The organism is Hydrogenophaga sp. GW823-FHT04C09, assembly GCF_058796355.1.
On the sequence record NZ_JBXAIO010000001.1, the window covers coordinates 790,710 to 846,403 of the forward strand.

The window sequence follows — 55,694 nt, forward strand, 5'->3', positions numbered from 1 at the left end:
CGCGTGCTCGGGCGTGATGCCGAACGCCACATGCAGCATGCCCCGTGCCCCGGAGCCCGCATGAGGCCGGTATTGCTCCAGCGGCAGCGAGGCCATGCCCCGGCTCACCCGCATGCCATCGGCAGACGACCCAAGATCCGATGCGCTGTCGATCAACGTGCCGTCCAGGTCGAACAGGACGGCGTGCACCCCTCGAAAAACAGTCATGGTTTGCGTGTGGCGAACAGGTAGTTGACGCTGGTGTCGGCGCTGAGCCAATAGCGTTGCGTCAAGGGGTTGTATTCCATGCCCCGGGTCTGATCGAGTTCCAGACCCACGGCCCGGCAATAGCTCGCCAGCTCGCTGGGGCGGATGAATTTCGCGTACTCGTGCGTTCCCTTGGGCAACAGCTGCAGCAGGTACTCCGCCCCGAGCACCGCGAACAGGAAGGCCTTGGCGTTGCGGTTGAGGGTCGAGAAAAACACCCAGCCTCCGGGTTTCACCAGGGTGGAGCAGGCGCGCACCACCGACGCGGGGTCGGGCACGTGCTCCAGCATCTCCATGCAGGTCACCACATCGAACTCGCCAGGTTGCTCCAGCGCCATGGCCTCCGCGCTGATCTCCTTGTAGCTGACGTTGGCGGTGCCCGCCTCCAGCGCGTGCAACTGCGCCACCCGCAGCGCCTTGACGGACAGGTCGATGCCCGTCACGTCGGCACCTTTGCGCGCCATGGAATCGGACAGGATGCCTCCGCCGCAGCCAATGTCCAGCACCCGTTTGCCCGCCAATCCCGCCAATCCATCGATCCACCCCAGGCGAAGCGGATTGATCTGATGCAGGGGACGGAACTCGCTGTCGGGATCCCACCAGCGATGGGCGAGATCGGAGAATTTGGCCAGCTCGGCCGGATCGGCATTGACGTTCGGATTCATGCGTTGATTATCGCCAGCACAATAAAAAAACCGCGCCGAAGCGCGGTTTTTGGACCGGAACTGAAGGGAATCAGTTCTTGCGGGTGCCGACCACTTCGACTTCCACGCGGCGGTTCTTGGCGCGGCCTTCGCGGGTGGCGTTGTCGGCCACCGGCTGGGTCAGGCCCTTGCCTTCGGTGTAGATGCGATTGCTTTCGATGCCCTTGCTCACCAGATAGGCCTTGACGGCTTCAGCGCGGCGGTTGGACAGCTTCTGGTTGTAGCCAGCAGCGCCGGTGGAGTCGGTGTGACCCACAGCGATCACGACTTCCAGAGCAATGCCGGACACCTTGCCAGCCAGATCGTCCAGCTTGGCCTTGCCTTCGGGCTTGAGCACAGCCTTGTCGAAGTCGAAGAAGGCGTCAGCAGCGTAGGTCACCTTGGACGCCACGGGAGCCGGTGCGGGTGCGGGAGCCGGTGCGGGTGCAGGGGCTGCGGCAGGAGCCGGAGCGGGAGCCGGTGCGGGAGCCGGAGCAGCGGCAGGAACGATCGCGCCGTCGCAACCTTGTGCGGCGGTGGCGGGCGTCCAGTTGGCATCGCGCCAGCAGAGTTCATTGGTGCCGTTTTTCCAAACCAGTTCGCTGGTGCCATTGCGCCAGTTGTCGATGGTTTGGGCGCCGGCGGCCGTTGCCATGGCGGCGGTTGCCAACAGCATTGCCACTTTGTTAAGTTTTTTCATGGTTTTCCTCTATATAAGCCGCAGACAGACTGCGTGACAAGAACGACGCTTCAAGTGACCACCACTAAAAACGCTGGAATTTATTGTGCCACAAGCACGGAATGCCCGGCCCGCCGGCCAATGCGGCGTTGTCGCCGGATACAGCAGGTCACGTCATTCGTTGTGGATGTACAACAAACGACCCAAGAAGTTGTAGGAGAACGCGCCGTCTAAAATCGCAGGTTGCCCTCCGGTCCATCTACGCACCTATTCCCTCGCTCATGACACAGTTCGCCAAAGAGACCCTGCCCATCAGTCTTGAAGAGGAAATGAGGCGCAGCTACCTCGATTACGCCATGAGCGTGATCGTGGGGCGCGCCCTGCCCGACGCGCGGGATGGTCTCAAGCCGGTGCACCGGCGCGTGCTTTTCGCGATGCACGAGCTCAACAACGACTGGAACCGCCCTTACAAGAAATCGGCCCGTATCGTGGGCGACGTGATCGGTAAGTACCACCCGCACGGCGACAGCGCGGTGTACGACACCATCGTGCGCATGGCGCAGGACTTCTCGCTGCGGCACATGCTCGTGGACGGCCAGGGCAACTTCGGCTCCGTCGACGGCGACAACGCCGCCGCCATGCGCTACACGGAAATCCGCCTGTCGAAAATCGCCCATGAAATGCTGGCGGACATCGACAAGGAGACCGTCAACTTCGGTCCCAACTACGACGGTTCGGAAAAAGAGCCGCTGGTGCTCCCGTCGCGCCTGCCCAACCTGCTCGTCAACGGCTCGGCCGGCATCGCGGTCGGCATGGCCACCAACATCCCGCCGCACAACCTCAACGAGGTGGTGGACGCCTGCCTGCACCTGCTCAAGAGCCCCGAGGCCTCCATCGACGAATTGATGGAGATCATTCCCGCGCCCGACTTCCCCACGGCGGGCATCATTTACGGCATCAACGGGGTCAAGGACGGCTATCGCACGGGCCGGGGCCGCGTGGTGATGCGCGCCAAGTGCCATTTCGAGGACATCGACCGTGGCCAGCGCCAGGCCATCATCGTGGACGAACTGCCCTACCAGGTCAACAAGAAGACGTTGCAGGAGCGCATTGCCGAACTGGTGCACGAAAAGAAGATCGAGGGGATCAGCCACATCCAGGACGAGTCGGACAAGTCGGGCATGCGCCTGGTGATCGAACTCAAGCGCGGCGAAGTGCCGGAAGTGGTGCTCAACAACCTGTACAAGCAGACGCAACTGCAGGACACCTTCGGCATCAACATGGTGGCCCTGGTCGATGGCCAGCCGCGCCTGTGCAACCTGAAGGACCTGGTCCAGGTCTTCCTGGAACACCGCCGCGAGGTCGTGACCCGCCGCACGGTGTTCAACCTGCGCAAGGCGCGCGAGCGCGGCCATGTGCTCGAAGGCCTCGCCGTGGCCCTGGCCAACATCGACGAGTTCATCCGCATCATCCGCGAGTCGCCCACGCCGCCCGTGGCCAAGGCCGAACTCATGGCGCGCCCCTGGGACAGCCAGCTGGTGCGCGAGATGCTCACCCGCACGCGCGCCGATGGCGGCGTGATCAACGCCGACGACTACCGGCCCGACGGCCTGGAACGCGAGTTCGGCATGGGTGGAGACGGCCTGTACCGGCTGTCCGAGACCCAGACCCAGGAAATCCTGCAGATGCGCCTGCAGCGCCTGACCGGCCTGGAGCAGGACAAGATCGTGGCCGAGTACAAGGAGGTCATGGGCGAGATCGACGACCTGCTGGACATCCTGGCCAAGCCCGAGCGGGTCTCGACCATCATCGGCGAAGAGCTGATCATCGTGAAGCAGGAGTTCGGCCAGACCAAGCTGGGCGCGCGCCGCAGCGAGATCGAGCACAACGCGCAAGACCTCGCCACCGAAGACCTGATCACGCCAACCGACATGGTGGTCACGCTCAGCCACAGCGGCTACATCAAGAGCCAGCCGCTGTCGGAATACCGCTCGCAAAAGCGCGGCGGCCGCGGCAAGCAGGCCACCGCCACCAAGGAAGACGACTGGATCGACCAGCTCTTCATCGCCAACACGCACGACTACATCCTGTGCTTCTCCAACCGTGGCCGGCTGTACTGGCTCAAGGTGTGGGAAGTGCCGGCCGGTTCGCGCGGTTCGCGCGGCCGCCCGATCGTCAACATGTTCCCGCTGCAGGAAGGCGAGAAGATCAACGTGGTGCTGCCGCTGACCGGCGAGATGCGCAGCTTCCCGTCCGACCGCTATGTGTTCATGGCCACCTCCATGGGCACGGTCAAGAAGACGGCGCTCGATGAGTTCAGCAACCCGCGCAAGGCCGGCATCATCGCCGTGGACCTCGACGAGGGCGACTTCCTCATCGGCGCGGCCCTGACCGACGGGCAGCACGACGTGATGCTGTTCAGCGACGGCGGCAAGGCCGTGCGTTTCGACGAGAACGACGTGCGCCCGATGGGCCGCAACGCGCGCGGCGTGCGCGGCATGCTGATCGAAGACACGCAGAGCGTGATCGCCATGCTGGTGGCCGAGGACGAAGAGCAGAGCGTGCTGACCGCCACCATCAACGGCTATGGCAAGCGCACGCCGATCGCCGAGTACACCCGCCATGGCCGTGGCACCAAAGGCATGATCGCGATTCAACAGAGCGAGCGCAACGGCAAGGTCGTGGCGGCCACGCTGGTGCACAACGACGACGAGATCATGCTCATCACCGACAAGGGCGTGCTGGTGCGCACCCGCGTGTCCGAGATCCGCGAAATGGGTCGCGCCACGCAAGGGGTGACGCTGATTGCGCTGGACGAAGGCTCCGAACTCTCGGGCCTGCAGCGCATCGTGGAGAACGACGCCAACGTGCCGGAGCTGGGCGACGACACGAACGGAGCGGGCGCAGCCGACGACGCGGGCACCGAGCCGTGATGGCGCGGCCCTACAACTTCTCCGCCGGCCCGGCGGCCATGCCCGCCGAGGTGCTGCAGCAGGCCGCGGCCGAAATGCTCGACTGGCACGGCAGCGGCATGAGCGTGATGGAAATGAGCCACCGCGGGCAGGAGTTCGGCGCCATCCTCAAGGCCGCCGAAGCCGACCTGCGCGAGCTGCTCGCCGTGCCGGAGCACTTCCGCATCCTCTTCATGCAGGGCGGTGGTCTGGCCGAAAACGCCATCGTGCCGCTGAACCTGTCGCGCGGGCAAACGGTGAACTTCGTGGTCACCGGCAGCTGGAGCCAGAAGTCGCTGAAGGAAGCGCGCCGCTACTGCGACGCGCGCGTGGCCGCCAGCAACGAAGCCGACCACCACACCACCCTGCCCGCGCCGGCGACCTGGCAACTCGACCGCAGCGCGCGCTACGTGCACCTGTGCAGCAACGAGACCATCAACGGCGTGGAAGTGCACGAGTTGCCCGACCTGAAGGCACTCGGATCCGATGTGCCGCTGGCCATCGATTTCTCTTCCCACGTGGCCTCGCGGCCGGTGGACTGGTCGCGCGTGGGCCTGGCCTTCGGCGGCGCCCAGAAGAACCTGGGGCCGGCCGGCCTCACGCTCGTGGTGGTCCGCGAAGACCTGCTGGGCCACGCCCTGAAAACCTGCCCCAGCGCGTTCGACTACAAGACCGTGGCCGACAACCACTCCATGTACAACACGCCGCCGACCTTCGCCATCTACATGGCCGGCCTCACCTTCCAATGGCTCAAGCGCCAGACCGAAGGCAACCTGAGCGGCGTGGCGGCCATGGAGGCGCGCAACATCGCCAAGGCCGAGTTGCTGTACGGCTTCATCGACCAGTCGACCTTCTACAGCAACAAGGTCGCCAAGGACTGCCGTTCCCGCATGAACGTGCCCTTCTTCCTGCGCGACGAGTCGCGCAACGAGGCCTTCCTCGCAGGCGCCAAGGCGGCCGGTCTGCTGCAGCTCAAGGGCCACAAATCCGTGGGCGGCATGCGCGCCAGCATCTACAACGCCATGCCGATCGAGGGCGTGCGCGCCCTGGTGGCCTACATGCGCCAATTCGAACAAACACAGGCCTGAACCGATGACCCTTCCCTCACAGTCCGAAGCCCTGGGCACCCTGCGCGTGCAGATCGACGCGCTGGACCAGCAGCTGCTGGCCCTGCTCAACCAACGCGCTCGCGTGGCCGAACAGGTCGGCGACATCAAGCGCGCGGAGGGCTCGCCCTTTTTCCGGCCGGACCGCGTCGCGCAAGTCATCGAGAAGATCCAGGGCGCCAACCAGGGGCCGTTGCTGAACCAGCACGTGGCCTCGATCTGGCGCGAGATCATGTCCGCCTGCCTGGCGCTGGAGGCGCCGCAGCGCGTGGCCGTGCTCGGTCCGCAAGGCACCTTCTGCGAACAGGCGGCGATCGAATTCTTCGGCGGCGCGGCCAACCTGATCTACTGCGCCAACTTCGACGAGGTGTTCCACGCCACCGCGGCCGGCACGGCGCAGTTCGGCGTCGTGGGCATGGAGAACTCCACCGAAGGGGTGGTGGCGCGTTCGCTGGATCTGTTCCTGCGCTCGCCCGTGCACGTGGTGGGCGAAGTCAGCCTGCTGATCCGCCACAACCTGCTGCGCCAGGTCAATCACCTGGATGGCATCGAAGTCGTCATGGCCCACCCGCAGGCCCTGGCCCAGTGCCAGAACTGGCTCACGCAACACCTGCCGAACGCCGAACGCCGCGCGGTCTCCAGCAACGCCGAAGGCGCGCGGCTGGCGGCCGAGAACCCGGCCTGGGCCGGCCTGGCCAGCGAACGCGCCGCCGCCCAGTTCGGGCTGCACATCGTGGCGCACGCCATTCAAGACGAGGCCTACAACCGCACGCGCTTTGCCGTGATCTCGCTGCCGCAGACCCTGGCCATGCCGCCCGCCTCGGGACGCGATTGCACCAGCCTGGTGGTGTCGGTACCCAACCGCCCCGGTGCCGTGCACGACCTGCTGGTGCCGCTGAAGAACAACGGCGTGTCCATGACGCGCTTCGAGTCGCGCCCGGCCAAGTCGGGCCAGTGGGAGTACTACTTCTACATCGACATCGCGGGCCACCCGTCGCAGCCGCACGTGGCCGCCGCGCTGGAGGAACTCAAAGGTCTCTGCGCCTTCTACAAGGTGCTGGGCGCATACCCGGTGAGCGAATGATGTTTGAACAACTGGGACTGATCGGCTGCGGCATGATGGGCGGCTCCTTCGCGCTGGCGCTCAAGCGCGCCGGGCTGGTCAAGCGCGTCGTGGGCTACAGCAAGTCGCCCTCCACCACCGAGCGCGCGCGCCAGCTGGGCGTGATCGACGTCGAGGCCCCGTCGGCGCTGCTGGCGGTCTCGGGCGCCGATCTCGTGCTGCTCGCGGTGCCGGTCTCGGCCACCGAAGCCACCTTCAAGGCCATCCGCCACCTGGTGCGCGGCAACGTGCTGATCATGGACGTGGGCTCGACCAAGCGCGAGGTGATCGACGCCGCACGCCGTGTGCTGAAGGACCAGGTCGGTGTCTTCGTTCCCGCGCACCCGATCGCTGGCAAGGAAGTCGCCGGCGTCGAGCACGCCGACGCGGACCTGTACCACGGCCGCCAGGTCATCCTCACCCCGATCGAACGCACGCTGACCGCCCAGCTCGAGAAGGCCAGCCAGCTCTGGACCGCGCTCGGTTGCCACGTCAAGCAGATGTCGCCGGAAGCGCACGATGCGGCCTATGCCGCCGTCAGCCACCTCCCGCACATGGTGGCGTTCGCCCTGATGAACGCCATCCAGGGCCAGTCCGATGGGCCGGATTTCCTCTCGCTGGCCGGCCCGGGCTTTCGCGACTTCAGCCGCATCGCGGCCAGCGACCCGGCGATGTGGCGCGACGTGCTCATGTCCAACCGCGAAGAGCTGCTGGCGCAGTCGCGCCATTTCCAGCGCGCGCTCCACGCCCTGGAGACCGCCATCAATGCCGGCAACCCCGACGCCCTCGAAGCCTTGATCGAACAGGCCAGCAGCGCGCGCGCGCGCTGGCGCATGACCGCCGTCAAGCCCCGCAGCTGAGCGGCGCCCCGGGCGACGCTTCCTCACCTTCGCGCATGTTTGCCATTTCCCACCTCGACATCCCGCCGCTGGCGAGCGCCGGCGGCACTGTGCGCCTGCCCGGCTCCAAGAGCATTTCCAACCGCGTGCTGCTGCTCGCCGCGCTCAGCGTGGGCCACACCGACATCGCCGACCTGCTCGACTCCGACGACACGCAGGTGATGCTCAAGGCCTTGGCCGAACTGGGCTGCCGCATCGAACCGCAACCCAACGGCGCCCTGCGCGTGCATGGCCTGGGCGGCGCCCTGCCGGTGCTTCAGGCCAAATTGTTCCTGGGCAACGCCGGCACCGCGATGCGGCCCCTCACCGCCTCGCTGGCCCTGCTGGCCACCCGCCATGGCGGCACCTTCGAACTCAGCGGCGTCCCGCGCATGCACGAGCGCCCCATCGGCGACCTGGTCGATGCGCTGCGCCAGCTCGGCTGCCCCGTGGCCTGCCTCGCCAACGAAGGCTATCCCCCATTGAAACTCGGCGATGGTCAGACCCACGCCCTGCGGCTGGACCAGCCCATCCGCGTGCGTGGCGACGTGTCCAGCCAATTCCTCACCGCCCTGCTGCTCGCCCTGCCCCTGGTGGCGCAGGAGCGCGACATCGTCATCGACGTGGTGGGAGAACTCATCTCGCGGCCCTACATCGAGATCACGCTCAACCTGCTGGAGCGCTTCGGCGTGGCCGTGCGGCGCGACGGCTGGCAGCGCTTCACCATCCCCGCCGGCAGCCGCTACCAGTCGCCCGGCCGCATCGCGGTTGAAGGCGATGCCTCGTCAGCCAGCTATTTCATCGCCCTGGGCGCCCTCGCGCCCGCCACGCCGGGCACCGACGGCATCACCATCGAAGGCGTCGGCCTGTCGTCCATCCAGGGCGACATCCGCTTCGTCGAAGCCGCCCGCCTCATGGGCGCCAAGGTCTCGGGCGAAGCCAACCGCCTGCACATCCAGCGCGGGGCCTGGCCGCTCAAGGCCGTCGACCTGGACTGCAACCACATCCCCGATGCCGCCATGACGCTGGCGGCCATGGCCCTGTACGCCGACGGCACCACCACGCTGCGCAACATCGCCAGCTGGCGCGTCAAGGAAACCGACCGCATCGCCGCCATGGCCAAGGAATGCCGCAAGCTCGGCGCGACGGTGGAGGAAGGCGAGGATTTCATCCGCATCACGCCGCCCGCCCGCCCGCAAGACTGGCGTGCGGCGTCGATCCACACCTACGACGACCACCGCGTCGCCATGTGTTTTTCGCTCGCCGCGTTCAACCCGGCGAAGCTGCCGGTGCGCATCGAAGACCCCAAGTGCGTCGCCAAGACCTTCCCGGACTACTTCGAGACCCTGTTCCAGGTCTGCACCACGCCCAGGGAGCACATCCCCGTGATCTGCGTGGATGGCCCCACCGCCTCCGGCAAAGGCACCCTCTCGGCCGAGGTGGCCGAACAGCTCGGGTACCACCTGCTGGATTCGGGGGTGTTGTACCGCCTGGTCGGGCTGGCGGCTGAAAGAGCCGGCCTGTCCACCGCCGAACCCGACCTGAAGGACCCCGGGCACGCGCGCCGCCTGGGCGAGCTCGCCGCCGGCCTGCAGGTGCGCTTCGAAGGCCTGCGCACCCTGTTCGAAGGCCAGGACGTGACCGACGACCTGCGCAGCGAAACCGCCGGCATGGCGGCTTCCCGGGTCTCGTCCGTGCCCGCCGTGCGGGAGGCCCTGCTGGGCCTGCAGCACGCCTTTCGCCAGCTGCCCGGCCTGGTGGCCGACGGCCGCGACATGGGCACGGTGATCTTCCCGGACGCCCCGCTGAAGGTGTTCCTCACCGCCAGCGCCGAGCAGCGCGCCGCACGGCGCCATAAGCAGTTGATTTCAAAGGGAATTGCTGCTAACATCGACAGTCTTTTGGCAGACCTGAAAGCGCGTGATCTGAGGGACACCTCCCGCACACACGCCCCTCTCAAGCCCGCCGAAGACGCCCTGGAACTGGACAACTCCGGCATGGACATCGAGCAATCGGTGCAGCAGGTGTTGAACTGGTGGCAAGGCAAAACGGCGTTCTCGGGCAACTGAGCGCGCTTCTTGATGGCCCTGACGGCACAGCCGGGCGTTCCCTGCCCGCAGGCCCGAAGGTTCTTTTCACTTAACCCCGCGGTGTCACGCACCGCAACGTCAACGCCGCCCACACGTCGCATCCGTTCCAGCCGCATTTCCCGTGGTTGTTGCACCGACGCTGAGTGGTTTAGGAAATTCAATGTCTGAATCTTTTGCCGCCCTGTTTGAAGAGTCCCTGAAACGCGCTGAAATGCGCTCGGGCGAAGTCATCACCGCCGAGGTCGTGCGCATCGAGCACAACCACGTGGTGGTCAACGCTGGCCTGAAGTCGGAAGCCTACGTGCCTCTGGCCGAATTCAAGAACGACCAGGGCGAACTCGAAGTGCAGGTCGGTGACTTCGTCTCCGTCGCCATCGACTCCGTGGAAAACGGCTTCGGCGACACCCTGCTCTCGCGCGACAAGGCCAAGCGCCTGGCTTCCTGGATGTCGCTGGAAAAAGCGCTCGAATCCGGCGAATTCGTCACCGGCACGACCTCCAGCAAGGTCAAGGGCGGCCTCAAGGTCATGGTCAACGGCATCAGCGCCTTCCTGCCGGGCTCGCTGGTCGACAGCCGTCCGACCAAGGACCTGACCCCGTACGAAAACAAGACCCTGGAATTCAAGGTCATCAAGCTCGACCGCAAGCGCAACAACGTGGTGCTGAGCCGCCGCGCCGTGGTGGAAGCCTCCATGGGCGAAGAGCGCGCCAAGCTGATGGACACCCTGAAGGAAGGCGCCATCGTGCACGGCGTGGTCAAGAACATCACCGAATACGGTGCGTTCGTGGACCTCGGCGGCATCGACGGCCTGCTGCACATCACCGACATGGCATGGCGCCGCGTGCGCCACCCGAGCGAAGTGGTCACGGCCGGTCAGGAAATCACCGCCAAGATCCTCAAGTTCGACACCGAGAAGCACCGCGTCTCGCTGGGCCTCAAGCAGATGGGCGACGACCCGTGGATGGGCGTTTCGCGCCGCTACCCGCAAGGCACCCGCATGTTCGGCAAGATCACCAACATCGCCGACTACGGCGCGTTCGTGGAACTCGAGCCTGGCATCGAAGGCCTGGTGCACGTCTCCGAAATGGACTGGACCAACAAGAACGTGGCCCCGTCCAAGCTGGTGTCGCTGGGCGACGAAGTCGAAGTCATGGTGCTCGACATCGACGAAGACAAGCGCCGCATCTCGCTGGGCATGAAGCAGTGCCGCGCCAACCCCTGGCACGAGTTCGCCGAGCAGACCAAGCGCGGTGACCGCGTCAAGGGCCCGATCAAGTCGATCACCGACTTCGGCGTGTTCGTCGGCCTGGCCGCCGGCATCGACGGCCTGGTGCACCTGTCCGACCTGTCCTGGAACGAGCCCGGCGAAGCCGCCGTGCGCAACTACAAGAAGGGCCAGGAAGTCGAAGCGATCGTGCTGGCCATCGACGTGGAGCGCGAGCGCATCTCCCTGGGCATCAAGCAGCTCGACGGCGACCCATTCACCACCTTCGTGTCGGTGAACGACAAGGGCTCCATCGTGACCGGCAAGGTCAAGACCGTGGATGCCAAGGGTGCCGAGATCGATCTGGGCGAAGACGTGCTGGGTTACCTGCGCGCCAGCGAAATCAGCCGTGACCGCGTGGAAGATGCGCGCAACGTGCTCAAGGAAGGCGACGAAGTCAACGCCGTGGTGGTGAACGTGGATCGCAAGACCCGCAACATCCAGCTGTCGATCAAGGCCAAGGACGCCGCCGACCAGCAGGAAGCCATGGCCAACCTGAGCCAGCAGTCTTCCCGCGAAAACGCCGGCACGACCAGCCTGGGCGCCCTGCTGCGCGCCAAGCTGGACAACAACCAGAACTGAAGCGAAACCGGTTCGGCGCCGGGTGAGCCACCCGCCCGCAAGGGCGGCCACTTGCCCGGCGCTGTCCCCTCAACGCCCCCACTCCATTCGACATGACCCGAAGCGACCTCGTTGAAGCTCTGGCCAGCCGTTTCGGCCAGCTCACCCACCGCGATGCCGAGTTCGCCGTCAAGGCGATCCTGGACGCCATGGGCGAAGCCTTGGTGAAGGGCCATCGCATCGAGATCCGGGGTTTTGGCAGCTTCTCCGTCAACCGGCGTTCACCTCGCATCGGGCGCAACCCGCGCTCCGGTGAGAGCGTGATGATTCCCGAGAAACGGGTGCCGCACTTCAAGCCGGGCAAGGCCCTGCGCGAAGAGGTGGACAAGAAGACCGCCGAGATTCTGGGCCGCGAAACCCAGAAGCGGGCCTGAGACAGGGCTGCTCGCTACAATCGCCCCACCACAAAGGGGACGACGTGAAATACCTGATGTGGCTGCTCAATGCAGCCATTTTTTTTGTGCTGTTCGCCTTCGCACTCAACAACCAGGACAGCGTGACGCTGCACCTGTTCTTCGGTGCGAGCTGGCAAGCCCCCCTGGTGCTGGTGATCCTGGTGGCGCTGGTGATCGGGGTGTTCCTCGGCGTGGCCGTGATGCTGCCGCTGTGGCTGCGCGCCCGGCGCACCCGCCGCCAGCACGCGTCGGCCTCGGCGCTGCACAGCACCGCCTTTGACGGCGACACCACCCTGCTCCCTCCCGACCCGATCGACCGCCGGCATGGACTTTGATTTCACCTGGCTGCTCTGGGGCCTGCCGCTGGCGTTCGCGCTGGGCTGGGCCGCGTCGCGCTTCGACCTGCGCCAGTGGCGCATGGAAGGCCGCCAGGCGCCCAAGGCCTACTTTCGCGGCCTCAACCACCTGCTCAACGAACAGCAGGACCAGGCCATCGACGCCTTCATCGAAGCGGTGCAGGGCGACCCCGACACCGCCGAACTGCACTTCGCCCTGGGCAACCTCTTCCGCCGCCGCGGCGACTACGACCGCGCCGTGCGCGTGCATGAGCACCTGCTCTCGCGCGCCGACATCGACCGCAAGGACCGCGACCGCGCCCAGCACGCGCTGGCGCTCGACTTCCTCAAGGCCGGCCTGCTGGACCGCGCCGAAGCGGCCCTGCACAAGCTCGAAGGCTCGGCCTTCGAAGGCGAGGCCTTGCTGGCGCTGCTGGGCATCTACGAACGCTCGCGCGACTGGCCCCAGGCCAAGCGGATCGCCCAGCGCCTCGAAGACGCCGAACAAGGCAGTTTCGCCACGCGGCTGGCGCACTACCTGTGCGAAGAGGCCGACCTCGCCCAGCGCGGGGGCGACGGCGCCAAGGCCCAGCAACTGCTGAACGAGGCCGTGCAACGCGCCCCACAGCTGGCGCGCGGCTGGATGGCGCTGTCGGCCCTGAAGGCGCACACCGGCGACGCCTCGGGCGCGTTCGACGCCCTGGTGCGCATGAACCAGCACGCACCACAAAGCCTGCCGCTGGCGGCCCGTGCCCTGGCCGATCTGGCCCGGCAGACCGGCCGCGAGGCCGAGGCCATGAAATTGCTGCAGGCCAGCCACGAGCGCGCACCGGCGATCGACGTCACGGAAGCCCTGGCCAGCCTGAGCAGCGGCACCGAGGCGGTGCGCGGCCACTACCTCAGCCACCTGGAGCGCGAACCCTCGCTGGTCATCACCACCCAGTGGATGGCGGGCGAGACGCTCTCCAGCCCCACCGCGAAGGCCAGCGTGCAGAAGACGCTCGAACACGCCAGCGCGCCGCTGCGCCGCTACCGCTGCGCGGCCTGCGGCTTCGAGGCGCGCCAGCATTTCTGGCAGTGCCCGGGCTGCCAGGCCTGGGACAGCTACCCGGCCCGCCGAGTCGAAGAGTTGTAGACGGCTCCCCTCCCCGCGCCGCGCCTGCGGCGCGTCACCCCCCAGGGGGCGACACCTGGGGCCGGCGAAGCCGGACCCGCGGTGTCCCTGGATCGCGGGCTGGCGCTCGTTACGCCTTCCCGTATCCCCCGCCACCCGGTGTGTGGATCTCGAAGACATCGCCTGCCTGCATCTCGGCCTGCCCGATGTGGGCCAGGTCCTCGGTGCGGCCATCGGCCCGCACCACGCGGTTGATGCCCAACTGCCCCGGCTGGCCGCCCGCCATGCCGAAGGCCGGGTGCACACGGCCGTTGGACAGAATGCTCGCGGTCATGTCTTCCAGGAACCGCACGCGGCGCACCCCACCGTCGCCGCCGTGCCAGCGCCCGGCCCCGCCTGAGCCAGCCCGGATCTCGTAACTCTCCAGCCGCACCGGAAAACGGAACTCCAGCACCTCGGGGTCGGTCAGGCGCGAGTTGGTCATGTGGGTCTGCACCACGCTCGTGCCATCGAAGCCATCGCCCGCGCCGCTGCCACCCGAGATCGTCTCGTAGTACTGGTGCGCCGCGTTGCCGAAGGTGAAGTTGTTCATCGTGCACTGGCTGGCCGCCATCACGCCCAGCGCGCCGTACAGCGCGTTGGTGATGCAGCTGGAGGTCTCCACGTTGCCCGCCACCACCGAGGCCGGCGGGTTGGGGTTGAGCATGGAACCGGGCGGGATGACGACCTTGAGCGGCTTGAGGCAGCCCGCGTTGAGTGGGATGTCGTCGTCCACCAGCGAGCGGAACACGTACAGCACCGCCGCCATGCACACCGCCGTGGGCGCGTTGAAGTTGTTGAGCTGCTGCGGCGAGGTGCCGGTGAAGTCGATCTCGGCGCTGCGCTCGGCCGCGTTCACCCGCACGCTCACCTGGATCTGCGCGCCGTTGTCCAGCGGCAGGGTGTACTGGCCGTCCTTCAGGCGCGTGATCACACGGCGCACCGACTCCTCCGCGTTGTCTTGCACATGGCGCATGTAGGCCTGCACCACGTCCAGGCCGAACTGCTCGACCATCTTGCGCAGCTCCTGCACGCCTTTTTCGTTGGCGGCGATCTGCGCCTTGAGGTCGGCCATGTTCTGCTGCGGGTTGCGCGAAGGGTATTCACCACTCTGCAGCAGGGCCACCATCTCGGCCTCGCGCAGCATCCCCCGGTCCACCAGCTTCACGTTGTTGATCTGCACGCCCTCTTCCTCGATGCGCGTGGAGAACGGCGGCATGGAGCCCGGCGTGGTGCCACCGATGTCGGCGTGGTGGCCGCGCGACCCCACGTAGAACGTGGGCTGGCTGCCGAGGTAGACCGGTGTGATCACCGTCACGTCGGGCAGGTGCGTGCCACCGTGGTAAGGGTCGTTGAGCACGTACACGTCGCCCGGCTGCATCTTGCCGGTGTTCTCGCGGATCACCGTCTTGATGCTCTCGCCCATGGAACCCAGGTGCACCGGCATGTGCGGCGCGTTGGCGATGAGGTTGCCCTGCGCGTCGAACAGCGCGCACGAGAAATCCAGCCGCTCCTTGATGTTCACCGAGTACGCGGTGTTCTGCAGCTGCAGCCCCATCTGCTCGGCGATGTTCATGAACAGGTTGTTGAACACCTCCAGCAGCACCGGGTCCACCGTGGTGCCCACGGCGTAGCTCACCGTGCGTGGCACGCGGCGGTCCAGCACCAGGTGGTCCAGCGCCGTGAGCACCGCCTCCCAGCCCGGTTCGACCACCGTGGTCGCGTTCTTCTCCGCGATGATCGCAGGCCCGGGAATCACGTCGCCCGGGCGCAGGTCCTCCCGCACCACCAGCGCGGTGTCCAGCCACTGGCCCCCCGAGTACATGCGCACCGTCTCGCGCCGCGGCACTTCGCGCGGTTCGTGCGTTTCCACGCGCGGCTCGTGCGGCGCGTCGCCCGCGACCACGGCCTCCACCGACACCGCCTCCACCACGAGGCGCTTGCCCTGCATGAGAAAGGCAAAACGCTGCCGGTAGGCGGCTTCGAAACCCGCCTCGATCTCGGCCATGTCGCCGTAGGGCACGACCAGGGCCGAGTCGCTGCCCTCGTAGCGCACATGCACGCGGCGGTGCACGGTGGATTCGCCCGCGTTCACCTGCTGGCGCTGCAGCTCGGCGCGAGCGGCCGCTGCCAGGGTCTCGAGCGCGTCCGCGATCGTGGGCAGCGACGCCGCCACCAGCGGCAGTTCCACCGCCTGCTCGCGGATCACGTTCTGGTCGGCCAGCCCCATGCCGTACGCGCTGAGCACACCCGCCAGCGGGTGCACGAAGACGCGCGTCATGCCCAGCGCATCCGCCACCAGGCAAGCGTGCTGCCCGCCCGCGCCGCCGAAGCACTGCAGGGTGTAGCGCGTCACGTCGTAGCCGCGCGCCACCGAAATCTTCTTGATCGCGTTGGCCATCTGCTGCACCGCGATGTGGATGAAGCCCTCGGCCACCTCCTCGGCGAGCCGCCCGGTCTGCGCCGCCAGCTCGGCGAACTTCGACTGCACCGCGTCCAGGCTCAAGGCCTCGTCGGCGCGGGGGCCGAACACCTTGGGAAAGTGCGCCGGCTGGATCTTGCCTGTCATCACGTTGGCGTCCGTCACCGCCAGCGGGCCGCCGCGCCGGTAGCTCGCCGGGCCGGGGTTGGCGCCCGCGCTCTGCGGGCCGACGCGAAAGCGCGAACCGTCGAACGCCAGGATGGAGCCACCCCCCGCCGCCACCGTGTGGATGCTCATCATGGGCGCGCGCATGCGCACGCCCGCCACCTGGGTCTCGAACTCGCGCTCGAACTCGCCCGCGTAGTGCGACACGTCGGTGGACGTGCCGCCCATGTCGAAGCCGATCACCTTGCCGTGGCCCGCCAGGCCCGCCGTGCGCGCCATGCCCACGATGCCGCCGGCCGGGCCGGAAAGGATGGCGTCCTTGCCCTGGAAGGCGTGGGCATCCGTGAGGCCACCCGAGGACTGCATGAAGAACAGCTTCACGCCCGGCATCTCGGCGGCCACCTGCTCCACGTAGCGGCGCAGGATGGGCGAGAGGTAGGCATCGACCACCGTGGTGTCGCCCCGGCTCACGAACTTCATCATGGGGCTGGTGCCGTGCGAGCTGCTCACCTGCGTGAAGCCCGCCTCGCGCGCCAGCCGCTCGGCCGCCGCCTCGTGCGCGGTGAAGCGGTAGCCGTGCATGAACACGATAGCCACGCTGCGCAAGCCGCGCGCGAAGGCCGCCTGCAGGTCGGCGCGCAACGCCGCTTCGTCCAGCGGCTGCAGCACCTCGCCGTGCGCGGCCATGCGCTCCTGCGCCTCGATCACCTCGGTGTACAGCAGCTCGGGCAGCACGATGCGGCGGTCGAACAGGCGCGGCCGGTTCTGGTACGCGATGCGCAGCGCATCGCGGAAACCGCGTGTGGTCACCAGCAGCGTGGGCTCGCCCTTGCGTTCCAGCAGCGCGTTCGTCGCCACCGTGGTGCCCATCTTCACGCACTCGACCTGCTCGGGCGTCACCGGCTCGCCGGCTTTCAGCCCCAGCAGGTGGCGGATGCCGGCCACCGCCGCGTCGCGGTACTGCTCGGGGTTTTCCGAGAGCAGCTTGTGCGTGACCAGGGTGCCGTCGGGCCGCTTGGCCACGATGTCGGTGAAGGTGCCGCCCCGGTCGATCCAGAACTGCCAGCGAAGTGCGTGCGTCGGTGTCATAGGGAATGTCAGAGCGAAGCGGCCGAACGTGCGGCCTGGTCATAGATGCCGGAGAGCACGCGCAGCAGGCGCGCGAGCTGGCCGATGTCGTGGTTGAGCGCGTCATCCGCCTTGAGCGCATCGATCAGGCAGGTTTCGCGGATCTCGCGGTAGCGCGTCACGTAGCCCTTGCCCGCCTCGGTGGGCGCGTAGGTCACGTCCTTGCCGTTCTTGCTCGACTCCACCATGCCCAGGCTCTGCAGCTTCTTGAGCGAGTAGTTGACGAGGTGCGTGTCTTCCACGTTCATGATGAAGGCGATGTCGGCCAGGCGCTTGTCGCGCGCGCGGTGCGAAACGTGGTGCAGCACCAGCACGTCCAGCGCGGTGAGGTCCTTCAGGCCGGCGGCGCTCATGCAGTGCACCACCCAGCGGTGGAAGGCATTGCCGGCCACGATCAGGCCGAACTCGAACTCGCTCATCTCCGCGCTGCGCGGCGACACCAGGTGCGCGGAAGACACGATGGGCGAAGCCGGCGGCGTTGGCTTGGCACTTGCTTTGGAACGGGCCATGGCGGAAAGTCTGCGTCGTTTCGGTGCGGCGGAGTTTAGGCTTTATGTTGACGATTTGCCAACGATTTATTGACATTCAGGGAAAGTACCGATCACACTTCATCCACTCGCCGATAGAGTCCTCCGAGCCGCAACCGCTGCTCGATCCGTGTCCCACCCCCACCTGGAGCCCTAAGATGAAACGTCGCCTGTTCAGCCTTTCCGTGGCCGCTGCCACCGTGGCCATGAGCCTCCCCGCCCTGGCCCAGACCAAATGGGACCTGCCGGCGGCCTACCCCGCCACCAACTTCCACACCGTCAACCTCACGGCCTTCGCGAACGACGTGGACAAGGCCACCGGCGGCAAACTCAAGATCACGGTGCACGCGGGCGCCTCGCTGTTCAAGGCGCCCGAGATCAAGCGCGCGGTGCAGGGCGGCCAGGCACAGATCGGCGAGATCCTGATGGCCAACTTCCAGAACGAATGGCAGCTGTTCGGCGCCGATGGCCTGCCCTTCCTGGCCGACAGCTACGACGCCTCCATGAAGCTCTACAAGGCGCAGAAGCCGCTGCTGGAGAAGAAATTCGCCGAGCAAGGCATGGTGCTGCTCTACGCCGTGGCCTGGCCGCCGCAGGGCCTCTACAGCAAGGCGCCGATCAACAGCGCCGCCGACCTCAAGGGCAGCAAGTGGCGCGCGTACAGCCCGGCCACCGCGCGCATCGCCGAGCTGGTGGGCGCACAGCCCGTCACCGTGCAGGCCGCCGAACTCTCTCAGGCCCTGGCCACCGGCGTGGTCGAGACCAACATGACCTCCGGCGCCACCGGCGTGGACAGCAAGCTCTACGAGCACCTGAAGTTCTACTACGACGTGCAGGCCTGGCTGCCCAAGAACGCCGTGTTCGCCAACAAGAAGGCCTTCGACGCGCTCGACAAGCCCTCGCAGGACGCACTGCTCAAGGCCGCCGCCGACGCCGAAACGCGCGGCTGGGCCGAATCGCAGAAAGTCAACACCGACACCCTCGCCACGCTCAAGGCGCGCGGCATGACCGTGGCGCCGCCGTCGGCACAGCTCAAAGCCGACCTGCAGAAGGTGGGCGAGACCATGCTCAAGGAATGGCAGGAAAAGGCCGGCCCTGAAGGCAAGACCCTGATCGACACCTACAAGCGCTGATCCCACCATGACCCTGGATGCACCGGCCGCCGCGCGCGGCCCCGTGAGGCGCGCGCTGGACGGCCTGTACGCACTGGGGGGCGGCCTGGCCGCCCTTTGCGTGCTGGGCATCCTCGTGCTGATGGTCTGGGCGTCCCTCGGGCGCCTGCTCGAGTGGCGCGTGTCCTGGGTCAACGACGTGGTCTCCTGGCTCTGCGCCGCCGCCGCGTTCCTGGGCATGGCCTACAGCTTTCGCAACGGCGACTTCGTGCGCGTCACGCTGCTGCTGGAAATAGCCAGCCCGCGCGTGCGCCCCTGGCTGGAGGTGTTCGCCCTCGCGGTGGCCACGGCCATGGTGAGCTACCTCGGGTATTGGGCCGCGCTGTTCACCTACGAAAGCTATGTCTTCAACGACATCGCGAACAACATGGTCGCCATCCCGATCTGGATCCCGCAGATGAGCGTGGTGGTGGGCACGGCCATCCTGATCATCGCCGCACTGGACGAATGCGTCACCGTGCTGCGCGGTGGCCGCCCGAGTTATGTGGTGCGTGTCGAAGAGCGGCACGCGCGCGGCGATTTTTCCGAGGAGCTGTGAATGGGCCTGCTTGAAATCGGGGCCCTGCTGCTCTTCATCCTGCTGCTGATGCTCAGCGGCGGCGTCTGGATCGCCATGACGCTCGCCATCGTGGGCTGGGTCGGCCAGGCCTTCTTCACCACCACCCTGCCCGGCAAGAACCTCTTCACCGCGTTCTGGGAAACCACCGCCAGCTGGGAGCTCGCGGCCCTGCCGCTGTTCATCTGGATGGGCGAGATCCTCTACCGCACCCGCCTGTCCGAGCAGATGTTCGACGGCCTCTCACCCTGGCTCTCGCGCGTGCCCGGCCGGCTGATGCACACCACCGTGTTGGGCTGCGGCATCTTCGGCTCGGTCTCCGGGTCGTCCGCCGCCACCTGCGCCACCATCGCCAAGGTGGCCCTGCCCGAACTCGACAAGCGCGGCTACGACCGCAACCTCGCGCTCGGCTCGCTGGCCGCCGCCGGCGGGCTGGGCATCCTGATCCCGCCGTCCATCACCATGGTGGTCTACGCCGTGGCGGCCGACGCCAGCGTGATCCGCCTCTTCCTCGCCGGTTTCCTGCCGGGCTTTCTGCTGATGGCCCTGTTCTCCGGTTACATCATCTGGTGGAGCCTGCGCAACCCCGACAAGGTGCCGCCGGCCGAAGCCCCCACCACCTTCGCCGAGAAGCTGCGGCGCTCGGGCAGCCTCATCCCCTGCGGCCTGCTCATCGTCTTCATCGTCTGGGTGCTGGTCTCGGGCATCGCCACCGCCACCGAATGCGCGGCCTACGGCGTGGTGGGCTCGCTCGCCATCGCCGCTGCCAGCCGGGCGCTGACCTGGCGCAACTTCTGGCAGGGCCTCACCGGCGCCACGCGGGTGAGCTGCATGATCATGTTCATCCTCGCGGGCGCGGCCTTCCTCACCAAGACCATGGCCTTCACCGGCATCCCGCGCGAACTCGCCGAGCTGGTCGAACGGCTGCAACTCTCGCCCTACGGCCTCATCTTCGTGCTGGTGATCGTCTACCTCGTGCTCGGCGCGGCGCTCGACGGCATCAGCATGATCGTGCTCACCGCCGCCGTGGTGCTGCCCATGGTTCAGCAGGCCGGCTTCGACCTCGTGTGGTTCGGCATCTTCATCATCATGCTGATCGAGATCGCCGAGATCACACCGCCGGTGGGCTTCAACCTCTTCGTGCTGCAGAACATGACCGGCATCGACAGCAACCGCATCGCCCGGGTCACCCTGCCCTTCTTCGCCTGCATGATCCTGGCCATCGCGCTCATCACGGTCTTCCCCTCCATCGTCACCGTGCTGCCCGACCTGTTCATGGGCAAAGAGTTGTAACAGAGGCCGAAACCCGCATCCTCTACACTGACGCATCCCCGCCGCCACCGTGCGGCGGTTTGCTTTTTTCCCGAGGATGTTCCCGTGTTCAAGAATGTGACGATCTACCGCATCGCGCCCGGCTGGGAAGCGACGCTGGAAGACATGGAAGCCGCGCTGGACGCGGCCCGTTTCGTGCCTTGCGGCGCCACGCAGGACAAGGCCGTCGGCTGGATCGAGCCGCGCGGCGAGGCCCATGGCCCGCTGGTGGAATCGGTGGCCGGCCAGCGCATCCTGAAACTGCAGATCGAAACCAAGGGCGTGCCCGGCTCGGTCGTCAAGAAAAAGGCCCAGGAAGAAGCCGACCACATCGAGGCCACCACCGGCCGCAAACCCGGCAAGAAGGAAACCAAGGCCCTGCGCGAAGACGCGCTGCTGGCCCTGCTGCCCCAGGCCTTCGCGCGCCAGATGACGGTGTGGGTCTGGATCGACCTGAAGAACGGCTGGCTTGTCACCGACGCCAGCAGCCAGGGCAAGCTCGACGAGGTCGTCACCGCCCTCGTGCGCGCCTTCGACGGCCTGGCCGTCACCCTGCTGCAGACCGCCGTGACGCCGCAGACCGCCATGACGCAGTGGCTCTCGGCCACCACGCCCGACGAATGGCCCGGCGGCTTCGCGGTGGAGCGCGAGTGCGAGCTCAAGTCCGGCGACGAAGAAAAGTCGGCCGTGAAATTCACGCGCCACAACCTCGCCACCGACGAGGTGCGCAAGCACATCACCGAAGGCAAGCTGCCCACCCGCCTGGCCATGAGCTGGGAAGGCCGCATCGGCTTCACGCTCACCGAATCGCTGCAGGTCAAGAAGATCAACTTCCTGGAAGGCGTGTTCGACGGTCGGCCCGATGAAGGCGAAAACGGCTTCGACGCCGACGTGGCCCTGTCGACCGGCGAACTGCAGAAACTCATCCCCGAGCTGATCGAGGCCCTGGGCGGCGAGATGGCCTTCGGTGCCGCCGCCGACAGCGAGCCTTCGGCGTCGGCACCCACCGCACGCGAAGCCGTCACCGCCGACGCGGACGACGACGGCCCGCCGTTCTGATCCTCCATCGCTGAAGCGCGGCCCCCATGCACAGCGTCATCGCCATCTCCCTGGGTGCCGTGCTCGGCGCGCTGGCCCGATGGCGCCTGAGCCTGTGGCTCAACCAGGGCGCGGCCATCCTGCCCTGGGGCACGCTGGCGGCCAACTGGATCGGCGCCTACATCGTGGGCGTGGCCGTGGTGTTCTTCCAGAGCCAGACGCAGATCGACCCAGTCTGGCGGCTCGCGGTCATCACCGGTTTTCTCGGGGCGCTGACCACCTTCTCCACCTTCTCCGCCGAAGTCATCGCCATGCTGCAGCACGGCCGCTTCGCGCTCGCCGTCGGCACGGCCGGCCTGCACCTGATGGGCTCGCTGCTGCTGACCTGGGTGGGCATGCGCACGGCCGCGATCTGGTTCACCCCAGCCTAGGCGCGAACTCGCTGCGGTACAGCCCCGGCGTCATCGCCGTGTGCCGCTTGAACTGCCGGGTGAAATGCGCCTGGTCGGCGAAGCCGCACACATAACCCACCTGGGCCGTGGGCATGCTGTCCGCCGCCAGCAGCCGGGCCGCCCCGGCGAGCCGGGCCTTGGCCAGCAACTGCGTGAAACTCACCCCCTGGTCCGCCAGGCGCCGCTGCAGCGTGCGCGGCGACGAGGCCGCTTCCCGCGCCAGCGCGTCCACCGTCCAGCCCCGCCCCGGGTCGGCGGCGAGCCGGGCCTGGAGGTGGGCGACCCAGCCCTCGGGGGTCGCGGGTCCGGGTTCGGTCAGCGGGCTCTCGGGCCGGGCTTGCCAGCGCAACTCCCAGCTCGACACATCGTCCGGCCAAACGGGCGAGCGCCACGCGCGCTGGCTGCGGCTCCACACCGGTTGCCCGATGGGCCGGGCCTGCACACCCGGCGTGCGCAGGTACTCGCACAGCGCCACCAGAAAGCCGAACACCAGCAGGTCTTCGGCCGGCGTGGGCGGGCGCAGCGGGTCCAGCGACACGTGCCGCAGGCGCAGCAGGCCGGGCTCGGGCTGGCTCACGCGCACGCGGTGGCGCGAATGCACGAAGCGCTCCAGGCGCTGCCAGCGCTGCAGCAGGTCGGGCGGATCGCGCGCGAGCGACAGCGCCAGCAGCAGCGGCTCGTCGTCCATGCCGTGCACCGCCTCGCCCAGCCGCACGATCACGTCCGGCCCTTGGGCCTGCCACAGCCGGTCGAGCCAGGCGCGCTTGTCCGCCAGCGGCACGTGCGCGCTGCGCACGGCCGGCGGGCCGTCGGCCGCCAGGCCTTGCCGCTGCAGGCCGGCGCGCACCAGGCGCAGCATGGCTTCGGACGCAAAGTCGTTCATGTGGTCGTCGTCTGGGCCAACAGGCCGGTGTCGATCGGGAACCGCTGGATGCGCACGCCGGTGGCCTCGCGCACCGCGTTGGCGATCGCCGCCGCCGTGGCCACGATGGCGGTCTCGCCCGCCCCGCCGGGCGCGCCCCCCGCCTCCACCAGCACCACCTCCAGCGGCGGAATCTGGTCCAGCGATGGTATCGGTGCTTCGGCAAAACTGCCGGGGCCGATGCGCGAGTCGACCGCCGCCAGCCGGTCGCTCAGCGCCATGCCCAGGCCCCACACCAGGTTGCCCTCGCACTGCGCGCGCACCTGGTCGGGGTTGATCACCGTGCCGCAGTCGTGCGCGCAGACCAGCCTCGCCACGCGCAGCTGGCCGCGCGCGTCCACCACCACCTCGGCGACCACGGCCACGTAACTCAGCTGCTTGTAGATGCCGCAGGCCACGCCGCGCCCGCGCCGCAGGCCCGGCGCGTCGGGCGGCAACGCACCGGCCCGTGCATCCGCCGCGCGCAGCACACGCGCCAGCCGGGGGTCTTCGGCGTGCCGCAGGCGAAACGCCAACGGCTCCACGCCCGCGCGCCGCGCGCATTCGTCGATGGCCGATTCCATGGCCAGCCCATTGGGCCCCGCGCCCAGGCCGCGCCAGGGCCCGGTGAACACCGGCAGGCGGTTCAGCGCGAACTCGGCGCGCTTGCGCGCGCAGCGGTAGGGCAGCTGCGCGCCCCGCGCCACACCCGCGTCGGTCACGAAGTCGGTCAGGCGCTGCATCCAGGCCGGCAGGCCCGCGTTGGTGAACAGGATGTGGCTGCTGCCGAACACATGCCACCACTGGTCCAGCTGGCCGTCGCGCAGGCGCACGCGGATGCGGTGGCTCGAGGGCGGGCGGTGGAAGCCCTGGCGGAACTCCTGCGCGCGCGTCCACTGCAGCTTCACCGGCTGCCGCACCGCCTGCGCGAGCACCGCGGCCTCCAGCTCCACCGTGCAGATCGTCTTGCCACCGAAGGCCCCACCCACCCGACTGCCATGCACGCGCACGCGGTCTTCGTCCAGCCCCAGGCTTTTGCAGACCACGTCGCGCTGGTAGTACACGTCCTGCGAGCCCACCCAGAGATCCAGCCCGCCCTCGGCATCGAAGGCGGCCACCGCCGCGCGCGGCTGGATCGGCGCGTGCGCCGCCAGCGGGATGTCGATGCGCAGGTCCACATCCCACTCGCCCTGCGCGTCGATGGCGTCCTCGTGCACCCGGTACTTGAATCCCCCGTCGGCGAGGTGGCGGTCCACGTCCACCAGGTGGTCGATCTCGGCCTGCCCGAAGCTGCCCTGCGAAAGCCAGCGCGCCTCCAGCGCCGCCTCGATGCGGTCCAGCGCCCCCGGCGTGCGCGCGACGATGCCGACGCCCTCGCTCGACGCCTGCCGCAGGCGCTCGTCGCGCACCAGGGCCACGAAGCCCTTCACCGCGCGCGCGGCGGCCTCGTTCATCGCGCCCAGTGTGGAGACGCGCTCGGCCGACACCGGCGCGCGCAGCACGCGGCCGAACAGCAGGCCCGGCAGGCGCACGTCCGCCACGTAGACCGCGGCGCCGGTCACGATGGCCGGGCCCTGTTCGATCGGCGCGGCGCGGCCCACGTGGCGGCCCCCGGGCTGGAACGCGCGCAGCTGGTCCATGGGCCGGGGCTCGGCCATGCGCTCGCCCTGGGTGTGGCCCGCCGCCAGCGCCTCGCGCAGCGTGGCACAGGCCTGGGCCAGCGGCAGGGCGAAGTCCTTCACCGATTCGCTGCCCACCGTGGCGCGCACGCGCGCCATCTCGCCGGTGTGCGGCAGGCGCAGCGTGAGCTGGTCCCAGCCGATGCCCAGCTCCTCGCACGCCACCTGCTTGAGCGCGGTGCCGATGTTCTGGCCCATCTCCACGCGCGGCAGCAGCAGCTCGTAGCGGCCCTCGCGGTGGCGCACCCAGCCCAGCGCGTCTTCGTAGCCCGCCACGGGCCGCTTGGGAATCACCGGCAAGGCGCAGCCGGCGAGAAAGGCCACGCTCAGCGCGCCGCCGGCCTGGAGCAAGGCGCGCCGCTTCACGGGCGGCCCCGCTGCAGCACCACCGCGCGCTGCACACCGGCGCGGATGCGCTGCTGCGTGCCGCAGCGGCACAGGTTGCCCACCAGCGCTTCGTCCACGCGCGCCGGGCTCGGGGCCGGATCCTGCCGCAGCAGGGCCACGGTGGCCATGATCTGGCCCGCCTGGCAATAACCGCACTGCGGCACGCGCTCGTCCAGCCAGGCCTGCTGCACCGGGTGCAGACCACCGTCCCGGCCCGCCAGCCCCTCGATGGTTTCCACGGCCTGGTTCTGCACCGCGCTCACCGGCAGCAGGCAGCTGCGCTGCGCCTGGCCATCGAGCAGCACCGTGCAGGCGCCGCACTGGCCCATGCCGCAGCCGAACTTGGTGCCCACCAGGCCCAGGTGTTCGCGCAGCACGGCGAGCAGGGTCTCGTCCTGCCAGTCGGGGTGGATGTGAAACCGCTGTCGGTTCACGAGGATGTTCATGGCGCTGCTCCGTTGAGGGGTGATGGCACGCCACTGTCTCAGCCGGCGCGCCGCGCGTCTTGAAGATTCGCGCCACGCCGTGCTGGGGCAGAATGCCGCCATGGGCCGCGCACAGCCGGCCCGATTCCCGCCACGGGCCCCACCCAGCCCGATGGCGCATGACTCCTGTTGAACCCGGCACGAGCAGATCACGGTCGCGCAACCGCACGGCCCCCGGCGATGTGTCCCCTCAGCCCAGGCGTTCAACCCCCATGCAGACCACGGCCTCCCCGCGCCTCTCCGTCCTCATCGCCTTGTCGGCGCTGGCGATCCTGCCGCTCAACATGTTCGTGCCCTCGCTGCCGAACATCGCGCGCGACCTCGACGCCGACTTCGCGCTCGTCAACCTCGCCGTCGCCGGCTATGCGATCGCCACCGCCGTCGCGCACCTGATCGCGGGCGCGATGTCCGACCGCTTCGGCCGCAAGCCCGTGGCGCTGGCCGCGCTGGCGATCTACACCCTCGCCTCCATCGGCTGCAGCCTGGCCACCGACATCACCACCTTCCTGGTGTGCCGCATGTTCCAGGCCACCGTCATCGCCGGCTACGCCGTGTCCCTCGCGGCCATTCGCGACACCTCGGACGAAGGCGGCGCCGCCAGCCGCATCGGCTACGTCTCCTCGGCCTGGGCCGTGGCGCCCATGATCGGACCCACCGTGGGCGGCCTGCTCGACAGCGCCTTCGGCTGGCGCGCCAACTTCGTCGCCTTCGCCGTGCTCGGGCTCGCGGGCCTGTGGCTGGTGGCCTTCCACCTGAAGGAGACCAACCACCACCGCACCGCCTCCTTCGCCCTGCAGCTCAAGGGTTATGGCGAGCTGGGCCGGTCGCCACCGTTCTGGGCCTATGCCCTGTGCATGGCCTTCGGCATCGGCACGCTGTACGCCTTCCTCGGTGGCGCGCCCCTGGTGGCGGCGCAGCTCGGCGGCTTGTCGAGCACGGCGCTGGGCGCCTACATGGGCCTGGTGCCGGCGGGCTTCATGCTGGGCAGCTACATCGTGGGGCACACCAGTTCCAGGCACGCACCGACCCGGTTGATCCTGGTCGGCCGCCTGCTCACGGCCGTGGGCCTGCTGGTGGGCCTGGTGCTGCTGGCCTCGGGCCTCACGCACCCGCTCGCCTTCTTCGGCCCTTGTGTGTTCGTGGGCCTGGGCAACGGCCTGACCATGCCGGCGGCCAATGCGCGCATCCTGTCCCTGCGCCCGCACCTGGCGGGCACGGCGTCGGGCCTGGCCGCCGCGGTGACGGTGATCGGTGCCGGCATCGTCGCGTTTCTCGCGGGCCTGGTGGTCAACGCGTCCAACGCCCACCTCGCCGTGCTCGGTGTGATGTGGGCCAGTTCGCTGCTCTCGCTGCTCGTGGCCCTGTTCATCGTGCACACCGAACGCCAGCGCCCGGCCTAGGCCGTGTGCCGCTCGATGAACGCCCGGGCCTCGGAGGGCCGGGTGATCTCCGTCCACTGGAGGTGGGCGTAGCGCGGATCCTCACGAAGGCCGGCGTACTTGCGCCGGTTCGTCTCGAAGGTGCGGTACGACCACAGCAGGACGGAATCGCGCGAGAAGAACGACATGCGCAGCGACTCGCGGTTGCCCTGGAACAGTTCTTCGCGCGTCATGATGCGGCCGAGCGTTCGCCAGAGCAGGCGCGAGAACACCGTCCAGCGGCTGTAGTTCAGCCAGACGACCTGGGTGGCGCGGGGCCAGAGCACATCGCGCACGGCGCTGTAGTTGCCATCGGCCACCCAGCGCTCTCCTTCGGTGGCCGCCAGCACGGCACGCTCGAACTGTTCGTGCGGCACGGCTTCCCAACCTGGGCCCCAATAGAACCGATCGAGTTCGATGTGCGGGCACTGTGCTGCCTTGCTCAAGGCCTCCGCGAAGGTGGACTTGCCCGCGCCGCTTGTTCCTACAACCAAAAAACGCATGCGCGCGATGCTAGCCCACACGCGGTGGTTGCTCAGCCTCTCGCGCGCTCCGCTGCGTTTCAGGCCATCTGGCGGGGACCCAACTGCGGGTGGGACAACCGCTGATCCAGCGGCGTGTCGTCGGGTTGCTCCAGGGCCATGCGGGAGGGTCCCTGTCGCCGCGGGGCCTCGCCCTGACGCGCCTGGCGGCCCGTCCGGCCGCTTTTGCGGGGCGGATTGAAGTGGTGTTGCGGGGATGGCATGCTGGTCTCCGGATGTCTCGTGTCCGGAGTATTCGCCTGCGCCTTCTGGCCGTCTGTTGGGTAGCCCACAAACCGGGGGGCAGGCAGGCCTGCTCACCAAGCCCCGTATTGCTCGACCACCCCCCGCCACAAGGCCAGCAGCTCGGCCCGCGCCGCGCGGTCGCCCGCGGATTTCCAGACGGCCGTCTGCACCAGCACCAGGCGCAGCGCAGGGTCCACGAAGATCACCTGGCCGCGCACCCCGATGAGCGCGAACCGCGGCCGTGCACCTGGAAATATCCAGACATGATTCCCGTAGCCAAAGTAGGAACTCGCCACAAAGGGCTGGGCATGGGGTTGTGCGACCGCGGTCGATTGCCGCACCCACGCAGCGGGAACGACCTGCCTGTCGCCCACCTGGCCTTCATTGGCCAGCAGCATCCCGAGACGGCCGTAGTCCCGAAGCGTCGCGTGCAGGAACGCGAAAGCCGCTTCCTGGCCAGCGGCATCGACCAGGAAGCTCGCATCGTCCTGAGCCCCCATGGGCTGCCAGATCCGTTCACTCAGGTAGTCGGCCGGCGCAACACCGGTGGCACCGCGCAGCACAAGACCGAGCGCCTGCGTGTCCGCGGACGAGTAGTAGAACAACTGGCCCGGCGCGATCCGGCGCTGGACATGCGGCAACAAGACGGCGGCCCCGCCCGGCGAGCGGCGCCCGATGGTGTCTTCGATGAGGGCGCCCAGGTCGTCGCGGCCGTCGTACTGCTCCGAAAACCGCACGCCCGACGACATCTGGAGCAGATCGCGGATCGACGTTTCACCATAGGGGTTGCCCGCCAGCGCGGGCACGTAGACCCGCGCCAGGTCGTCCAGGGAGCGAATGCGTCCTTCCTCCAACGCGATGCCGATGAGCACGCCGACGATGGACTTGACCATCGAGGCCGACAGGAAGCGCGTGGCCGGACCCAGGCCGTACTGGTAACGCTCGAGCACCACCGTGTCGTCCTTGATCACCATGAGGCCCGTGACCCGCTGGCGATCCAGATAGTCGTTCACGCCAAGACGCAGGCCATCGTGCTGGTACACGAAAGCCGTTTCCTCGGGCGCGCGGGCGAGTGGCCTCGAATGCGCGCCCTTTCTGACGATGCGATGGGCCAGCGCCTGCTCCAAGGCCCCGCTGAAGGAGTTCAGCAGATGCTGGGGCTGCTCGTCCGCCACGAGATGCGATGCCAACGGGACGGGACCACCGGGCGGATAGCCTTGCCCTCCCCTCAACAGGGCGTCGTCCGGCGCGGCGGCATGGGCGACGCAGGCCAGCGTGAACGCCAGGCAGGCCGTTACAGCAGGTAAAGAGGTCATCAGAAGATGCTAACGCCGCCAGGCTCGCGGCCGAGGCGCTTAACGCGAGCCGCCGAAAGCGGTAAGGTGCCGGGTTCCTCTTGCTCAACGCTCAAGGAGACCCGGAATGATCCCCAAGAACACGATCTGCCTCTGGTTCGACCGCGACGCCCTGGACGCCGCGACCTTCTACGCCAAGACCTTTCCCGACAGCGCGGTCGGCGCGGTGCACCGCGCGCCGGGCGACTACCCCTCCGGCAAGGAAGGCGATGTGCTCACGGTGGAGTTCACCGTGGCCGGCATTCCCTGCATCGGGCTCAACGGCGGCCCGGTGTTCCAGCACGACGAAGCCTTCTCCTTCCAGATCGCCACCGACGATCAGGAAGAGACCGACCGCCTGTGGAACGCGATCGTGGGCAACGGCGGCCAGGAGAGCGAGTGCGGCTGGTGCAAGGACCGCTGGGGCCTGTCGTGGCAGATCACGCCGCGCACGCTCACCGAGGCTTTCACCGGCCCCGACCGCGCGGCGGCCAAACGCGCCTTCGACGCGATGATGACCATGAAGAAGATCGACGTGGCCGCCATCGACCAGGCGCGGCGGGGCTGAGGCCTCACACGCTCAGGAGACTCGCGGGGATGCCGCTGACGAATTCGGCGAAGTCCCGTCCACCGATCGCGATGTGCTCGGACATGGCCTGCCACGCGGCGGCCTCATCGCCATTCGCGATGGCGAGCGCGACCGCCTGGTGCTCCTCCACGGACCGTTGCATGCGCCCTGGCGAGTCAAAGCGGTTGCGGGTGTAGCCCGCGGTTTTGGTGCGCATCTGGCGAACCTGCTCTTCCAGCAGTTCGTTGTGGGACGCGGACCAGATGGCGCGATGGAACCCGTCGTTCGCGACCTCGTACGTGCGTGCGGTGCCATCGGCCGCGATGCGGCGTCCCTGCTCCAGTGACGCCAGGATGGCCTGCCGCTCCGCGGCGGTCGCCCTTCTGGCGGCCAGCCTGGCGGCGGTCGCCTCCAGCTCGGCGATCAGCTCCAGGATGTCGCGCAAGCGCTGCAGCGACAGCTTCGGGATGGTGACGCTGCTTCGGGCTTCGTTGACCGCGAAACCCTGGGCCACCAACTGCAGGAACGCTTCGCGCACCGGTGTGCGGGACACACCGAAGCGCTCGCACAGCAGCTTTTCGTCCAGGGGTTCCCCGGGGCGGAGCGCGCCCGACGCCAAGTCTTCAAGGATCGCCAGGCGCACTTGCTCGGCGAACGTGCGCGCGCCTTTCGTGGGCTCGGCCACTTGCATGGTTGTGCTCATTTAAATATACTGAAGTCGATCGTAAATATATTAGGAGACGTTCAGTGAATATTCTAAAACAAGCGGTCGCTGCCGCCACCCTGGCGGCCGGCTTGGCCTTGCCCGGCCATGCCGTGTTCGCCGCAGGCCCTCAGTGGGTGCCGACCAAACCCATCAAACTGATCCTGGGTTACACCCCGGGCGGCGCGGCGGACGCCACCGCGCGCGAAATCGCCGGGGTCATGGAAAAAATCCTGGGGCAACCCATGGTCGTGGACTACCGTCCCGGTGCGGCGGGCTCCATCGGGGCCGAGGCCGTTGCGAACGCGGCGCCCGATGGCTACACGGTGGGCCTTATCGACAGCGCCCCACTGACCATCATCCCGACCACGCGCAAGGTGCCTTACGACCCCGTGACCGGCTTTGCCTACGTGGGCGTGGTCGCCCAATCGCCCTTGGTCATCCTGGTGAACCCCACGCTTCCCGTGCGCACGCTGCCGGAGTTGATCCAGCTGGCGCGCAAGAAGCCCGGCTCCCTGAGCTTCTCCACCTCAGGGCTGGGAAGCATCCACCAGATGTCCGCCGAACTGCTGAAGGCCGAAACCGGCACCTTCATGACCCACGTGCCCTATCGGGGTGCGGCCCCCGCCCTCAACGACCTGATGGGCGGGCAGGTGGAGGTGTCGTTCGCGACCATCGCGCCCGCCATCCCGATCGTGCAGAGCGGCCGGGCGCGCGCCATCGCCGTGACCTCGGACCGCGAGGTGCCGTCGTTCCCGGGCGTCAGGCCCGTGTCTCAACAGGGTGTCCCAGGCTATGACGCTCAGGGCTGGTTCGTGATGGCCTTGCCCAAGGGCACGCCGCAACCGGTGATCGAGCGCTTGAACGCGGCGCTGAACGAAACCCTGAACACCCCCGCCGTGAAGGACAAGCTCGTCGGTTTCGGCAACGACATATCGGCCAGCACCCCCAACGCAGCCTCGCTGCTGGTGAAGAGAGACTTCGAGAAATGGGCTCGCGTGGTGCGGGTGCAGCAATTGAAGTTCGAGTGAACCGCATTCCCCTCCCCTGTCTGAAAGCCTCCCTCATGTCCACCCACCTTGAATCCGCCCCCGCCGCCACCGCGCTCGCCTCTCAGCCGCCCGAGCTGAACGTGGATGGCGCGGTCGCCACCATCCGCCTGCGCCGGCCCGCCACGCACAACCGCATCGAACCCGATGACGTGGGCGTGATTTCCCGCTACCTGAGCGAGCTCAACGGCATGCCCGCGGTGCGCGTCATCGTGTTCCAGAGCGAGGGCAAGAGCTTCAGCTCGGGCTTCGATCTGACGCGGCTGGGCACGGCCGCCAGCGCCAATGGAAAGGCCGGCGAGAACCCGTTCGAACAACTCTGCGACGACATCGAAAATGCGCGGGCGGTCACCATCGCCCGGCTGCATGCGCCGGTCTATGGCGGGTCCACGGACCTCGCCCTGTCGTGCGACTTCCGCCTCGGCGCGCAAGGCATCCGCATGTTCATGCCGGCGGCCCGCCTCGGACTGCACTACTACGGCCGGGGCATTCGCCGCTGGGTCACCCGGCTGGGGCTGGGCGGCGCGAAGAAGCTGTTCCTCACCTCGCGAACGATCGACGCCGCCGAGATGCTGCGGATCGGCTACCTCGACGCCTTGGTGGCCCCCGAAGAACTGGACGCCGAGCTGCAGCGCTGGATCGGCGATCTGCTGGCCATGGCCCCCATTCCGCTGGTGTCCATGAAGAAGGTGCTCAACGAGACCGGGCGGCAGGAGTACGACGAGGCGACCGCCACCCAGGCCTTTCTGCACAGCCTGGGCACGAGCGATCTCCGGGAGGCCCTGGCGGCCTTCGCTGAAAACCGCCCACCCGTGTTCAAGGGCGCCTGACCGACATGACCCCCAAAGCCCAAGGCCCCCTGAAGGGCATGCGCGTTCTCGAACTGTCCCAGATCATGGCCGGCCCGGTGTGCGGGCTCATGCTGGCGGACATGGGCGCCGACGTCATCAAGATCGAGAAATTCCCCGCCGGGGACGACTCCCGAGGCTATGCACGGCCGGGCGACCCCGGCCTGGCGCCCAGCTTCCTGATGCTCAATCGGGGCAAGCGCTCCGTCGCCGTGGACATCCGCCTGCCACAGGGCCAGGAGGTGATCCGCCGCCTGGTCGCGCGGTGCGACGTCATGACCGAGAACTTCCGCCGCGGCAAGCTCGACGCGCTGGGCCTGGGCTACGACGACCTGCGGCGCATCCAGCCCGAGCTGATCTACTGCTCCATCAGCGGCTACGGCCCCCATGGACCGCTGAGCGACCAAGGCGGCTTCGACCTGGTGCTGCAGGCCTTTTCAGGCCTGATCAGCGCCACGGGCACGCCGGAAGGGCAGATCGTCAAGCCCGCCAACTCGGTGGCCGACATCAACGCCGGCATTCTCGCGGCCGTCGGCATTCTCGCGGCCTACATCGAGCGGCTGAAGACCGGCCAGGGTTGCAAGGTGGAAACCTCGCTGCTGCAGGCGTCCATGCAGCAGATGTACTGGTTCGCGGCGGCCTACTTCAACGACGGCACCATCGCCAAGCCCATGGGGACGGCCCATCCCCTGATCGCGCCCTACCAGACCTTTCGCTGCCGCACCGGGGCCATCGCCCTGGGTGGCGGAAACCAGGCCAACTGGGAGCGCATCGCCCAGATCCTCGGGCACCCCGAATGGCTGCAGGAACCCCGGTTCAAGAATGGCCGCAGCCGGGTGGCGCACCGCGCGGAACTGGAAGCGCTGATCACGCAGGCCCTGTCCAGCGACGACGCGCCGGCCTGGGTGCAGCGCTTCGACCTGGCCGGCGTGCCGGTGGGCCCGGTCAACGACGTGGGGCAGGCGCTGGAACATCCGCAGGTGCGCGCCACCTCCATGGTGGTGGACGTCGACCATGCCGACGGCGGAAAAACGCCTTCGCTGGGTTTGCCGCTCCATTTCAACGGCGCGTCTCCGCACGCCACCTCCGCCGCCCCCTACGTGGGGCAGCACACGGTGTCGGTCTTGCGCGAGCTGGACTTCGAGCCCGGTGAAATCGATGCGCTGATGACCTCGGGCGCGGTCTTTCAGCACTGAGCACGGCCCCGGGCCTGGTAGCGCGCCAGCACCGCCGCCGCCTGCTGCGCCAGGCGCTCGCGCAGCGCGGGCGGTGAGAGCACCTCGATCTCGTCGCCGAAGGCGAGCAGCTGCCGCGCGCCCTGCTCCACCGATTCGACGCGGATCGTCACCTCGTCGCCGACCGGGTCGCTGAACGGCACGCGCGCGTTCGCCAGCCACTTCAGGCAGCGCGGCGTCGCGCGCGCCCGCACCTCCACCGAACGCAGCTCCGATTCGAAGCGCGTGGCCGACGCCTGCCAGGTGCGCGCGAGGTCGAAGGTCTTGGGCCGGCGAAAGGCCGCGCCCGGCTTGAGTTCCAGCAGGCTCGCCAGCCGGTAGGTGCGCACGCCATCGCCTTTCGGGGGCGCCGCGTCCACCGCGCGCGCCACCAGGTACCACGCGCCCGCCTTGAGCACCAGGCCCAGCGGCTCCAGCGTCCGCCAGGCCTTGCCGCGCCAGCTCTCGTAACGCACCTCGATGCGGCGCGCGCGCCAGACGGCGTCGGCCACCTCGCGCAGGAAGTTCGGCGCGTCCTGCGCGCGGTACCAGTCCACCGGGTCGATGTGCAGGCGCTGGCCCACGCGGTCGGCCTGCTCGCGCCACTCGCCCGGCAGGCTGGCCACCATCTTCAGCCGCGCCGAGGCGGCGGCCGCGCCCAGGCCCAGTTCGGTGGCCGGCCCGGGCAGGCCGGCGAGCAGCAGCGCCTGGGCTTCGGGCTCGGTCATGCCGGTGAGCTGGGTGCTCCAGCCCTCGCGCAGCTGAAAGCCGCCCTGGCGCCCGCGCTCGCCCCACAGCGGCACACCGGCGGCCGAGAGCTGGTCGATGTCGCGCAGCACGGTGCGCTCGGACACTTCCAGGGCCTGCGCCAGCGCGCCGGCCGTCAGGCGGCCCCGCGCCTGCAGCAGCATGAGGATGGAGAGCAGTCGGCTGGCTTGCATGCGAGAGATTTAAACATGACACACCGTGTCAGGTTATGGGGTGGATCATCACCACATCGTCTTTCAAGGAGCTTTTGCCATGACCGAGTCCCCCCTCGTCGAGCTGCGCCGCTACACCCTGCACCCGGGCCGGCGCGACACCCTCATCGAATTGTTCGACCGCGAGTTCGTCGAGACCCAGGAGGCCCAGGGCCTGCGCGTGATCGGCCAGTTCCGCGACCTGGACGACGCCAACCGCTTCGTCTGGCTGCGCGGCTTCGCCGACATGGCGCGCCGCGCCCAGGGCCTGGCCGCGTTCTACGGCGGCCCGGTGTGGCAGGCGCACCGCGACGCGGCGAACGCCACCATGATCGATTCGGACGACGTGTTCCTGCTGCGCCCGGCCTGGCCCGGCGCGGGCATCGACGGCGAAGCCCCCCGGCGCGCCAAGCCCGGCACCACCGACACACCGCCCGGCCTGCTGGACGCGGCCGTGTTCCCGCTGCGCGCGCCCGCCGGCAGCGACCTGCTGGCGCTGTGCCGCGAGGTGCTCTCGCCGGTGCTGCGCCAGGGCGGCGCGCGGCGCATCGGCTGGTACGTGACGGAGGCCAGCCCCAACAACTTCCCGCGCCTGCCGGTGCGCGAGGGCGAGCCGGTGCTGGTGGGCCTCGCGCTGTTTCACAGCCCCGCCGCCTTCGACGCCTTCGCGCGCGGCGGCGCCTGGGCGCGCGACGCGCAGCCCACGCTCGCCCCCTGGCTGGCCGGCCCCACCGAGAGCCACCGCCTCACCCCCACTGCCCGTTCCGCTTTGCACGCCTGAAGGAGCCACCCCATGAACACCAGCGACCACGACTTCGACTTCCTGCACGGCCACTGGCGCGTGGAACACCACCGCCTGCGCGAGCGCCTGAGCGGCTGCACCGACTGGGAGCGCTTCGACGGCACCTGCACCGCCTGGCCCGTGCTCGGCGGCCAGGGCAATGTGGACGACAACCTGCTGCACCTGCCCGGCGGCAGCTACCGCGCGGCCACGCTGCGCAGCCACAACCCGCACACCGGCCGCTGGTCCATCTGGTGGCTGGACGGCCGCCAGCCCCACCAGCTGGACGTGCCGGTGGTGGGCCACTTCGACCGCGGCGTGGGCACCTTCTTCGCCGAAGACGTGCTGGACGGCCGCCCGATCCGCGTGCGCTTTCGCTGGACCGACACGCAGACCGCCTCGCCGCTGTGGGAGCAGGCGTTCTCGGCCGACGCCGGCCGCAGCTGGGAGGCCAACTGGACGATGCGCTTTCACCGAGCCCCGGCCTGAAGCCAGGGTGCGGTGGCGAACAGACGCGCCCGCGGGTGGCTCCGATATTGGGTCACCCCACCCACACCACCGCACCATGACCCAGATCCGAAAAGGACAGGCGCCCGCTCCCCTGGAGCGCGCGGCATTCAGCGAGCGCTTTCGCGCCTCCTTCTTCGACCCCGCCTTCCGCACCGAGGACGCGAGCATCGAACGGCTGGAGGCCATCGCCTGGGAGGCCTACCAGGAAGGCCGCAAGGCGCCCGTGACGCAGAAGGCCGGGCCGGGCTACGCCGACCCGGACTACGACCTGTCGTCCGAGTGGGTGGCGACCAAGGCGCGCCTGGACGCCGCGCAGGCGAGTTGGTCGTTGCCCAGCACGCCGTCGCGGGTGCTGCTGGTCTGCGGCTCGGCGCGCAACGACGGCACCTGCCCCGGTGAGATCTCCAAAAGCTACCGGCTCACCCGGATCGCGCGCGAAGCGCTCGAACAGCAGCACATGCAGGTCGACGTGCTGGACCTGAGCCTGCTCACTTCCGAATACGCGCTGCACATCCACCCCTGCAAGGGCTGCGTGTCCACCGCCATGCCGCTGTGCCACTGGCCCTGCAGCTGCTACCCCAACCACGCGCTGAACCAGACGCACGACTGGATGGCCGAGATCTACGAACGCTGGGTGGCGGCGCACGCCGTGCTGCTGGTCACACCGGTCTACTGGTACCAGAGCCCGAGCCCGCTCAAGCTCATGATCGACCGCCTGGTGTGCGCCGACGGCGGCAACCCCGACCCGACCTCCACCGGCGGCAAGAAGCCCGAGAAGGCCAAGGCGCTGGAAATGGCGGGCTGGGACTACCCGCAGCACCTGGCGGGCCGCGCCTACGGCGTGGTGGTGCACGGCGACGTGGCCGGCATCGAAGGCGCGCGCCGCTCGCTGTGCGACTGGCTGGACTGGATGGGCCTGATCGACGCCGGCCCGCAGGCGCGGCTGGACCGCTTCATCGGCTACTACGAACCCTACGCCACCAGCCACGACACGCTGGACGACGACCTGGCCGTGCAGGACGAAACCCGCAACGCGGCCTTGGCGGTGAGCAAAGCGGTGGTGGAGCTGCGCAGCGGGCGGTTGCAGGCGGTGCAGCCCCACCTGTCCCGCCCTCGGCCCAAGTAGCCACCGGGTATTCTTGCCGGGCCACCGGCGGGCCCCGCGCCCGGGTGCCGAACCACCCGAACTCCGCGGCTTCGCCCGCATCCAACGCCCACATGAACCAATTCCTCGTCTGCTCGGCCCTGCTCCTGTGGTGCGTGGGCGCTTCGGCGCAGGCGCTCTGGCGCGGCGTGCCCGCCGGCGCCACGCCGGCGGAAGTGGTGGCGCTGATTCCCGAGGCGGCGGCCCCGGGCACGCTGCGCCCGGCCACCGAAGACGGCCGCGTGCTGCTGGAAATTCCCGCCCATGACGTGGTGGGCGCCGACTTCCAGGTGGCGTTCGGGTTCGAGCAGGACCGGCTGCAGAGCGTCGTGCTGCGCGCCCAGGCCGGCTCACCCGAAGAGGCGCGCGCCCTTGCCCAGCGGCTGACGGTGTCGCTGCGGTCGAGGTACGGGCTGGAGATCAGCACCAAGAGCCGCCAGGACCCCTTGACCGTGGGCATCGACCGCAAGTGGTCGTACCGCCGCACCAGCGTGCACCTGCAGGTGGTCGAGGACACGGTGGTGCGCCTGCGCTACCGCGCCGAGCTGCCCCGCTCATCCAGCCCGCAGCTCTGAGCCGGGTCGCGCAAGCCCCCTGGGCCGCGTGCGTCTCAATTTGAGAATGATTGGCGCCGGCCAGAGGATTTCAGGGTTAACCCGCAAATCACCGCCCGGGCCGCGTGCTCAACTTGTTGGTGCCCCATCACCACAACAAGGAGACAAGCATGCAGGTTCAACTCAGGGTCAACGGCAAGGCCGTGACCATCGACGCGCCGCCCCACACGCTCTTGGTCCAGGCGATCCGCGAACACCTCCGGCTCACCGGCACCCATGTGGGTTGCGACACCGCCCAGTGCGGCGCCTGCACGGTCTTGCTCGACGGGCGCGCGGTCAAGTCCTGCAACATGCTGCTGCCCCAGGCCGCCGGCTGCGAGGTGACCACCATCGAAGGCCTGGCGGCGGCCGACGGCACCATGCACCCGATGCAGGCGGCGTTCAAGGAATGCCACGGCCTGCAGTGCGGCTTCTGCACCCCGGGCATGGTGATGAGCTCGGTGAGCCTGTGCAAGTCGAACCCCGGCGCCACCGGCACCGAGATCCGCGAGCTGCTCGAAGGCAACCTGTGCCGCTGCACCGGTTACCAGAACATCGTCAAGGCCGTGCAGCAAGGTGCTGCCGCCATGAAGGCCTGAGGAGAACGACCATGGGTGCTTCCGACTTCTCCAAACTCCCCCACATCGGTGAATCGCTCAAGCGCAAGGAGGACTACCGCTTCCTCACCGGCGCCGGCCAGTACACCGACGACATCGTGCTGCCCAACATGCACCACGCGGTGTTCGTGCGCTCGCCGCACGCGCACGCCAACATCCGCAAGATCGACAAGTCCGCCGCGCTCAAGGCGCCGGGCGTGATCGGCATCCTCGACGGCGACGACGTCGCGGGCGACAAGATCGCCGGCCTGCCCTGCGGCTGGCTCATCACCGACACCGCCGGCCAGCCCATGAAGGAGCCGCCCCACCCCATCCTGGCCTTCGGCAAGGTGCGCTACGTGGGCGACCACGTGGCCATGGTGGTGGCCGACACGCTGGAGAATGCGAAGAACGCCGCCGAGCTGGTGGAGGTGGACTACGAGCCGCTGGCCGCCGTGGTGGACGTGCGCGACGCCATGAAGTCCGGCGCGCCCGCGCTGCACGAGGCCGCCGCCGACAACCACTGCTACAAGTGGGCCATCGGCGACAAGGGCCAGGTGGACGCCGCGTTCAACGGCGCCGCGCACGTGACCCAGATCGACCTCGTCAACAACCGCCTGGCGCCCAACCCGATGGAGCCGCGCGCGGCCATCGCCAGCTACAACCGCGCGGGCGACGACTACACGCTCTACGTGGCCAACCAGAACCCGCACGTGGAGCGCCTGCTCATGACGGCCTTCGTGCTCGGCCTGCCCGAGCACAAGGTGCGCGTGATCGCGCCCGACGTGGGCGGCGGCTTCGGCGCCAAGATCTTCCTGTACGCCGAAGACGTGTGCCTGACCTGGGCCTCGAAGAAGCTCAACTGCGCGATCAAGTGGACCTGCGACCGCTCGGAAGCCTTCCTGAGCGACGCGCACGGCCGCGACCACGTGACGCACGCCGAGATGGCGCTGGACAAGGACGGCCACTTCCTCGCCTTTCGCGTGCACACCGACGCCAACCTCGGCGCGTATCTCTCCACCTTCTCCACCGCCGTGCCCACCATCCTGTACGCCACGCTGCTCGCGGGCCAGTACAAGACGCCGCAGGTCTACGTGGAGGTGGACGCCTGGTTCACCAACACCTCGCCGGTGGACGCCTACCGCGGCGCCGGCCGACCCGAGGCGACCTACCTGCTGGAACGCATCGTGAGCCGCTGCGCGTGGGAGACCGGCCTGTCGCAGGACGAGATCCGCCGCCGCAACTTCATCACCGAGTTCCCCTACCAGACCCCGGTGGCGCTGCAGTACGACACCGGCGACTTCCCCGCCTGCATGGCCCAGGCCAACGAACTGGCCGAGATGGCCAGCTTCGAACAGCGCAAGGCCGCCTCCAAGGCCAAGGGCCTGCTGCGCGGCGTGGGCTACAGCAGCTACATCGAGGCCTGCGGCCTGGCGCCGTCGAACGTGGCGGGTGCGCTCGGCGCGCGCGCCGGCCTGTTCGAATGCGGCGAGGTGCGCGTGCACCCCACCGGCAGCGTGACGGTGTTCACCGGCTCGCACAGCCACGGCCAGGGCCACGAGACCACCTTCGCGCAGGTCGTGGCCTCGCGCCTGGGGCTGGACCCGTCGCAGGTGGACATCGTGCACGGCGACACCGGCCGCGTGCCCTTCGGCATGGGCACGTATGGCTCGCGCTCCATCTCGGTGGGCGGCGCGGCCATCATGCGCGCGCTGGACAAGATCGAGGCCAAGGCCAAGAAGATTGCGGCCCACCTCATGGAAACCGGCGACGCCGACGTGGACTTCGCCAACGGCGAGTTCACCGTGAAAGGCACCGACAAGAAGGTCACCTTCGGCCAGGTCGCGCTCACCGCGTACGTGCCGCACAACTACCCGCTGGACAAGCTGGAGCCGGGCCTGAACGAGACCGCGTTCTACGACCCGACCAACTTCACCTTCCCGGCCGGCACGCACATCTGCGAGGTGGAGATCGACCCCAACACCGGCGTGGTGCGCATCGACCGCTTCACCGCGGTGGACGACTTCGGCACCATCATCAACCCGATGATCGTGGAAGGCCAGGTGCACGGCGGGCTGGTGCAAGGCATCGGCCAGGCGCTGCTGGAGCACTGCGTGTACGACCGCGAGACCGGCCAGCTGGTCACCGGTTCGTTCATGGACTACGCCATGCCGCGCGCCGACGACGTGCCGGACTTCCGGCTCGGCCACGTGACCACGCCCTGCACCACCAACCCGCTGGGCACCAAGGGCTGCGGCGAGGCCGGTGCCATCGGCTCGCCGCCGGCGGTGATCAACGCCGTGCTGGACGCGCTCGCGCCGCTGGGCGTGAAGGACCTGGACATGCCCGCGAGCCCCAGCCGCGTGTGGACGGCCATCCAATCGGCCAAGGCCTGAAACGGAGGAGACACACCATGTACGCATTCACACTCGAACAACCCAAGACCCTGGCCGACGCCAAGCGCTTCAGCGGCGCGGGCGCGCAACCCCTGGCCGGTGGTCAGACCCTGATCGCTTCCATGAAACAGCGCCTGCTGCGCCCTGAGCAACTGGTGGACCTGGGCGGCGTGGCCGAGCTGCGCGGCGTCAAGGTCGAAGGCCAGACCCTGGTCATCGGCGCCATGACCTGCCACCAGGACGTGGCCGACAACGCCGACGTGCGCAAGCACATCCCCGGGCTGGCCGCGCTGGCCGAAGGCATCGGCGACCGCCAGGTGCGCGCGCGCGGCACCCTGGGCGGCTCGGTGGCCAACAACGACCCGGCCGCCTGCTACCCCAGCGCCGTGCTGGGCCTGGGCGCCACGGTGGTGACGGACCGGCGCCAGATCGCGGCCGACGACTTCTTCCAGGGCCTGTACACCACGGCGCTGGAGCCGGGCGAGATCATCACCGCGATCCGTTTCCCCATCCCCAGCAAGGCGGCGTACGCCAAGTTCCGCCAGCCGGCCTCGCGCTTCGCGCTGGTGGGCGTGTTCGTGGCGCTCACGCCCTCGGGCCCGCGCGTGGCGATCACCGGCACCGGCAACGGCGTGTTCCGCCACGCCGGGCTGGAGGCTGCGCTGGCCAAGAGCTTCACGCCCGACGCGGTGAAGGACGTGAAGATCGACGCGAGCGACATCAGCGGCGACCTGCACGCCAGCGCGGCCTACCGGGCGCACTTGGTGACGGTGCAGACGCAGGTGGCGGTGCGTCACGCCAACGGATGAGCCGGGTGCCCGACGACACCGACAGCATCGACGGCCTCACCCACGCCCTGCAGGGCGTGGGCTACCACGCTCCCCGGCGGCTGGCCACCGCCGTGTTTCTCGCGATGCGCCTGCAGCGCCCGCTGTTGCTCGAAGGCGAGCCGGGTGTGGGCAAGACCGAGCTGGCCAAGGCGCTGGCGAAGGTGCTGGGCCGGCCCTTGTTGCGCCTGCAGTGTTACGACGGCATGGAGCAGCGCGAGGCGCTCTACGAGTGGAACCACACGGCGCAGTTGCTGCACATGCGCGCGGCGCAGGCCACGTCCACGCCCGACGAGATCGAGCGCGAGGTGTACCAGGCGCGTTACCTGATCCGCCGCCCGCTGCTGCAGGCCTTGCAGACGCCGGAGCCGGGCGCGGTGTTGTTGATCGACGAGGTGGACCGGGCCGACGAGCCGTTCGAGGCTTTTCTGCTGGAGTACCTGGGCGAGTACCAGGTGAGCATTCCCGAACTGGGCACCATCCGCGCGGTGGCGGCGCCATTGACCATTCTCACGAGCAACCGCACGCGCGATCTGAACGACGCGGTGAAGCGGCGTTGTCTGTACCAGTGGCTGGACTACCCGGAGCGGGAGCGCGAGCTGGCCATCGTGAAAAGCCAGGTGCCGGAGGCGAGTGCGGCGTTGACCGAGCAGGTGACGCGTTTTGTGTCCCGTCTGCGCAACCAGCCGTTCGCCAATGCTTTTCAGCGCAGTCCTGGCATTGCGGAGAGTGTGGAGTGGGCGAAGGCGCTGGTGGCTTTGGATACGCTGACTTTGGACCCTGAGGTGATCCAGGACACGGCGGGCATTCTCTTCAAGCAGCGGGAGGATGTGGCGGCCTTGCTGCCGATGCTGGATCAGTTGTTGGCGCCTGAGCCTGTGTGAGTTTTGTGGATACCTTGCTTGCTTGCATTGGTTCAAGGCCGCTGGGGCGTGTGCCCGTTCTCCGGCGCACTGTCGCGGGCGTCTGCCCGGGCGCGAGTGAAACCACTGCGTTAACGCCATGGTCTGGACGCTTACTCTGTGGCAACCGCGAATGGCGCCTGCGCCCGGACACCCACCCCATCGACCCCAGCCGCACCCAGGCACGCCACACGGGAGAAGACCCTTTGCGCGCCTGCATGTCACTCTCGACGGATGGTGGGGTTCGCGGGCGCAGGCGCCCATTCGCGGTTGCCACAGAGGGAGCGCGAGGGGGTCGTGTTGACGAAGTGATGGTCGTGGACCCGGGCAGACACCCGCGAGCAGCGCCGGAGAACGCGGACCCCGCCAGCCGTCAGCGCGAGGTGCATGCAACCCACCACGACGTGCCAAGCAAAAAGCAGGCAGAAAAAGAATGATCCTGGGCGACGCCAGAAGCGGGAAACTCCCCGACCACATCACCGCCTTCGGCAGGGCCCTGCGCCGAGCCGGTGTGCCGGTCGACAGCAGCCGCGCCGTGCTCGCCATCACCGCCGCACAAGCCGTGGGCGTCGAACGCAGAGACGACCTGCGCGCCGCCCTCCAAGCCGTGATGGTCAGCCGCCAACAAGACATCGGCGTCTTCAACGAAATGTTCGACGCCTTCTTCCGCAACCCCGAACTCGCCCAACAACTCCTCGCCCAGATGCTTCCCAAAGCCGCCAAAGCCCACCCGGTCCGGCGCAAAGCCCGCGTGCAGGAAGCCCTCAGCGTCGCCGGCCTCAAAGCCCGCACCCCCAACCAAGGCGAAACCGAACTCAAGTTCGACGCCGCCATGACCGCCAGCGACCAGCAGCGCCTGCGCCACGCCGACTTCGCTGGCCTCTCCGCCAGCGAATTCCGCCTCGTCGAACAACTCGTGCGCGACATCCCCCTGCCCCTGCCCCCCGTGCGCTCGCGCCGCGAACGCGCCGGCACGCGCGGCCACCGCCCCAACTGGCCGCGCGCCCTGCAACAGGCCCGCCGCCACGACGGTGAACTGCTGCAACTCCCCCTCATGAACCGCCGGCCCCAGCCCCTGCCGCTGCTCATCCTGGTCGACATCTCCGGCTCCATGGAGCGCTACGCGCGCCTGCTGCTCGCCTTCCTCCACCAAGCCACGCGCGGCACCCCGCGCGCCGCCTTCGCCTTCGGCACCGAACTCACCGACCTGCGCGCCGCCTTCCGCCACCGCGACACCGACCAGATGCTGGAGATGGCCAACGCCGCCATCGACGACTTCGCCGGCGGCACCCGCCTGGGCGCCTCGCTCGCCAGCCTGCGCACCCAGTACCCGCGCTGCCTCGTCGGCCGGCGCACCGTGGTGCTGCTCATCACCGACGGCCTGGACACCGGCGCGCCCGAACTGCTCGACCAGGAACTCACCTGGCTCGGCCGCCACAGCCGCCGCCTGCTCTGGCTCAACCCCCTGCTGCGCTACGACGGCTACGCCCCCCTGGCCACCGGCGCCAGCGTGCTGCATCGCCACGCCCACGGCATGCTGGCCGTGCACAACCTCAGCCGCCTCGAAGACCTCGCGCGGTCCATGGCCGCGCTCATGCAGCGCGGCTGATGTCATCTGTTTCATTCATCATTCCGACCTGACAGGAGAAACCAACGTGGACATGCAAGGAAGCCGGCCGCTCGCCGTGACCCAGCAACAGGCCTGGGAGGCCCTCAACGACCCGGAGATGCTCAAGGCCTGCATCCCGGGCTGCGAGAAATTCGAGCTCACCGAACCCAACACCTACGCCGTGACCACCGCCATCAAGATCGGCCCGGTCGCCGCGCGCTTCAACGGGCGCGTGACGCTCTCGGACATCGTGCCGCCCAGCTCGTACAAGATCGGCTTCGACGCGCAGGGCGGCGTGGCCGGTTTCGGCAAGGGCGAGGCCGCCGTGCAGCTCGCGCCGGCCGCCTCCGGCTGCGAACTCAGCTACACGGTGCACTCCACCGTGGGCGGCAAGATCGCGCAGCTCGGCCAGCGCCTGATCGACGGCGCGGCCAAGTCGCTGGCCGAAGACTTCTTCCGCCGTTTCGACGAGGCGCTGCAGGCCCGCTACCCGAGCGCGGCCGCGCCCGCTGCGACCGACGCCACACTCAAACCCATGCCCAAGGCCGGCGGTGGCATGCCCACCTGGGCCTGGGCCGCCATCGCCGTCGTCGTGGCGGCGGTGATCTACATGGCCACGAAGGGGTAACTTTGGAAAATCTGGATGTCACCGTCCTGCGCACGCTGCTGGGCTGGCGCAACGAAGGCCGACGCGCGCTGCTGGCCACCGTCGTGCGCACCTGGGGTTCGTCGCCGCGCCCGGTCGGCTCGGTCATGGCGCTGTGCGAAACCGGCGCGGTGGTCGGCTCGGTCTCGGGCGGCTGCATCGAAGACGACCTGATCTACCGCTACAGCCGAGCGCACGGCGCGGTGCAAGGCAGCACGGCACCGCCCGGCATCACGCACGAGATCCCCACCGGGCCGCCCGAGCGCGTGAAGTACGGCGTGAGCGCCGACGAGGCCCACCGCTTCGGCCTGCCCTGCGGCGGCACGCTGGAGCTGGTGCTCGAATTCAACCCCGACGCCACCTCGCTGGACGAGCTGGTGCGCACGCTCACCGCCGGCCACCTGGTCGAGCGGCGCACCGAGCTGGCCACCGGCCGCGTGGAACTGCGCGCGGCCGCCACACCCGCGGCGCTGGCCGACGAGAACGGCTGGCTGAGCAACACCTTCGGCCCCGAATACCGCATGCTGCTGATCGGCGCCGGCCAGCTCACCGAGTACCTCGCCACCATGGCGCTGTTCAACGGCTTCGCGGTCACCGTGTGCGACCCGCGCGAGGAATACCGCAGCGCCTGGGCCGTGCCCGGCGTGACCCTCGTCACCGAGATGCCCGACGACGTGGTGCGCGAGTTCCGCGTGGACCGGCGCAGCTGCGTGATCGCGCTCACGCACGACCCCAAGCTGGACGACCTGGCGCTGCTCGAAGCGCTGGAGACCGAGGCCTTCTACGTCGGTGCGATCGGCTCGCGCCGCAACAACGAGGCGCGCCACGCCCGCATGATCGAGCACTTCGACCAGACCGAAGAAAGCCTGGCGCGGCTGCGCGGGCCGATCGGCATCTACATCGGCAGCAAGACGCCGGCCGAGATCGCGGTGAGCGTGATGGCCGAGGTGCTCGCGGTGAAGAACGGCGTGCCGCTGCCGCGCGACATGGAAGTGGCGAACGCGAAGAACACGCTGTCGGCCGCCGAGGCCTCCGCGCCCACCTGCTTCGTCTCGCCGTGAAGACGGGTTTCGTCATCCTCGCCGCCGGCGCCGGCCGGCGCATGGGCGGGGTCGCCAAATGCCTGCTGGAGCTGGAAGGCCGCACCCTGCTCGAGCGGCTGCTCACCCACCTGCAGCCGCTGCGCGGCCCGGCGCGGCACGACCTGGTGCTGGTGCTGGGCCACCACGCGCACGACATCCAGGCCCACGTGGCCCGGCTGCCCGACGAGCTGGCGCCGCTGTGCGTCATCAACCCCCGGCCCGAAGACGACACCGCCTCGTCGCTGCGCGCCGGCCTGCGCGCGCTGGCGCACGACGTGAAACAGGTCGTGGTGCTGCTGGCCGACCAGCCGCTGATCGACCGCGCCGACGTGCAGCTGGCGCTGGACGCCTTCACCGCGCGCGGCCCCGGCATCCACGTGCAGGTGCCCATGGTGCACGGCCAGCCCGGCCACCCGGTGATCTTCGACACCCGCGTGCGCAGCGCGCTGACCGAGCCCCTGCAGCCCAGCCTGCGCCAGTGGCGCGCGGCCCACCCCGAGGCGGTGCGCCTGTGGGCGGTGGACAACCCGCACTACACGCGCGACCTCGACACCCCGGCCGACCTGGAGGTGCTGGTGCGCGAGACCCGCTGGAGCTGGCGCTGGCCGGGTTAACCCGATCCGGGCGGGGGGTGCACGGGCGGCCAAACGCTGCTCTAATGGCAAAGACCTGTCCGCAGCCCGGCCTCGGCCCAGCCAACCCCCTGCCGATCGTGACCCCACAGCCCCAGCCTTCGATGCCCCAGCAGCAGCGCCTGGCCCTGATCGAGCAGGCGCGCAAGGCGGTGCTCGAATCGCGCGCCCCGCTCAGCCCGCCCCTGCTGGCGCCCTGGGTCGAACGCTCCTGGCGGCGCTGCCTGGACCTCGGGCTCGAACCGCGCCAGCACATCACCTTCGACACTGTCACCAGCGGCGCGGCACAGCGCGCCATCGAAGCCAACCAGCCGCTGCTGCGCGCGGCCGCACCGGTGATCCAGTCGCTCTCGCGAGCCATGGCGCACACGCGCTACTTCGCCATCCTCACCGACGCGCGCGGCCTGGTGATCGACGTCAACGGCCCGGTGGACCGCCACGACCCGCACGCCGCCAACATCGCGCGCATCGGCGTGGATCTGTCCGAACGCGCCGTGGGCACCACCGCCATCGGCACCACCCTGGCCGACCTGCAGCCGGTCTGGCTGCACCGGGGCGAGCACTTCTTCGACGACACCAGCGTCTACAGCTGCGCCGGTGCGCCCATCTGGGGGCCCAACGGCCAGTGCGTGGGCATGCTTGACCTCACCGGCGTGAACGTGATCGAACAGCCCGCGCTCAAGCACCTCGTCACGCAATCGGCGCGCAGCATCGAGAACGCCCTTACCCTGAGCCAGCCGCACCGCCTGCTGCTGTGCCTGAGCTGGCCCGGCCGCATGCCGGGCGACGCCAGCGACGGCCTCGTCTGCGTGGACGCCGACGGGCAGATCACGGCGATCAACCGCCCGGCGGCCGACATGCTGGGCATGGCCGCCGGCATGGCGCCCGGCCATTGCAGCGAACTCTTCGCCGTGCCGGTGGAAACCCTGTTCGACGCCGCGCGGCACCAGCGCGGCCCGCTGGAAGTGCCACTGTGGTCGGGCCTGCGCCTGAGCGTGCTGGCCCAGCTCAACCCCGGTGGCGAACGCGGCGCCAGCCACGGCCTGCCGCTCAAGGACGTGGAGACCGCCATGATCCGCAAGGCGGTGGACGATGCGCGCGGCAACGTGAAGGAAGCGGCGCGCGCGCTGGGCATCAGCCGCGCCACCGTGTACCGCAAGCTCGGCCGCAGGAGCTGAAGCCGCTCGGCCGCACTTCAGGCGAAAGGCGCCGCGCGGAAGGCATCCAGCCCCTCCGCCTCGCTCGAAAAGCGAGCCGTTGCCGGGTAGGCCTGGGCATCCACTTCACCAGGCACCATCTCCTGCGCGAAGCGCCAGGCCACAGCGGCCGTGACCCCGGCCTGGTCGATGGAAGCCACCTCCACCGGCAGGGGCTGCGCCACCATCTCCGCCTCCAGCTGCGCGAAGGCGGCCACCAGTTGCCCCTTCACCCGAAGCATCCAAGGTTCGTGCAGCTTCTCGACCGGGCGCAGATTTCGCTCGTAGACGATCTGCACCGCCTTTTCGCAGGCCGCCAGGCCCAGACCAACGATGCGCAGCGCGCGCTGTCGCTGCGGCCCGCCCGCCGGCATCAGGCTGCGGCCCGCGACGGATTCGATGTGGTCAATGATCAACGTGGAGTCCATCAAGGTCTGGCCGTCGCTGCACACCAGCGTGGGCGCCTTGACCACCGGGTTGATGGCATGAAAGTCATCGAAAGTGCGAAACACCGAGATCGGCCGATGCACATAAGGCAGCCTGAGCAGTTGCAAGGTGACTGCCACCCGCCGCACATAAGGCGAGTCGAGCATGCCGATGAGTTCCATGTTTCCGTCCTGGGTTGAAGGGCCGTCGCGGGGTGCGAAACAGCTTCGGCCCATGCTAGACAATGGCAGCGCCGCCTCCAAGCGCGGGCCATCGGAATCCGGCCCTCAAAACCGATGGATCATCGCTGCCCACGACACACCGCCATGAAGCTGGACAAGAAAGACCTCCTCATCCTCGAAGCCCTGCAGCGCGACGCGCGGCAAAGCCTGGCCGCCATCGGCAAACGCATCGGCCTGTCGCAACCCGCGATGAGCGAGCGCGTGCGCAAGCTGGAAGACGCCGGTGTGATCGAGGGCTACAGCGCGCGCGTCAATCTGCGCGCCATCGGCATCGGGCTGCAGGCCCTCATTCGCATCCAGACCACGCACGCCGGTATTTCCCCATATGTGCAGCTGTTCGAGAACATGCCCGAGGTGCTGGAAGCGGACCGCGTGACCGGCGAAGACTGCTTCATCGTGCGCTGCGCCATCGCCGAGCCGAAGGATCTGGAACGCGTGGTCGACGCGCTCGCGGTGCACGGCAGCGTTACCACCTCGCTGGTGCTCTCCAGCCCGGTGCGCAAGACCGCCACGGTGCTCGCCACGCGGCGGGCGTAGGCCTCACCGCCCCCGGCGCTGGCGCGCATGTGCTCATTCCGCCGCGATCGACTCGGTGTAGATGAAGCTGCTGCAGGCGGCCACGAAGGCCCGTGGCGTCTGCCGCGCGCCGAAGCCATACACACGCAGCCCCTCGCGCCGCACGCCGAACGCCAGCGGCGTGAGATCGCTGTCCGACGACACCAGGCAGACCGCATCGAACTGCCCCGTGTTCACCAGCGACATCGCCTCCACGCTGAGCATGATGTCCGCCGCGTTCTTGCCCTTGGCGTATGGGAAAAGCTGCACCGCCTCGATCGCGTTGTAGAGCAACACGTTCTTGAAGCGGCTCATGTGGGGCCGCGTCCAGTCGGCGTACGCGCGCTTGACGATGAGCGCGCCGTAACAGGCGGCGCGCAGCAGGATGGAACGGATCAGTGTGTGAGAGACGTTTTCCGCGTCGATCAACACGGCAATCTTCTGTTGCTTGTGCTGCAGCCTGGGCATGGAGTGCCTGCCTTCCCTGTTCGTTGGAGAAAGCCGCCGCCACACAACACAGAGTGGCGGCGGCCCGAACGGGCTGAGAACCGGGAACATCGTCGCGAAGAACCGGCAAGCCTCGCGGCTTCCCATTCAGGCCGCCATAAAACAAGCGTGAATGATGAAGGCCGCTGTCCTAGCGGTATGCAGCGGCCTTCGGGGCCGCGACGATCTTCCGGGTTCTCAGGCCCGGCTCACCTTTTTCGTGAGCGGCAGAGACTTTACCTCAATACGACAAAAGCATTCATGTTGTGCGCATGAAAAATTCGCCGTGGATGGCCACGGTGCGACCGCCGCCGCGTGCTTCGACTTTAGTAGCACGGACACCTGCCGATAAGTGACAGGGTAAGACTTGCCTGTCACGACATCGCCCGGGATGGAACGGGAAGGGCAGCAGGTTCCATGTGTCAACCAACCGGAGGCCCGCGCCGTCATGACCAAGAAGAACATGCCTGGGATGCGACCATCAAAACGAGCGGGACGCCATGGCGAATTTTTCCGCCACCGGCGCTCTCACCTGTCGACGGCGGTGCTGGCCCTTGCCTGCGCGACCCTTGGGCCTCGCGTCGCGCTGGGCCAGTCCGTCATCGGCGTGGGCGACGTCAACCCGGGCCCCTTGCCGGTGCCGTCGCCGAACTGGGTCGAGGCCGGGGAGATTTACGTGGGCGACACGGGCGTGGGCACCTTGACCATCCAGGACGGCGGCACGGCCACCAGCGCGACCGGCGCCCTGGGGTACACCGGGGGCACGGGCACGGTGATCGTCACGGGCAGTGACGGCAGCGGCAACGTGTCGAGCTGGACCATGCCAGGCCAGTTGAGCGTGGGCTTCGGCGGCACGGCCTCCTTGTCCATTCTCGATGGCGGCCTGGTCAGCAATGCGCACGGCAACATCGCGAAGGACGGCGGCACCGCCTCGGCCACCGTCTCGGGTGTGGACGCGCACGGCAATGTCTCCACCTGGATCAACAACAGCACGCTCACCGTGGGCAATGGAGGCGCGGGCTCGCTGCTCATCCAGAACGGCGGGCTGGTGCGCAGTGCCCAGGGGGCCATCGGCGGCACCACCGGCGCGGTTCCGGGCCTCTCCTCCGGCACGGTCACGGTCTCGGGCAGCGACGGCCATGGCAACGTCTCGACCTGGGCGCTCGGCGACAACCTGTACGTGGGTTTTACCGATCCGGGCACGCTGTCGGTGGATGCGGGCGGTGCGATCACCGGCCACACCGCCTACATCGGCTATCAGGGCACTGGCGACGGCACGGCCGTCGTCTCGGGCCGCGACGTGGTCAGCGGCCGCGCATCGAGCCTGGACTTCTCGGCTCAAATGAACGTCGGCTATGAAGGCATCGGCGCGCTGACCATCGAGGACCACGGCAGGGTGCAAACGCCGCTGACCCAGATCGCCGTGCAGGCCGGCTCCACGGGCACGCTGACCCTCCGTGGCGATGCGGTCAGCCGCGGCCTGCTGGAAACGAGCACGGTCGTCCACGGCAGTGGAACCGCCACCCTCAACCTCGATGGCGGCATCCTGCGCGCGACCTGGAACGCGTCCGATTTCCTGGAAGGCTTCACCACGCTCTCGGGCGGCGCCGAAGGCGTCTGGTTCGACACCAACGGCCATCAGGTCGGCATCCGCACCGCCTTCATCGGTGCGGCCGGTTTCAACAAGCTGGGCGCGGGCACGTTGACGATGCACGGCCTCAACACCTACGCGGGCGCCACGGCCATCAACGCCGGCACGCTGCGCGCCGGTGTGGCCGGCGCCTTCAGCGCGGCCTCCGCGCACACCGTGGCCAACGGCGCCACGCTCGACACCGCGGGCCTGAACCAGACCGTGGCCAGCCTGGACAACGCGGGCACCGTCTCGCTGCGGGGCGCCACCCCCGGCAGCCGGCTCACCGTCCGTGGGGCCTATGTCGGCCAGAACGGGGTGTTGAGGATCGGCACCGCGCTGGGCAACAGCATCAGCCTGAGCGACCGGCTGGTGCTCGATGGCGCCGGCGCCAGCGCCAGCGGAAGCACCACCCTGCAGGTCACCAACCTCGGCGGCCTGGGCGCGCAGACCACCGGTGACGGCATCGAAGTCATCAGCGCGCTCAACGGCGCCACCACCACGGCCCAGACCACCCGCGACGCCTTCCACCTCGCGGGCGGACACGTCGACGCCGGCGCCTACGAATACCGCCTGTACGCCGCGGACGCCAATGACGCGGGGGAAAGCTGGTTCCTGCGCTCCAGCACGCTCGCCGCCGGGCCCACCACCCCCGCCTACCGGGTGGAGGTGCCGCTGTTCGCCGCGCTGCCCGAGCAACTGCGCCTGGGCAACACGCTGATGCTGGGCAGCCTGCACCAGCGCATCGGCGATGGCGCCGGCAGTGGTGTCGAGCGCCAGACCTGGGCCCGTCTCATCAGCGCGGAACGCACCGTCGCCCAGAACGGCGACGTGAGCCCGCGCAGCCAGGGTCGGCTCCATGGCCTGCAAGCCGGCATCGACCTGTGGGCGCAGCCCGGCTGGCGCGCGGGCCTGTACGTGGGCCAGCTCAACGGCACCATGAACGTCCGCGGCTTCGCCAGCAGCGTGGCCGACCAGAACGTCGGCGGCAACCGGCTGCGCAGCCACTACCTCGGTGCCTACACCACCTACCACCACACCAACGGTTTCTATGTGGACACCGTGCTGCAAGGTGGGCAGCATCGCTACGGCGTCTCGCCGCTCACGCCGCCCGCCAGCCACGGCAAGGGCGACAGCCTGCTCGCGTCGGTGGAAGTGGGACGGGGCTACCAGCTCCCGTCGGGCTGGATGCTGGAGCCGCAACTGCAGCTCATCCAACAGCGCATCGAACTCGACGGCGTGGTGATCACGGGCGCCGACGTGCAGCAGAACACGCACAGCCGCTGGACCGTGCGCGCCGGCCTGCGCTTGAAAGGCGAACTCTCCACCACCGCCGGCAAGCTGCAACCCTACGCCCGCCTGAACCTGTACCACGGCAGCAAAGGCCGGGACGTGACCCGCTTCACCGGCCCCGCCGGCGCCACCGACGTGGCCACCGGCACCGGCGGTGCCAGCACCGAACTCGCCGCCGGCGCCACGCTCGCCCTGTCAACCTCCACCAGCCTCTACGGCGAGATCGGCACCGTGTGGGCCGCCGGCGGGCATGCGGGGCACAGCGGCGGCCTCAACGGGACACTGGGCCTGCGAGTGCGTTGGTAGCCGGGCGGGTTCGCCTCAGTGGCCGGGCACCCACACCATGGCGATGCTCAGCCAGACCCCGACGCTGAAATAAGGCGTGAGCCACAGCGCATCCGCTTTCCACGCCGTCCAGCTGCCGCTGCACACCCGGCGCTGCCAGGCATCGCGCGCGCCCTGCTCGACGCACAGGTAGGTCTGCCCGTTCGACCGCCCGAGGCGGTAACGGCGCCAGTACATCGGCGCATCCACGCTCAGGACGTACGCCACGAAAGCCAGGCAACAAAGAATGCCGAAGATCGCCAGCGAGTTGACCCAGCCCGTGCTGTAGAGGGCGGTGACGCCCAGCAGGACCGCCATCCAGGAAAAGCCGGCCGCCCAGAGCAGGGACTCGACGGCCTGGGTGATGTGGTTGAGCGTGAGCACGCTGTGCCAGCAGAAGCCTTGTGCCACCACCATGAAGACCGGGACCACCCAGGCAGCGCTTTGCACCCACGGCAGGCCCGCGTGCACGCCCAGCTGATGGATCAGCAGCCCGAGCTGGATCGCGAAGCAGATCTCGGCCACCGTGGCTGCCGCGCGGCCCAGGAAGATGTTGGACAGGCGCGTGTCCACCACCACCAGCCGCTCGAGGTCCACCCGGGGGAACACCGAGCGGTAGGCGCACACCAGCACGTAGACGCCGGACAGCGTGAGCTGCAGCCCCCCGTGGAAACCGGCCACAGGCGCGAAGTGCCACACGGCCAGCCACAGGCCGACGTTCACCGCCGCCAGCGCGCACATCGCCCGCCACCACCGAAGCACCTGGGCATCGGCACCGGCAATGCCCGGCACCCTGCTGCTGAAGATCAACGACATGCCGCGCTCACCTCCATCGTTCACAAGCTCACATCGTAGGCAATCCATCGCGCCGGCGCTGTAGGACAAAAGCGATCGTTGAGGGCTTCGGCCATCTCCTTCGCCGACATGGGGCGTTCTCCTACCCGCTCCAAGGCGCCTCACTCGCATGCTGGGGCATGGATATTCCCTCCCCCAAGTTCCATGCGTGGAAGAAGGCCGAGGCCGAGCTGGCCGACATCGAGCGAACGTTCCGGGCCCTGTCCGTCGATCTCTCCCCATCCGACCGCGAAAGGGTCACCCAGCAGCTTGCCGCATTGAAAGCGGCGCGGCTGAGGGTTCGCCTGCTGTTTGAAGAGGTGATGAAGGAGAGCGCGATCGTGCTGGAGCAACTCGCCGCCAGCGAAGCGCCGCCGCCTCCACCGCCGAGCCACGACCCGCGTCGGCCTGACGCGGAAGACTGGTTGTCCTAGCCTTCGCGGCGGTTCAGGGCAAGGCCTGCGCGTCCAGCTCGGCCATCTCCTGCGCCGTGAACACCCGGGATCGCGTGTGGAAGGCCTTGCCTTGCGGGCCTTCGAGCGAGAAGGTGCCGCCGTGGCCGTCGATCACGTCGATGATGAGCTGCGTGTGCCGCCAGTACTCGTACTGCGCCTTGCCGATGTAGAACGGGCAGCCACCGATGTCGCCCAGGTACACGTCACCCGCGCCGGTGGTGATCTCGCCCAGCAGGTAGCAGTTGGCCGCGCTGTTGTCGCAGCAGCCGCCGCTCTGGTGGAACATGAGGCCGGGGCCATGCTGCGCCTTGAGCCGTTCGATCAATTCCACGGCGGCCGGTGTGGCGATGACTCTTTCAACCATGAGAGATCTCCTAAGGTCTTTCCGGAGCGAAGTGCCCCAGCCAGAACGCGGCGGATCCGGCTTGGCCGGTCCGCACGCGTTGCCCCCTGGGGGGTGACGCGCCGCAGGCGCGGCGCGGGGGGGATTAAAAGAACCCCAGCTTGTTCTCGCTGTAGCTCACCAGCAAGTTCTTGGTCTGCTGGTAGTGGTCCAGCATCATCTTGTGCGTCTCACGGCCAATGCCCGATTCCTTGTAGCCGCCGAAGGCGGCGTGCGCGGGGTAGGCGTGGTAGCAGTTGGTCCACACGCGGCCGGCCTTGATGGCGCGGCCCATGCGGTAGGCCACGTTGCCGTTGCGGCTCCACACGCCGGCACCCAGGCCATACAGCGTGTCGTTGGCGATCGCCAGGGCTTCGGCCTCGTCCTTGAAGGTGGTCACGGCCAGCACGGGGCCGAAGATTTCTTCCTGGAAGATGCGCATCTTGTTGTGGCCCTTGAACAGCGTGGGCTGCACGTAGTAGCCGCCTTCGAGCTCCCCCCCCAGGTTCGCCTGGCCACCACCGGCCAGCACCTCGGCGCCTTCCTGCTTGCCCAGGTCGAGGTACGAGAGGATCTTGGTGAGCTGTTCCTTGCTGGCCTGCGCGCCCATCATGCTGTCGGTGTCCAGCGGGTTGGCGTGCTTGATCGCGGCCACGCGCTTGAGCACGCGCTCCATGAACTTGTCGTAGATGCTTTCCTGGATCAGCGCACGGCTGGGGCAGGTGCAGACCTCGCCCTGGTTGAAGGCGAACAGCACCAGGCCTTCGATCGCCTTGTCCAGAAACGCGTCGTCCTTGTCCATGATGTCGGCGAAGAACACGTTGGGCGACTTGCCGCCGAGTTCCAGCGTGGCGGGAATCAGGTTGTTCGCCGCGGCCTGCGCGATCACGCGGCCCGTGGTGGTGGAGCCGGTGAACGCGATCTTGGCGATGCGCTTGCTGGTGGCCAGCGGCATGCCCGCTTCGCGGCCGTAGCCGTTGACGATGTTGAGCACGCCCGGCGGCAGCAGGTCGGCGATGAGTTCGGCCAGGATCAGGATGCTGATGGGCGTGGACTCGGCGGGCTTGAGCACCACGGCGTTGCCGGCGCCCAGCGCGGGCGCGAGCTTCCAGGCCGCCATGAGGATGGGGAAGTTCCAGGGAATGATCTGGCCGATCACGCCCAGCGGTTCCTGGATGTGGTACGCCACGGTGTTCTCGTCGATGTTGCTCAGCGCGCCTTCCTGCGCGCGCACGCAACCCGCGAAGTAGCGGAAGTGGTCCACCGTGAGCGGGATGTCGGCGTTGAGCGTCTCGCGGATCGCCTTGCCGTTGTCCACGGTCTCGGCGTAGGCCAGCAGCTCCAGGTTCTGCTCGATGCGGTCGGCGATCTTGAGCAGCACGTTGGCGCGCTCGGCCGCCGAGGTCTTGCCCCAGGCATCGGCCGCGGCGTGCGCGGCGTCCAGCGCGAGTTCGATGTCTTCGGCGGTGGAGCGCGCGGCGCGCGTGTACACCTTGCCCGAGACGGGCGTGATCACATCGAAGTACTGGCCTTTGACCGGCGCGAGCCAGCGACCGCCGATGAAGTT

The 55,694-nt window shown here is 68.6% G+C and carries 53 protein-coding genes (2 of these 53 cut by a window edge); 36 read left to right on the forward strand and 17 right to left on the reverse strand.

From position 1 onward, the window contains the following. From AC1Q9M_RS03670 to ompA, 3 genes are all read right to left on the reverse strand, one after another. Positions 1–207: the 5' end (the start) of an HAD-IA family hydrolase gene (locus tag AC1Q9M_RS03670; RefSeq protein WP_382323925.1), read on the reverse strand. It extends 465 nt beyond the left edge of the window; the window shows 207 of its 672 coding nt (coding positions 1–207); its start codon is at positions 205–207; its stop codon lies off the left edge, out of view. Continuing rightward, a complete protein-coding gene (gene ubiG, locus AC1Q9M_RS03675; RefSeq protein WP_382323924.1) occupies positions 204–911 on the reverse strand; it encodes a bifunctional 2-polyprenyl-6-hydroxyphenol methylase/3-demethylubiquinol 3-O-methyltransferase UbiG in 708 nt (235 codons plus the stop codon). The genes AC1Q9M_RS03670 and ubiG overlap by 4 nt, the downstream gene beginning before the upstream one ends. 70 nt (positions 912–981) lie before the next feature. Then, the gene (ompA, locus tag AC1Q9M_RS03680; protein ID WP_291114826.1) at positions 982–1,629 is read right to left on the reverse strand and encodes an outer membrane protein OmpA; all 648 of its coding nucleotides are present in this window, start codon (positions 1,627–1,629) and stop codon (positions 982–984) included. Between the two features lie 260 nt (positions 1,630–1,889). On the opposite strand from ompA, the gene gyrA reads away from it, so the two are divergent. From gyrA to lapB, 9 genes are all read left to right on the forward strand, one after another. After that, positions 1,890–4,541 (forward strand): DNA gyrase subunit A, encoded by a 2,652-nt coding sequence (gene gyrA / locus AC1Q9M_RS03685; protein ID WP_382159099.1) that lies wholly within the window; start codon positions 1,890–1,892, stop codon positions 4,539–4,541. Next, complete coding sequence (serC, locus tag AC1Q9M_RS03690; protein ID WP_444688697.1) at positions 4,541–5,647, forward strand: 3-phosphoserine/phosphohydroxythreonine transaminase; 1,107 nt, start codon at positions 4,541–4,543, stop codon at positions 5,645–5,647. The genes gyrA and serC overlap by 1 nt, the downstream gene beginning before the upstream one ends. Before the next feature lie 4 nt (positions 5,648–5,651). After that, positions 5,652–6,749 carry a prephenate dehydratase gene (pheA, locus tag AC1Q9M_RS03695; RefSeq protein ID WP_291114832.1) on the forward strand — a complete coding sequence of 366 codons (1,098 nt, stop codon included), beginning with the start codon at positions 5,652–5,654 and terminating at the stop codon, positions 6,747–6,749. After that, positions 6,749–7,627 (forward strand): prephenate dehydrogenase, encoded by an 879-nt coding sequence (locus AC1Q9M_RS03700; protein WP_291114849.1) that lies wholly within the window; start codon positions 6,749–6,751, stop codon positions 7,625–7,627. The genes pheA and AC1Q9M_RS03700 overlap by 1 nt, the downstream gene beginning before the upstream one ends. A gap of 35 nt (positions 7,628–7,662) precedes the next feature. Beyond that, positions 7,663–9,714: a bifunctional 3-phosphoshikimate 1-carboxyvinyltransferase/cytidylate kinase gene (locus AC1Q9M_RS03705; RefSeq protein ID WP_492432457.1), complete on the forward strand. Its 2,052-nt coding sequence runs from the start codon at positions 7,663–7,665 to the stop codon at positions 9,712–9,714. Between the two features lie 181 nt (positions 9,715–9,895). Then, positions 9,896–11,581 carry a 30S ribosomal protein S1 gene (gene rpsA, locus AC1Q9M_RS03710; protein WP_291114836.1) on the forward strand — a complete coding sequence of 562 codons (1,686 nt, stop codon included), beginning with the start codon at positions 9,896–9,898 and terminating at the stop codon, positions 11,579–11,581. Between the two features lie 92 nt (positions 11,582–11,673). After that, positions 11,674–11,994 carry an integration host factor subunit beta gene (locus AC1Q9M_RS03715; RefSeq protein ID WP_291114839.1) on the forward strand — a complete coding sequence of 107 codons (321 nt, stop codon included), beginning with the start codon at positions 11,674–11,676 and terminating at the stop codon, positions 11,992–11,994. 44 nt (positions 11,995–12,038) lie between these two features. Continuing rightward, positions 12,039–12,350 carry a LapA family protein gene (locus AC1Q9M_RS03720; protein WP_291114841.1) on the forward strand — a complete coding sequence of 104 codons (312 nt, stop codon included), beginning with the start codon at positions 12,039–12,041 and terminating at the stop codon, positions 12,348–12,350. After that, positions 12,340–13,485: a lipopolysaccharide assembly protein LapB gene (gene lapB, locus AC1Q9M_RS03725; RefSeq protein WP_492432460.1), complete on the forward strand. Its 1,146-nt coding sequence runs from the start codon at positions 12,340–12,342 to the stop codon at positions 13,483–13,485. Before AC1Q9M_RS03720 ends, lapB begins: the two co-directional genes overlap by 11 nt. 109 nt (positions 13,486–13,594) lie before the next feature. On the opposite strand, the gene AC1Q9M_RS03730 is transcribed toward lapB, so the two are convergent. Both AC1Q9M_RS03730 and AC1Q9M_RS03735 read right to left on the reverse strand, forming a co-directional pair. After that, entirely contained in the window at positions 13,595–17,179 is a 3,585-nt protein-coding gene (locus AC1Q9M_RS03730) for a hydantoinase B/oxoprolinase family protein (RefSeq protein WP_492432462.1), read from the reverse strand. An 8-nt stretch (positions 17,180–17,187) separates the two neighbouring features. Further along, positions 17,188–17,727: a winged helix DNA-binding protein gene (locus tag AC1Q9M_RS03735; protein WP_291117711.1), complete on the reverse strand. Its 540-nt coding sequence runs from the start codon at positions 17,725–17,727 to the stop codon at positions 17,188–17,190. Between AC1Q9M_RS03735 and AC1Q9M_RS03740 the strand changes: the two genes are divergently transcribed. The 6 genes from AC1Q9M_RS03740 (at position 17,678) to crcB (ending at position 22,253) form a co-directional block, all read left to right on the forward strand. After that, positions 17,678–17,800, forward strand: a complete 123-nt coding sequence (locus AC1Q9M_RS03740; RefSeq protein ID WP_382325929.1) for a hypothetical protein — start codon at positions 17,678–17,680, stop codon at positions 17,798–17,800. The genes AC1Q9M_RS03735 and AC1Q9M_RS03740 overlap by 50 nt on opposite strands. Before the next feature lie 103 nt (positions 17,801–17,903). Continuing rightward, positions 17,904–18,878, forward strand: a complete 975-nt coding sequence (locus tag AC1Q9M_RS03745; RefSeq protein WP_444688693.1) for a TRAP transporter substrate-binding protein — start codon at positions 17,904–17,906, stop codon at positions 18,876–18,878. Positions 18,879–18,885: 7 nt separating this feature from the next. Beyond that, positions 18,886–19,455 carry a TRAP transporter small permease gene (locus AC1Q9M_RS03750; protein WP_492432464.1) on the forward strand — a complete coding sequence of 190 codons (570 nt, stop codon included), beginning with the start codon at positions 18,886–18,888 and terminating at the stop codon, positions 19,453–19,455. Beyond that, complete coding sequence (locus tag AC1Q9M_RS03755) at positions 19,456–20,766, forward strand: TRAP transporter large permease (protein WP_444688691.1); 1,311 nt, start codon at positions 19,456–19,458, stop codon at positions 20,764–20,766. Between the two features lie 84 nt (positions 20,767–20,850). Beyond that, positions 20,851–21,843 carry a recombination-associated protein RdgC gene (locus AC1Q9M_RS03760; protein WP_492432467.1) on the forward strand — a complete coding sequence of 331 codons (993 nt, stop codon included), beginning with the start codon at positions 20,851–20,853 and terminating at the stop codon, positions 21,841–21,843. Positions 21,844–21,869: 26 nt separating this feature from the next. Then, the gene (gene crcB / locus AC1Q9M_RS03765; protein WP_444688689.1) at positions 21,870–22,253 is read left to right on the forward strand and encodes a fluoride efflux transporter CrcB; all 384 of its coding nucleotides are present in this window, start codon (positions 21,870–21,872) and stop codon (positions 22,251–22,253) included. Here crcB and AC1Q9M_RS03770 read toward each other — a convergent pair. From AC1Q9M_RS03770 to AC1Q9M_RS03780, 3 genes are read right to left on the reverse strand one after another with little or no spacing between them, the layout of a single operon-like run. Beyond that, the gene (locus AC1Q9M_RS03770) at positions 22,240–23,157 is read right to left on the reverse strand and encodes a helix-turn-helix transcriptional regulator (RefSeq protein ID WP_492432470.1); all 918 of its coding nucleotides are present in this window, start codon (positions 23,155–23,157) and stop codon (positions 22,240–22,242) included. The genes crcB and AC1Q9M_RS03770 overlap by 14 nt on opposite strands. After that, on the reverse strand, positions 23,154–25,220 hold the full coding sequence (locus AC1Q9M_RS03775; RefSeq protein WP_492432472.1) for a xanthine dehydrogenase family protein molybdopterin-binding subunit: 2,067 nt from the start codon (positions 25,218–25,220) through the stop codon (positions 23,154–23,156). Before AC1Q9M_RS03775 ends, AC1Q9M_RS03770 begins: the two co-directional genes overlap by 4 nt. Next, complete coding sequence (locus tag AC1Q9M_RS03780; protein WP_492432474.1) at positions 25,217–25,687, reverse strand: (2Fe-2S)-binding protein; 471 nt, start codon at positions 25,685–25,687, stop codon at positions 25,217–25,219. The genes AC1Q9M_RS03775 and AC1Q9M_RS03780 overlap by 4 nt, the downstream gene beginning before the upstream one ends. A gap of 251 nt (positions 25,688–25,938) precedes the next feature. On the opposite strand from AC1Q9M_RS03780, the gene AC1Q9M_RS03785 reads away from it, so the two are divergent. Then, a complete protein-coding gene (locus AC1Q9M_RS03785) occupies positions 25,939–27,126 on the forward strand; it encodes a multidrug effflux MFS transporter (protein WP_382323911.1) in 1,188 nt (395 codons plus the stop codon). Here AC1Q9M_RS03785 and AC1Q9M_RS03790 read toward each other — a convergent pair. Together AC1Q9M_RS03790 and AC1Q9M_RS03795 are read right to left on the reverse strand one after the other, a co-directional pair. Continuing rightward, positions 27,123–27,647, reverse strand: coding sequence for a P-loop NTPase family protein (locus AC1Q9M_RS03790; protein WP_492432476.1), 525 nt, complete (start codon positions 27,645–27,647; stop codon positions 27,123–27,125). The two genes, AC1Q9M_RS03785 and AC1Q9M_RS03790, sit on opposite strands and share 4 nt — an antisense overlap. Positions 27,648–27,982: 335 nt before the next feature. Next, a complete protein-coding gene (locus AC1Q9M_RS03795) occupies positions 27,983–29,227 on the reverse strand; it encodes a serine hydrolase domain-containing protein (protein ID WP_382323909.1) in 1,245 nt (414 codons plus the stop codon). A 106-nt stretch (positions 29,228–29,333) separates the two neighbouring features. On the opposite strand from AC1Q9M_RS03795, the gene AC1Q9M_RS03800 reads away from it, so the two are divergent. Beyond that, on the forward strand, positions 29,334–29,813 hold the full coding sequence (locus tag AC1Q9M_RS03800) for a VOC family protein (RefSeq protein ID WP_382159136.1): 480 nt from the start codon (positions 29,334–29,336) through the stop codon (positions 29,811–29,813). A 4-nt stretch (positions 29,814–29,817) separates the two neighbouring features. On the opposite strand, the gene AC1Q9M_RS03805 is transcribed toward AC1Q9M_RS03800, so the two are convergent. Beyond that, a complete protein-coding gene (locus AC1Q9M_RS03805; RefSeq protein WP_382323908.1) occupies positions 29,818–30,504 on the reverse strand; it encodes a GntR family transcriptional regulator in 687 nt (228 codons plus the stop codon). Positions 30,505–30,560: 56 nt separating this feature from the next. On the opposite strand from AC1Q9M_RS03805, the gene AC1Q9M_RS03810 reads away from it, so the two are divergent. From AC1Q9M_RS03810 to AC1Q9M_RS03820, 3 genes are read left to right on the forward strand one after another with little or no spacing between them, the layout of a single operon-like run. After that, a complete protein-coding gene (locus AC1Q9M_RS03810; protein WP_492432479.1) occupies positions 30,561–31,547 on the forward strand; it encodes a Bug family tripartite tricarboxylate transporter substrate binding protein in 987 nt (328 codons plus the stop codon). Positions 31,548–31,582: 35 nt separating this feature from the next. Further along, the gene (locus AC1Q9M_RS03815) at positions 31,583–32,395 is read left to right on the forward strand and encodes an enoyl-CoA hydratase/isomerase family protein (protein ID WP_382323906.1); all 813 of its coding nucleotides are present in this window, start codon (positions 31,583–31,585) and stop codon (positions 32,393–32,395) included. Positions 32,396–32,400: 5 nt separating this feature from the next. Further along, on the forward strand, positions 32,401–33,609 hold the full coding sequence (locus AC1Q9M_RS03820; RefSeq protein WP_492432481.1) for a CaiB/BaiF CoA transferase family protein: 1,209 nt from the start codon (positions 32,401–32,403) through the stop codon (positions 33,607–33,609). Here the strand turns inward: AC1Q9M_RS03820 and AC1Q9M_RS03825 are convergent. Then, the gene (locus tag AC1Q9M_RS03825; RefSeq protein WP_492432483.1) at positions 33,600–34,568 is read right to left on the reverse strand and encodes a helix-turn-helix transcriptional regulator; all 969 of its coding nucleotides are present in this window, start codon (positions 34,566–34,568) and stop codon (positions 33,600–33,602) included. The two genes, AC1Q9M_RS03820 and AC1Q9M_RS03825, sit on opposite strands and share 10 nt — an antisense overlap. A gap of 79 nt (positions 34,569–34,647) precedes the next feature. Between AC1Q9M_RS03825 and AC1Q9M_RS03830 the strand changes: the two genes are divergently transcribed. The 13 genes from AC1Q9M_RS03830 to AC1Q9M_RS03890 all read left to right on the forward strand — a co-directional run bounded on the left by AC1Q9M_RS03830 (position 34,648) and on the right by AC1Q9M_RS03890 (position 47,482). After that, positions 34,648–35,367 carry an NIPSNAP family protein gene (locus tag AC1Q9M_RS03830; RefSeq protein ID WP_492432485.1) on the forward strand — a complete coding sequence of 240 codons (720 nt, stop codon included), beginning with the start codon at positions 34,648–34,650 and terminating at the stop codon, positions 35,365–35,367. A gap of 12 nt (positions 35,368–35,379) precedes the next feature. Next, positions 35,380–35,856, forward strand: a complete 477-nt coding sequence (locus AC1Q9M_RS03835) for a DUF1579 domain-containing protein (RefSeq protein WP_382159151.1) — start codon at positions 35,380–35,382, stop codon at positions 35,854–35,856. A 76-nt stretch (positions 35,857–35,932) separates the two neighbouring features. Then, positions 35,933–37,003: a flavodoxin family protein gene (locus AC1Q9M_RS03840; protein WP_492432487.1), complete on the forward strand. Its 1,071-nt coding sequence runs from the start codon at positions 35,933–35,935 to the stop codon at positions 37,001–37,003. Between the two features lie 92 nt (positions 37,004–37,095). Then, entirely contained in the window at positions 37,096–37,596 is a 501-nt protein-coding gene (locus AC1Q9M_RS03845) for a hypothetical protein (RefSeq protein WP_492432489.1), read from the forward strand. Positions 37,597–37,745: 149 nt separating this feature from the next. Then, a complete protein-coding gene (locus AC1Q9M_RS03850; RefSeq protein WP_382323900.1) occupies positions 37,746–38,213 on the forward strand; it encodes a (2Fe-2S)-binding protein in 468 nt (155 codons plus the stop codon). An 11-nt stretch (positions 38,214–38,224) separates the two neighbouring features. Continuing rightward, on the forward strand, positions 38,225–40,606 hold the full coding sequence (locus AC1Q9M_RS03855; RefSeq protein ID WP_382323899.1) for a xanthine dehydrogenase family protein molybdopterin-binding subunit: 2,382 nt from the start codon (positions 38,225–38,227) through the stop codon (positions 40,604–40,606). A 17-nt stretch (positions 40,607–40,623) separates the two neighbouring features. After that, positions 40,624–41,415, forward strand: coding sequence for an FAD binding domain-containing protein (locus AC1Q9M_RS03860; protein ID WP_492432491.1), 792 nt, complete (start codon positions 40,624–40,626; stop codon positions 41,413–41,415). Between the two features lie 5 nt (positions 41,416–41,420). Next, positions 41,421–42,317, forward strand: a complete 897-nt coding sequence (locus tag AC1Q9M_RS03865) for an AAA family ATPase (protein ID WP_444688671.1) — start codon at positions 41,421–41,423, stop codon at positions 42,315–42,317. 451 nt (positions 42,318–42,768) lie between these two features. Then, on the forward strand, positions 42,769–43,944 hold the full coding sequence (locus AC1Q9M_RS03870; protein ID WP_382323898.1) for a vWA domain-containing protein: 1,176 nt from the start codon (positions 42,769–42,771) through the stop codon (positions 43,942–43,944). A gap of 46 nt (positions 43,945–43,990) precedes the next feature. Beyond that, positions 43,991–44,572, forward strand: coding sequence for an SRPBCC family protein (locus tag AC1Q9M_RS03875; RefSeq protein ID WP_382327018.1), 582 nt, complete (start codon positions 43,991–43,993; stop codon positions 44,570–44,572). 2 nt (positions 44,573–44,574) lie between these two features. Beyond that, the gene (locus tag AC1Q9M_RS03880; protein WP_492432493.1) at positions 44,575–45,651 is read left to right on the forward strand and encodes an XdhC family protein; all 1,077 of its coding nucleotides are present in this window, start codon (positions 44,575–44,577) and stop codon (positions 45,649–45,651) included. Then, entirely contained in the window at positions 45,648–46,286 is a 639-nt protein-coding gene (locus tag AC1Q9M_RS03885; protein ID WP_382323895.1) for a nucleotidyltransferase family protein, read from the forward strand. Before AC1Q9M_RS03880 ends, AC1Q9M_RS03885 begins: the two co-directional genes overlap by 4 nt. 122 nt (positions 46,287–46,408) lie before the next feature. Continuing rightward, a complete protein-coding gene (locus tag AC1Q9M_RS03890; protein WP_382325553.1) occupies positions 46,409–47,482 on the forward strand; it encodes a sigma-54-dependent Fis family transcriptional regulator in 1,074 nt (357 codons plus the stop codon). A gap of 17 nt (positions 47,483–47,499) precedes the next feature. Here the strand turns inward: AC1Q9M_RS03890 and AC1Q9M_RS03895 are convergent, their stop codons facing one another. Beyond that, positions 47,500–48,108 carry a glutathione S-transferase gene (locus tag AC1Q9M_RS03895; protein WP_382323894.1) on the reverse strand — a complete coding sequence of 203 codons (609 nt, stop codon included), beginning with the start codon at positions 48,106–48,108 and terminating at the stop codon, positions 47,500–47,502. 144 nt (positions 48,109–48,252) lie between these two features. Between AC1Q9M_RS03895 and AC1Q9M_RS03900 the strand changes: the two genes are divergently transcribed. Further along, positions 48,253–48,705 carry an Lrp/AsnC family transcriptional regulator gene (locus AC1Q9M_RS03900; RefSeq protein ID WP_382323893.1) on the forward strand — a complete coding sequence of 151 codons (453 nt, stop codon included), beginning with the start codon at positions 48,253–48,255 and terminating at the stop codon, positions 48,703–48,705. A 33-nt stretch (positions 48,706–48,738) separates the two neighbouring features. On the opposite strand, the gene AC1Q9M_RS03905 is transcribed toward AC1Q9M_RS03900, so the two are convergent. After that, a complete protein-coding gene (locus AC1Q9M_RS03905) occupies positions 48,739–49,191 on the reverse strand; it encodes an NYN domain-containing protein (RefSeq protein ID WP_382327020.1) in 453 nt (150 codons plus the stop codon). A gap of 562 nt (positions 49,192–49,753) precedes the next feature. Here AC1Q9M_RS03905 and AC1Q9M_RS03910 point away from each other — a divergent pair. After that, complete coding sequence (locus tag AC1Q9M_RS03910; RefSeq protein ID WP_492432497.1) at positions 49,754–52,438, forward strand: autotransporter family protein; 2,685 nt, start codon at positions 49,754–49,756, stop codon at positions 52,436–52,438. Between the two features lie 15 nt (positions 52,439–52,453). On the opposite strand, the gene AC1Q9M_RS03915 is transcribed toward AC1Q9M_RS03910, so the two are convergent. Continuing rightward, a complete protein-coding gene (locus tag AC1Q9M_RS03915) occupies positions 52,454–53,272 on the reverse strand; it encodes a hypothetical protein (RefSeq protein ID WP_382323890.1) in 819 nt (272 codons plus the stop codon). Between the two features lie 158 nt (positions 53,273–53,430). Between AC1Q9M_RS03915 and AC1Q9M_RS03920 the strand changes: the two genes are divergently transcribed. Further along, a complete protein-coding gene (locus tag AC1Q9M_RS03920; RefSeq protein WP_492432499.1) occupies positions 53,431–53,724 on the forward strand; it encodes a hypothetical protein in 294 nt (97 codons plus the stop codon). Positions 53,725–53,737: 13 nt separating this feature from the next. Here the strand turns inward: AC1Q9M_RS03920 and AC1Q9M_RS03925 are convergent, their stop codons facing one another. Both AC1Q9M_RS03925 and exaC read right to left on the reverse strand, forming a co-directional pair. Further along, entirely contained in the window at positions 53,738–54,109 is a 372-nt protein-coding gene (locus AC1Q9M_RS03925) for a DUF779 domain-containing protein (protein ID WP_382159183.1), read from the reverse strand. 124 nt (positions 54,110–54,233) lie between these two features. Continuing rightward, positions 54,234–55,694 carry the 3' portion of an acetaldehyde dehydrogenase ExaC gene (exaC, locus tag AC1Q9M_RS03930; RefSeq protein ID WP_444688653.1) on the reverse strand. The gene runs 60 nt beyond the window's last position, so the window shows 1,461 of its 1,521 coding nt (coding positions 61–1,521); the start codon falls outside the window, past its right edge; its stop codon occupies positions 54,234–54,236.

Excerpts from the sequence above, each read along its gene's own strand:
- AC1Q9M_RS03845 (WP_492432489.1), top strand. The coding sequence starts at position 37,096 with ATGAACCAATTCCTCGTCTGCTCGGCCCTGCTCCTGTGGTGCGTGGGC.
- AC1Q9M_RS03825 (WP_492432483.1), bottom strand. The coding sequence starts at position 34,568 with ATGCAAGCCAGCCGACTGCTCTCCATCCTCATGCTGCTGCAGGCGCGG.
- AC1Q9M_RS03715 (WP_291114839.1), top strand. The coding sequence starts at position 11,674 with ATGACCCGAAGCGACCTCGTTGAAGCTCTGGCCAGCCGTTTCGGCCAG.
- AC1Q9M_RS03855 (WP_382323899.1), top strand. The coding sequence starts at position 38,225 with ATGGGTGCTTCCGACTTCTCCAAACTCCCCCACATCGGTGAATCGCTC.
- AC1Q9M_RS03900 (WP_382323893.1), top strand. The coding sequence starts at position 48,253 with ATGAAGCTGGACAAGAAAGACCTCCTCATCCTCGAAGCCCTGCAGCGC.
- AC1Q9M_RS03745 (WP_444688693.1), top strand. The coding sequence starts at position 17,904 with ATGAAACGTCGCCTGTTCAGCCTTTCCGTGGCCGCTGCCACCGTGGCC.
- ompA (WP_291114826.1), bottom strand. The coding sequence starts at position 1,629 with ATGAAAAAACTTAACAAAGTGGCAATGCTGTTGGCAACCGCCGCCATG.
- AC1Q9M_RS03705 (WP_492432457.1), top strand. The coding sequence starts at position 7,663 with ATGTTTGCCATTTCCCACCTCGACATCCCGCCGCTGGCGAGCGCCGGC.
- AC1Q9M_RS03800 (WP_382159136.1), top strand. The coding sequence starts at position 29,334 with ATGATCCCCAAGAACACGATCTGCCTCTGGTTCGACCGCGACGCCCTG.
- AC1Q9M_RS03785 (WP_382323911.1), top strand. The coding sequence starts at position 25,939 with ATGCAGACCACGGCCTCCCCGCGCCTCTCCGTCCTCATCGCCTTGTCG.
- AC1Q9M_RS03790 (WP_492432476.1), bottom strand. The coding sequence starts at position 27,647 with ATGCGTTTTTTGGTTGTAGGAACAAGCGGCGCGGGCAAGTCCACCTTC.
- AC1Q9M_RS03870 (WP_382323898.1), top strand. The coding sequence starts at position 42,769 with ATGATCCTGGGCGACGCCAGAAGCGGGAAACTCCCCGACCACATCACC.
- AC1Q9M_RS03895 (WP_382323894.1), bottom strand. The coding sequence starts at position 48,108 with ATGGAACTCATCGGCATGCTCGACTCGCCTTATGTGCGGCGGGTGGCA.
- AC1Q9M_RS03805 (WP_382323908.1), bottom strand. The coding sequence starts at position 30,504 with ATGCAAGTGGCCGAGCCCACGAAAGGCGCGCGCACGTTCGCCGAGCAA.
- serC (WP_444688697.1), top strand. The coding sequence starts at position 4,541 with ATGGCGCGGCCCTACAACTTCTCCGCCGGCCCGGCGGCCATGCCCGCC.
- AC1Q9M_RS03925 (WP_382159183.1), bottom strand. The coding sequence starts at position 54,109 with ATGGTTGAAAGAGTCATCGCCACACCGGCCGCCGTGGAATTGATCGAA.
- AC1Q9M_RS03815 (WP_382323906.1), top strand. The coding sequence starts at position 31,583 with ATGTCCACCCACCTTGAATCCGCCCCCGCCGCCACCGCGCTCGCCTCT.
- AC1Q9M_RS03830 (WP_492432485.1), top strand. The coding sequence starts at position 34,648 with ATGACCGAGTCCCCCCTCGTCGAGCTGCGCCGCTACACCCTGCACCCG.
- AC1Q9M_RS03780 (WP_492432474.1), bottom strand. The coding sequence starts at position 25,687 with ATGAACATCCTCGTGAACCGACAGCGGTTTCACATCCACCCCGACTGG.
- AC1Q9M_RS03740 (WP_382325929.1), top strand. The coding sequence starts at position 17,678 with ATGGGCGAAGCCGGCGGCGTTGGCTTGGCACTTGCTTTGGAACGGGCC.
- rpsA (WP_291114836.1), top strand. The coding sequence starts at position 9,896 with ATGTCTGAATCTTTTGCCGCCCTGTTTGAAGAGTCCCTGAAACGCGCT.
- lapB (WP_492432460.1), top strand. The coding sequence starts at position 12,340 with ATGGACTTTGATTTCACCTGGCTGCTCTGGGGCCTGCCGCTGGCGTTC.
- AC1Q9M_RS03890 (WP_382325553.1), top strand. The coding sequence starts at position 46,409 with ATGCCCCAGCAGCAGCGCCTGGCCCTGATCGAGCAGGCGCGCAAGGCG.
- AC1Q9M_RS03920 (WP_492432499.1), top strand. The coding sequence starts at position 53,431 with ATGGATATTCCCTCCCCCAAGTTCCATGCGTGGAAGAAGGCCGAGGCC.
- gyrA (WP_382159099.1), top strand. The coding sequence starts at position 1,890 with ATGACACAGTTCGCCAAAGAGACCCTGCCCATCAGTCTTGAAGAGGAA.
- AC1Q9M_RS03755 (WP_444688691.1), top strand. The coding sequence starts at position 19,456 with ATGGGCCTGCTTGAAATCGGGGCCCTGCTGCTCTTCATCCTGCTGCTG.
- ubiG (WP_382323924.1), bottom strand. The coding sequence starts at position 911 with ATGAATCCGAACGTCAATGCCGATCCGGCCGAGCTGGCCAAATTCTCC.
- AC1Q9M_RS03905 (WP_382327020.1), bottom strand. The coding sequence starts at position 49,191 with ATGCCCAGGCTGCAGCACAAGCAACAGAAGATTGCCGTGTTGATCGAC.
- AC1Q9M_RS03730 (WP_492432462.1), bottom strand. The coding sequence starts at position 17,179 with ATGACACCGACGCACGCACTTCGCTGGCAGTTCTGGATCGACCGGGGC.
- AC1Q9M_RS03915 (WP_382323890.1), bottom strand. The coding sequence starts at position 53,272 with ATGTCGTTGATCTTCAGCAGCAGGGTGCCGGGCATTGCCGGTGCCGAT.
- AC1Q9M_RS03835 (WP_382159151.1), top strand. The coding sequence starts at position 35,380 with ATGAACACCAGCGACCACGACTTCGACTTCCTGCACGGCCACTGGCGC.
- AC1Q9M_RS03735 (WP_291117711.1), bottom strand. The coding sequence starts at position 17,727 with ATGGCCCGTTCCAAAGCAAGTGCCAAGCCAACGCCGCCGGCTTCGCCC.
- AC1Q9M_RS03795 (WP_382323909.1), bottom strand. The coding sequence starts at position 29,227 with ATGACCTCTTTACCTGCTGTAACGGCCTGCCTGGCGTTCACGCTGGCC.
- pheA (WP_291114832.1), top strand. The coding sequence starts at position 5,652 with ATGACCCTTCCCTCACAGTCCGAAGCCCTGGGCACCCTGCGCGTGCAG.
- AC1Q9M_RS03820 (WP_492432481.1), top strand. The coding sequence starts at position 32,401 with ATGACCCCCAAAGCCCAAGGCCCCCTGAAGGGCATGCGCGTTCTCGAA.
- AC1Q9M_RS03840 (WP_492432487.1), top strand. The coding sequence starts at position 35,933 with ATGACCCAGATCCGAAAAGGACAGGCGCCCGCTCCCCTGGAGCGCGCG.
- AC1Q9M_RS03750 (WP_492432464.1), top strand. The coding sequence starts at position 18,886 with ATGACCCTGGATGCACCGGCCGCCGCGCGCGGCCCCGTGAGGCGCGCG.
- AC1Q9M_RS03850 (WP_382323900.1), top strand. The coding sequence starts at position 37,746 with ATGCAGGTTCAACTCAGGGTCAACGGCAAGGCCGTGACCATCGACGCG.
- crcB (WP_444688689.1), top strand. The coding sequence starts at position 21,870 with ATGCACAGCGTCATCGCCATCTCCCTGGGTGCCGTGCTCGGCGCGCTG.
- AC1Q9M_RS03770 (WP_492432470.1), bottom strand. The coding sequence starts at position 23,157 with ATGAACGACTTTGCGTCCGAAGCCATGCTGCGCCTGGTGCGCGCCGGC.
- AC1Q9M_RS03700 (WP_291114849.1), top strand. The coding sequence starts at position 6,749 with ATGTTTGAACAACTGGGACTGATCGGCTGCGGCATGATGGGCGGCTCC.
- AC1Q9M_RS03860 (WP_492432491.1), top strand. The coding sequence starts at position 40,624 with ATGTACGCATTCACACTCGAACAACCCAAGACCCTGGCCGACGCCAAG.